General features: G+C 51.3%; 47 protein-coding genes, 1 pseudogene and 3 riboswitches. Of the genes and pseudogenes, 18 read left to right on the forward strand and 30 right to left on the reverse strand.

Annotated features, from left to right (window positions below; genetic code table 11):
* The 5 genes from Pmgp_RS20345 to Pmgp_RS13605 all read right to left on the reverse strand — a co-directional run.
* Positions 1-1,589, reverse strand: a 1,589-nt coding sequence (locus Pmgp_RS20345; RefSeq protein ID WP_134214531.1) for a TOMM precursor leader peptide-binding protein, incomplete at its 3' end; no start/stop codon positions are given.
* A gap of 118 nt (positions 1,590-1,707) precedes the next feature.
* On the reverse strand, positions 1,708-2,001 hold the full coding sequence (locus Pmgp_RS13590; protein WP_134214532.1) for an NHLP leader peptide family RiPP precursor: 294 nt from the start codon (positions 1,999-2,001) through the stop codon (positions 1,708-1,710).
* A 110-nt stretch (positions 2,002-2,111) separates the two neighbouring features.
* Complete coding sequence (locus Pmgp_RS13595) at positions 2,112-3,056, reverse strand: MDR/zinc-dependent alcohol dehydrogenase-like family protein (RefSeq protein ID WP_134214533.1); 945 nt, start codon at positions 3,054-3,056, stop codon at positions 2,112-2,114.
* A gap of 122 nt (positions 3,057-3,178) precedes the next feature.
* The gene (locus Pmgp_RS13600) at positions 3,179-4,588 is read right to left on the reverse strand and encodes a SagB family peptide dehydrogenase (RefSeq protein ID WP_134214534.1); all 1,410 of its coding nucleotides are present in this window, start codon (positions 4,586-4,588) and stop codon (positions 3,179-3,181) included.
* Positions 4,589-4,620: 32 nt separating this feature from the next.
* Positions 4,621-4,944 carry an NHLP leader peptide family RiPP precursor gene (locus Pmgp_RS13605; RefSeq protein ID WP_205078035.1) on the reverse strand — a complete coding sequence of 108 codons (324 nt, stop codon included), beginning with the start codon at positions 4,942-4,944 and terminating at the stop codon, positions 4,621-4,623.
* A gap of 296 nt (positions 4,945-5,240) precedes the next feature.
* On the opposite strand from Pmgp_RS13605, the gene Pmgp_RS13610 reads away from it, so the two are divergent.
* A complete protein-coding gene (locus Pmgp_RS13610; protein ID WP_134214535.1) occupies positions 5,241-5,705 on the forward strand; it encodes a nucleotidyltransferase family protein in 465 nt (154 codons plus the stop codon).
* An 88-nt stretch (positions 5,706-5,793) separates the two neighbouring features.
* Here Pmgp_RS13610 and Pmgp_RS13615 read toward each other — a convergent pair whose 3' ends face one another.
* The 3 genes from Pmgp_RS13615 to Pmgp_RS19790 all read right to left on the reverse strand — a co-directional run bounded on the left by Pmgp_RS13615 (position 5,794) and on the right by Pmgp_RS19790 (position 6,972).
* Positions 5,794-6,486 (reverse strand): nucleotidyl transferase AbiEii/AbiGii toxin family protein, encoded by a 693-nt coding sequence (locus tag Pmgp_RS13615; protein ID WP_243119851.1) that lies wholly within the window; start codon positions 6,484-6,486, stop codon positions 5,794-5,796.
* Entirely contained in the window at positions 6,432-6,746 is a 315-nt protein-coding gene (locus Pmgp_RS13620) for a DUF6922 domain-containing protein (RefSeq protein ID WP_134214537.1), read from the reverse strand. Before Pmgp_RS13620 ends, Pmgp_RS13615 begins: the two co-directional genes overlap by 55 nt.
* Positions 6,747-6,813: 67 nt before the next feature.
* Positions 6,814-6,972, reverse strand: coding sequence for a hypothetical protein (locus tag Pmgp_RS19790; protein WP_192902930.1), 159 nt, complete (start codon positions 6,970-6,972; stop codon positions 6,814-6,816).
* Positions 6,973-7,308: 336 nt separating this feature from the next.
* Here Pmgp_RS19790 and Pmgp_RS19795 point away from each other — a divergent pair, with 336 nt between their 5' ends.
* The gene (locus tag Pmgp_RS19795) at positions 7,309-7,590 is read left to right on the forward strand and encodes a hypothetical protein (RefSeq protein ID WP_192902931.1); all 282 of its coding nucleotides are present in this window, start codon (positions 7,309-7,311) and stop codon (positions 7,588-7,590) included.
* On the forward strand, positions 7,575-7,907 hold the full coding sequence (locus Pmgp_RS13630) for a type II toxin-antitoxin system PemK/MazF family toxin (protein WP_134214538.1): 333 nt from the start codon (positions 7,575-7,577) through the stop codon (positions 7,905-7,907). The genes Pmgp_RS19795 and Pmgp_RS13630 overlap by 16 nt, the downstream gene beginning before the upstream one ends.
* Positions 7,908-7,928: 21 nt before the next feature.
* Here Pmgp_RS13630 and Pmgp_RS13635 read toward each other — a convergent pair whose 3' ends face one another.
* Positions 7,929-10,871, reverse strand: coding sequence for an ATP-binding protein (locus tag Pmgp_RS13635; RefSeq protein WP_134214539.1), 2,943 nt, complete (start codon positions 10,869-10,871; stop codon positions 7,929-7,931).
* Between the two features lie 459 nt (positions 10,872-11,330).
* Between Pmgp_RS13635 and Pmgp_RS13640 the strand changes: the two genes are divergently transcribed.
* A complete protein-coding gene (locus Pmgp_RS13640) occupies positions 11,331-12,074 on the forward strand; it encodes a response regulator transcription factor (RefSeq protein WP_243119852.1) in 744 nt (247 codons plus the stop codon).
* A 29-nt stretch (positions 12,075-12,103) separates the two neighbouring features.
* Here the strand turns inward: Pmgp_RS13640 and Pmgp_RS13645 are convergent, their stop codons facing one another.
* Positions 12,104-12,523, reverse strand: coding sequence for a hypothetical protein (locus Pmgp_RS13645; protein ID WP_134214540.1), 420 nt, complete (start codon positions 12,521-12,523; stop codon positions 12,104-12,106).
* A 754-nt stretch (positions 12,524-13,277) separates the two neighbouring features.
* Between Pmgp_RS13645 and Pmgp_RS13650 the strand changes: the two genes are divergently transcribed.
* From Pmgp_RS13650 to Pmgp_RS13665, 4 genes are all read left to right on the forward strand, one after another.
* Positions 13,278-14,999: a uracil-xanthine permease family protein gene (locus Pmgp_RS13650; RefSeq protein ID WP_134214541.1), complete on the forward strand. Its 1,722-nt coding sequence runs from the start codon at positions 13,278-13,280 to the stop codon at positions 14,997-14,999.
* A gap of 578 nt (positions 15,000-15,577) precedes the next feature.
* Entirely contained in the window at positions 15,578-15,886 is a 309-nt protein-coding gene (locus Pmgp_RS13655) for an Hpt domain-containing protein (protein WP_134214542.1), read from the forward strand.
* Positions 15,887-15,925: 39 nt separating this feature from the next.
* Complete coding sequence (locus Pmgp_RS13660; RefSeq protein WP_134214543.1) at positions 15,926-16,543, forward strand: sigma-70 family RNA polymerase sigma factor; 618 nt, start codon at positions 15,926-15,928, stop codon at positions 16,541-16,543.
* Between the two features lie 465 nt (positions 16,544-17,008).
* Positions 17,009-18,319: an STAS domain-containing protein gene (locus Pmgp_RS13665; protein ID WP_134214544.1), complete on the forward strand. Its 1,311-nt coding sequence runs from the start codon at positions 17,009-17,011 to the stop codon at positions 18,317-18,319.
* A 130-nt stretch (positions 18,320-18,449) separates the two neighbouring features.
* Here the strand turns inward: Pmgp_RS13665 and Pmgp_RS20600 are convergent, their stop codons facing one another.
* From Pmgp_RS20600 to Pmgp_RS13735, 15 genes are all read right to left on the reverse strand, one after another.
* The gene (locus Pmgp_RS20600) at positions 18,450-18,572 is read right to left on the reverse strand and encodes a hypothetical protein (RefSeq protein WP_282432907.1); all 123 of its coding nucleotides are present in this window, start codon (positions 18,570-18,572) and stop codon (positions 18,450-18,452) included.
* 237 nt (positions 18,573-18,809) lie between these two features.
* Positions 18,810-19,847, reverse strand: a complete 1,038-nt coding sequence (locus Pmgp_RS13670) for a gas vesicle protein (RefSeq protein WP_134214545.1) — start codon at positions 19,845-19,847, stop codon at positions 18,810-18,812.
* A gap of 96 nt (positions 19,848-19,943) precedes the next feature.
* On the reverse strand, positions 19,944-21,083 hold the full coding sequence (locus Pmgp_RS13675; protein ID WP_134214546.1) for a GvpL/GvpF family gas vesicle protein: 1,140 nt from the start codon (positions 21,081-21,083) through the stop codon (positions 19,944-19,946).
* 11 nt (positions 21,084-21,094) lie between these two features.
* On the reverse strand, positions 21,095-21,406 hold the full coding sequence (gvpK, locus tag Pmgp_RS13680) for a gas vesicle protein GvpK (protein WP_134214547.1): 312 nt from the start codon (positions 21,404-21,406) through the stop codon (positions 21,095-21,097).
* A 38-nt stretch (positions 21,407-21,444) separates the two neighbouring features.
* Positions 21,445-21,873, reverse strand: coding sequence for a hypothetical protein (locus tag Pmgp_RS13685; RefSeq protein ID WP_134214548.1), 429 nt, complete (start codon positions 21,871-21,873; stop codon positions 21,445-21,447).
* Between the two features lie 43 nt (positions 21,874-21,916).
* Complete coding sequence (locus Pmgp_RS13690) at positions 21,917-22,294, reverse strand: gas vesicle protein (protein ID WP_134214549.1); 378 nt, start codon at positions 22,292-22,294, stop codon at positions 21,917-21,919.
* Positions 22,295-22,378: 84 nt separating this feature from the next.
* A complete protein-coding gene (locus tag Pmgp_RS13695; RefSeq protein ID WP_134214550.1) occupies positions 22,379-24,547 on the reverse strand; it encodes a CDC48 family AAA ATPase in 2,169 nt (722 codons plus the stop codon).
* 28 nt (positions 24,548-24,575) lie between these two features.
* Positions 24,576-25,070, reverse strand: a complete 495-nt coding sequence (locus Pmgp_RS13700; protein WP_134214551.1) for an Hsp20/alpha crystallin family protein — start codon at positions 25,068-25,070, stop codon at positions 24,576-24,578.
* A 170-nt stretch (positions 25,071-25,240) separates the two neighbouring features.
* Entirely contained in the window at positions 25,241-25,504 is a 264-nt protein-coding gene (locus Pmgp_RS13705) for a gas vesicle protein GvpG (RefSeq protein ID WP_134214552.1), read from the reverse strand.
* A 15-nt stretch (positions 25,505-25,519) separates the two neighbouring features.
* Positions 25,520-26,245 carry a GvpL/GvpF family gas vesicle protein gene (locus tag Pmgp_RS13710; protein ID WP_134214553.1) on the reverse strand — a complete coding sequence of 242 codons (726 nt, stop codon included), beginning with the start codon at positions 26,243-26,245 and terminating at the stop codon, positions 25,520-25,522.
* 63 nt (positions 26,246-26,308) lie between these two features.
* Complete coding sequence (gene gvpN / locus Pmgp_RS13715; protein WP_282432908.1) at positions 26,309-27,160, reverse strand: gas vesicle protein GvpN; 852 nt, start codon at positions 27,158-27,160, stop codon at positions 26,309-26,311.
* 174 nt (positions 27,161-27,334) lie between these two features.
* Complete coding sequence (gene gvpO / locus Pmgp_RS13720) at positions 27,335-27,628, reverse strand: gas vesicle protein GvpO (RefSeq protein ID WP_134214555.1); 294 nt, start codon at positions 27,626-27,628, stop codon at positions 27,335-27,337.
* 23 nt (positions 27,629-27,651) lie between these two features.
* The gene (locus Pmgp_RS13725; protein WP_134214556.1) at positions 27,652-27,918 is read right to left on the reverse strand and encodes a hypothetical protein; all 267 of its coding nucleotides are present in this window, start codon (positions 27,916-27,918) and stop codon (positions 27,652-27,654) included.
* Positions 27,919-27,986: 68 nt separating this feature from the next.
* The gene (gvpA, locus tag Pmgp_RS13730) at positions 27,987-28,199 is read right to left on the reverse strand and encodes a gas vesicle structural protein GvpA (RefSeq protein WP_134214557.1); all 213 of its coding nucleotides are present in this window, start codon (positions 28,197-28,199) and stop codon (positions 27,987-27,989) included.
* A 139-nt stretch (positions 28,200-28,338) separates the two neighbouring features.
* Complete coding sequence (locus Pmgp_RS13735) at positions 28,339-28,695, reverse strand: hypothetical protein (protein ID WP_134214558.1); 357 nt, start codon at positions 28,693-28,695, stop codon at positions 28,339-28,341.
* A gap of 352 nt (positions 28,696-29,047) precedes the next feature.
* On the opposite strand from Pmgp_RS13735, the gene Pmgp_RS13740 reads away from it, so the two are divergent.
* The 5 genes from Pmgp_RS13740 to Pmgp_RS13760 all read left to right on the forward strand — a co-directional run bounded on the left by Pmgp_RS13740 (position 29,048) and on the right by Pmgp_RS13760 (position 32,461).
* Entirely contained in the window at positions 29,048-29,827 is a 780-nt protein-coding gene (locus tag Pmgp_RS13740) for a hypothetical protein (RefSeq protein ID WP_134214559.1), read from the forward strand.
* Positions 29,828-29,835: 8 nt separating this feature from the next.
* Entirely contained in the window at positions 29,836-30,210 is a 375-nt protein-coding gene (locus tag Pmgp_RS13745) for a hypothetical protein (protein WP_134214560.1), read from the forward strand.
* Between the two features lie 336 nt (positions 30,211-30,546).
* Positions 30,547-31,266, forward strand: a complete 720-nt coding sequence (locus Pmgp_RS13755; RefSeq protein ID WP_243119855.1) for an ABC transporter permease — start codon at positions 30,547-30,549, stop codon at positions 31,264-31,266.
* Positions 31,267-31,271: 5 nt separating this feature from the next.
* Positions 31,272-31,769, forward strand: a complete 498-nt coding sequence (locus Pmgp_RS20350) for a winged helix-turn-helix domain-containing protein (RefSeq protein ID WP_243119856.1) — start codon at positions 31,272-31,274, stop codon at positions 31,767-31,769.
* Complete coding sequence (locus tag Pmgp_RS13760; RefSeq protein WP_134214562.1) at positions 31,766-32,461, forward strand: HAMP domain-containing protein; 696 nt, start codon at positions 31,766-31,768, stop codon at positions 32,459-32,461. The genes Pmgp_RS20350 and Pmgp_RS13760 overlap by 4 nt, the downstream gene beginning before the upstream one ends.
* Positions 32,462-32,463: 2 nt before the next feature.
* On the opposite strand, the gene Pmgp_RS13765 is transcribed toward Pmgp_RS13760, so the two are convergent.
* The 3 genes from Pmgp_RS13765 to Pmgp_RS19800 all read right to left on the reverse strand — a co-directional run bounded on the left by Pmgp_RS13765 (position 32,464) and on the right by Pmgp_RS19800 (position 34,877).
* A complete protein-coding gene (locus tag Pmgp_RS13765; RefSeq protein WP_192902932.1) occupies positions 32,464-32,961 on the reverse strand; it encodes a hypothetical protein in 498 nt (165 codons plus the stop codon).
* A gap of 312 nt (positions 32,962-33,273) precedes the next feature.
* Entirely contained in the window at positions 33,274-34,608 is a 1,335-nt protein-coding gene (glnA, locus tag Pmgp_RS13770) for a type I glutamate--ammonia ligase (RefSeq protein ID WP_134214563.1), read from the reverse strand.
* A gap of 101 nt (positions 34,609-34,709) precedes the next feature.
* Positions 34,710-34,877 carry a hypothetical protein gene (locus Pmgp_RS19800; protein ID WP_192902933.1) on the reverse strand — a complete coding sequence of 56 codons (168 nt, stop codon included), beginning with the start codon at positions 34,875-34,877 and terminating at the stop codon, positions 34,710-34,712.
* A 43-nt stretch (positions 34,878-34,920) separates the two neighbouring features.
* Positions 34,921-34,983: riboswitch (Fluoride riboswitch) on the reverse strand.
* 166 nt (positions 34,984-35,149) lie between these two features.
* Between Pmgp_RS19800 and Pmgp_RS13775 the strand changes: the two genes are divergently transcribed.
* Positions 35,150-35,719 carry a Chromate resistance protein ChrB gene (locus tag Pmgp_RS13775; RefSeq protein WP_134214564.1) on the forward strand — a complete coding sequence of 190 codons (570 nt, stop codon included), beginning with the start codon at positions 35,150-35,152 and terminating at the stop codon, positions 35,717-35,719.
* Between the two features lie 75 nt (positions 35,720-35,794).
* Here the strand turns inward: Pmgp_RS13775 and Pmgp_RS13780 are convergent.
* Positions 35,795-36,625, reverse strand: a pseudogene (locus Pmgp_RS13780) (sodium/proton-translocating pyrophosphatase); the annotation flags it as partial.
* 181 nt (positions 36,626-36,806) lie between these two features.
* Positions 36,807-36,864: riboswitch (Fluoride riboswitch) on the forward strand.
* An 86-nt stretch (positions 36,865-36,950) separates the two neighbouring features.
* Between Pmgp_RS13780 and Pmgp_RS13785 the strand changes: the two are divergent.
* From Pmgp_RS13785 to Pmgp_RS13795, 3 genes are read left to right on the forward strand one after another with little or no spacing between them, the layout of a single operon-like run.
* Positions 36,951-38,105 (forward strand): cation:proton antiporter, encoded by a 1,155-nt coding sequence (locus Pmgp_RS13785; RefSeq protein WP_192902934.1) that lies wholly within the window; start codon positions 36,951-36,953, stop codon positions 38,103-38,105.
* A 2-nt stretch (positions 38,106-38,107) separates the two neighbouring features.
* Positions 38,108-38,530, forward strand: a complete 423-nt coding sequence (locus Pmgp_RS13790; RefSeq protein ID WP_134214566.1) for a universal stress protein — start codon at positions 38,108-38,110, stop codon at positions 38,528-38,530.
* On the forward strand, positions 38,517-38,885 hold the full coding sequence (locus Pmgp_RS13795) for a hypothetical protein (protein ID WP_134214567.1): 369 nt from the start codon (positions 38,517-38,519) through the stop codon (positions 38,883-38,885). The genes Pmgp_RS13790 and Pmgp_RS13795 overlap by 14 nt, the downstream gene beginning before the upstream one ends.
* A 57-nt stretch (positions 38,886-38,942) precedes the next feature.
* Here the strand turns inward: Pmgp_RS13795 and Pmgp_RS13800 are convergent, their stop codons facing one another.
* Positions 38,943-40,142 (reverse strand): MFS transporter, encoded by a 1,200-nt coding sequence (locus Pmgp_RS13800; protein WP_205078036.1) that lies wholly within the window; start codon positions 40,140-40,142, stop codon positions 38,943-38,945.
* 226 nt (positions 40,143-40,368) lie between these two features.
* Positions 40,369-40,426, forward strand: a riboswitch (Fluoride riboswitch).
* A 37-nt stretch (positions 40,427-40,463) separates the two neighbouring features.
* Between Pmgp_RS13800 and Pmgp_RS13805 the strand changes: the two genes are divergently transcribed.
* The gene (locus tag Pmgp_RS13805; protein WP_134214568.1) at positions 40,464-40,862 is read left to right on the forward strand and encodes a HEAT repeat domain-containing protein; all 399 of its coding nucleotides are present in this window, start codon (positions 40,464-40,466) and stop codon (positions 40,860-40,862) included.
* Positions 40,863-41,069: the final 207 nt, after the last annotated feature.

A 41,069-nucleotide genomic window follows, 5' to 3' on the forward strand; every position in this document is an offset into this window, starting at 1 on the left:
CGGTTGTACCACCACAGGGCCGTCGCGTCGCGCTCCACCAGTTCAAAAAAGCCCTGCAGCACCGCCTCTGCCGGGGTATTGCCCGAGGCGCTGCCGTTGGAACAGCCCACGGCGTAAAAGGTGTCGTCGCCTGCCCGGGCCGGGGCGCCGTAATAGACCAGTTGGGTGGGTACGTACTTGTGGCGCTCCTGGGTCAGGGACCAGAGCGGGGTCCAGTCCACTACCAGCTCCGGGGTGAAGGGTTCGGGCACCCGGTTGAAGCGGGAGCCCCGCTTGTTCCAGGCTTCCCGTTCCGCATACTGCTTTGCGCTGTAGAGCATAATGTCATTGGGGTGATAGGCCTGGCCGGGCGGCCAGTCCTTCAGCGCGCAGGTCACCCGCGCCTCGCCGCCGGACAGTTCGCCGCTGTAACGCTCGATGGCTTCGCAGAGGGCGCTGACCCGGGCTTGGATCCCGGAGACCCCCTTGCCGGAGCTGGCGCTGCGCAGGCTCCGCTTGAGAAAATCCAGCCGCTCCGTTTTCAGGGCGGAATTATGGCCGGCCACGAAAACATGGGCCACCTCTTCATCCCGCAGCGCCGGCTCCAGCAGCGTCACCACCCCGGTAATGGGGCTGATCAGGTGTCCGTACTTCTTCAGGGTCCGCTCCGGCGCCACCAGGCGGTGCCCCCCGTCGCTCGTAAAGGACGCTTTGCCCGGCTGCAGCGCCAATGGCTTTACGGCAGGGACTTCCGCCGTGCCGCAGGCCGGGCAGTGGGGGTGGCGCAGCAGCCGGTGGGTTTGCGGCGTCCAGCTTGCCCAGTCCAGGCTCAGCACCTTGCCCGCCAGGGCGCCGGGGGCGCCGGCCAGAAACTGCGCCGCCGCCGTCGCCGCCATCTGGTAGACGGCGGCCCGGGTGGAAGGAAGGCAGCCCGAAGCCGTCAGGGGCGGCGTGGAGAGCCCCCTTTTGGCGGCGACAAAGGTATGAGTTAGCCGGTTCCGCTTGAGTCTTAGGCACAGGCACTGCCAGCAGCCCGTCTCGCCGGGGATGAAGAGCGGCCCCAGCCACAACTGGGGGCCGGTTGCCCGTACCAGCAGCCAGGGGTGCGCCCCTTGCAGCGCCGTCTCGTTAATGGCGGCCAGTTCCTCCCGCTGGTAATCGTCGGTCAGGACCAGCCACAAATGGGCCGATTCCTGCGGCCCCGTCTGCACCCCGGCCGCTTCCAGGGCGGAGTGCATTCCGGCCGGGTCGAGCCCGCCCGCGGCGAGGACGGCCACCTTCCGGTCCCGCAACGCCGCCAGCGCCGTCCGGGGCTCTATGTCCGTGCCGTGCCAGAAAGCGGCCTCTACTGCGGGAATCTCTGGGGCGGCCCCGGTCAGGTACCCTTTGGACTCTAACAGGGTGAGGACGTAATAGACCGTGGCCGCGTCCACCCGCCCGGCCAGGGCGTCGACGATTTCACCGGCGCTGCGGCGGCCGTCAACCAGGGGGGCCACCAGTTCATAGGCCCGGCCGTGCAGCGCCCTGGAATCAGCTTCGGAGAGCAGCAGCACCCCTTCGCCGGGGAATACCTCCACATGAAAATGAGACTTGAAAGCGGGTATGTTCATTTTGGATCTCCTTTGTGTATGGGAAAACGTCTCTTAAATGTTCACCTCCGGCCGTTTTTCCGCATGGCCGGAGGTGAACGGCGCCGATTTGCTGCTTATTTTTTTCATGCGCTGACAATTAACTGACAGTGCAAAAATTACACTGGACGGAGCAAGGCCGCGAACCGCAATATCCACCCGCTACGGTATCCAACTTCTCATCGCTCAACTCGTCCGGTTTTTGCGGTATAACCAGATAAAACTGCTCACTGGTGTTTTCCACCGCCTTGACTTTTACCCCGGCCGGAAATTCGATCCCTTCAGCCCGCAGCGTCTCTGCCGGGTCGGCCAGCAGCCTGGCCTTGAAATCCGCGTCAGACCAGGCCCTGGCGATTACTTGACCCATCTTCTTGTTCATTTCTTCCCTGTCCATTATTTTGCCTCCTTATAGTAGGAACTCCTTGCAAACATTAAAATTGCTTTTAAAACATCTTCATCTTTTATCCGCATATGTAGAAAATTCTACTCCTTATTCATGGCTATTTAGATTATCTTAAAGAATGTTTTTAAACATCCCGGGGCCTCAAAAGCCTTCTCCCAATCTTCCAGCCTGTAAACCCCGCTAACCAAATTTTCTACGGAAACAAGCTTTCTCTCCAACAACCTTAGCGCTGCATCCATCGGACCACAACGGGAGCCCATCAGCGTGATTTCATTGACTACCCAATTAGCAGGTTCCGTTGTTACGCTGCCATGATAAGTGCTCTTCAAAATAATTGCTCCCGCCGGTTTTACAATTTGCTGAGCATACTTTAGACCTTCCGGATTCCCCGCGCACTCGACGACAAGATCAAACCTCCGATGGAAATTAGCCTCTGACAAGTTTGCTGTTATTGCCATATCTTTTAGCAATTGCAGCTTCTCCACATGTTTCCCAATGACCGTTAAATTACACCCAGTCAGGCTCAGTACCTGAGCAACCAGCTGGCCTAGCTTACCATCACCGACCACTGCTACTTTATCAGTTGGCTTTACATGGTATTTCTCCGTAATTTCCAGGGCCGCAGCCAATGGCTCCGCAAAGACCGCCTCAAAATCGGAAACATTGTCCGGAACCGTATGAAGATTTTGAACGGGCAAAGTTATGTACTCACCAAAAGCACCATCCTTACCAAGAATTCCAAGTACTCTACGGTTCCCACAGTGCTTATGATGGCCCCCAATGCAAAGAGCGCATTCACCGCAGCCGATGTTAATGTCGCCTACCACCCTCTTACCTATTAGCTCTGGTACCGGGGAATACTCAACGATTCCAACGAACTCGTGGCCTAAGATGCCCTTGAACCCCTTGTAACCTTTCATAATTTCGATGTCAGTATTACAGATGCCGGCAAGGGAAACTCTGATTAGGACTTCGTTGGCAGCAGAAATGGGTTTGGCGTAATCTTCTATGAGTTTTAGGTTGCCATCGTAAAAAAGGCATTTCAAGGGTTATCACCGTACTTTCCGTTTTATATTTTATAGATATAATTAACAAATGCTTACGCCCTTTCATTACACATTGTTTAAAAAAATTCATCAGAGCACGGGACAACAGGTGGAAAATTTCCTCAGCGGCCTGAGAGAGCGAATTCTCCCACCGAGCCTTCCGTATAGTAATCCAGCCCTGACGCCTGGGCAAAATGATCCGCATTGCCCCCGCCCAGCGCGCAGGGCGCCAGGTTCAGCGCCGTGGCCACCAGGTACATCTGCTGGTAGATGCACCCCACGTTCTTCATGACCAGGGCATAGGCAACTGACCGGTACTTCCAGGCGACCCGCTGGAAACGGGCGGCCAGGGTGATCAGCAGATCGCAGTCTTTGCCCCCCATGGCCATGCGGGCGTCGGCCAGCAGCTTTTCCTGCGGCGCGCCCAGGGGACCCAGGCATTCCAGTACGTGCTCCCGCGGGTCGTAGTGATAGAAGCCGGGCTCGATGCCCCGGCAGCGGGAAACGGTGAGGTAGTACTCCAGTTCGTGGATTGCGCCGCCGGCGGCGCAGGGGCGCAGGGAGGCTTCATAATGGTGACCCTGCGCCGGGCTGGCGGGCAGGTGCTGCTGGACCCTGCCGGTACAGTACAGGAAAATGCCCAGCTGCTCTGCGGAAAGGGGCTGCGTCCCCCGTTCCCGCAGGGAGCGGCGGGCGTTCAGCACTGAGAAGAAGTCGCGCCCCATGTCTTCCAGTTCGGCGGCAGCCGGCCGGTAAAGGGAGATCCGCTGATCGGACATGGGCGGTTTCAGCCCCGGCAGGGGAGGGATTTCCCCCAGGAAAGGGAATGCCCCTCCCTGGACGTTGTCGTGCCGCCCGGTCCTGCTGCGGCTGTGAAATAAAAGGTCGTGGAATTCCCACTGGCGCAGGGGCGGACTCCCGTCCTCGGCAATGCGGCCTTCCCCGTCGCAGGGGAAAAGGGCCCCGGCGCTTTGCAGCAGATTGATGAAGGCCTCGATATCCGGCAGCCCGGCAAAGGGCAGCGCGCCGGCCAAATCCGCCGCGCTCCGGGGTTCGGCCAAAAGCGCCGCCAGGGCCGCCGGCCCGTGGTGCAAAAAGATCCGCCCGTGCCCCAGGGGGCTTTCCAGTACCATTTCCCGGTCCAACCGCCGCAGGCAGGCAAAGCGGGAGAGGCGGTAGCACCCCTGAACCGGTGCACCGTGAAGAGTAAAGGCGCCCGAGACCGGCTCCAGGGTGGCCAACTTCCGTCCGCCCGGCGCCAGGGTATAACAGATCCATTTTTTCCGCTCCAGGGCGGCCAGGAGGTAGTAGAGCCGGGCCGGGTCGGCGTCCTGACCGGCGCGGCGCGCCGCCTCCACCAATTGCTCCGCAGTCAGGCCGCCGTCGGTCAGGTTGGCCAGGATATTTTTCTGGGCCGCCGACGGGCCTTTAAGACGCATCCCTTCAGCGTCACTGCCGGCCAGCAGCAGGTCCGGACCGTCCGTGCGGACGGCAATACTTTTTTTTAAGGAAAGGATGTATGGATAGGCCATTGTTTTTCTCCTTAATAATTTTCGCCATCATCTTAAGGACGCGCAGGGGGATAACCTCCCCCTTGCGGACCGTGAGAACCGAATTGGCACGGATCACATAGATCGCCTGGGTTATAGCCACCCGCGACATTGCTCAACTGCTCCTCGCTCAAATCGTCCGGCTTTTGCGGTATGACCAGATAGAACTGCTCGTTGGTGTTCTCCACCGCTTTGACCTTTACCCCGGCCGGAACTTCGACCCCTGCGGCCTGCAGTGTCTCTGCCGGGTTTGCCAGCAGCCTGGCTTTAAAATCCGCGTCAGACCAGGCCCTGGCAATGATTTGCCCCAGCTTTTTGCTCATCGCCTCTCTGCCCATTATGTCACCTCCCTTCACCATGAAAAGGTAAGCCAACCCACTCCGGAGCCTCCCCGGCGGCTTCAACCGTTAATACGTTGTTTGCGCCCTTTCATTACACATTGTTAAAAAAATTCGTCAGGGCACGTGACAACAGCTGAGAAAGATAAATATTTCGGACATACTGATTGTGGAAAAAAATGATGGTATAATAAAAAGAGAAAAAATCCCAATAGACTCATGCCGCTGTCACGGCGCCAGCAGAAGATGAAAATTTTATTTTCAGCGTTGATGGATCAAAGGGGAAGTGTCCGAATATGCCTACTTCTGAGCAGTTATCCAAATACCGGGCCGGTTGGCGTGAACATCAAAAACAGAAGGAACAGCATCTGGCCCGGCGATACAGTCAAGCCATGGAGCGGGTCAGGCGGGCAGCCGTCCACCTGAAAAAAAATTACGGATGTAAAGTCATTCTATTCGGCTCATTGCTCCGGGAAGACAGATTTATGGAACACTCCGATATAGATATTGCCCTATCGGGCTTAAGCGACAAGGTCAATTTCTGGAAGCTGTATTCCGAAGTGATGGACATTCTGGCGCCCTTCGACTTTGATCTGGTGGAACTGGAAAAGATAGAGCCGGAAATACGGGGGACTACATCCTCAAAGGAGGGGTGGAATTGTGACCCCGAACTTGAAGGACAGTATGGAAAGATTCCTGAAAATGATGGCTCAAATTGTGGAATAGGCATTTACATCAGAAAAGCCCAATTCCACCTGTAAAACCAACAAGGGATTCTCACTTTCAAACGTGAGAATCCCTGTGTATGTGCTGAAACATTTGCAAATTAGAGAAACGCCTCTTAAACGTTTATCTCCGGCCGTTCTCTGAATGGCCGGAGGTAAACGGCGCTGATTTGCCGCTTATTTTGATCCTGTTTAACAAACGCTTTTGCCTTGCCAGGAAGTATTCCTTTACCGACTGCCAGGATATATCCTTAAGCATGACCGGCATTACTTCCCGTTCGGCATCATCAAAATAAGACAGACTCTTAACCATGTGGTACGAATTGATATCTGCCCCCGGATACTTATGAGGCAAAACGGATAGCAGTTCTTCAAGGTCACAGCCGCTCCGGCAGATACTGTACAAATCAATGAAATCCTTACGCGCCCCGCGGCTGCTGACAGCTACCCATTTCATTACGGCAATATCCTTAAGTGAAGCCAGGAAAAAACCGGGAACATCTTCCGCTGCGATAAGCGGCTCCAACAACGGGTTGGGATAATGCAGCCAGGTAATTCTTATGTCGCGAACAAAGCCGTGAAATGTTCCTTGCCGTGTTTCCGCAATCCTGGTTCTGCCCAGCGACGATAAGCGATAATACAGTTGCTCCGGGTCAAATTGCTCAGGAGAAAACCAGTCAAAATCAATGGATTTTCGATGTCCAAGCATCAGTGCCAGAGCAGTGCCTCCAGCAAGGTAGCTGCCGGGTACCGGCATGTTTTTTACAATTCTGCAGAGTAAATCGTGGCGGGGCCGGTCGAGTGCATCCCAAAACACCGCATCTCTTCCTCTTTCAGGTTAAAATAGTTTTGCCAACACCTTGCTGTCTTTAAGGAAAGGGACCTGCTGTGCAATACAGCTTGCCTGATTTCATCTTCAGTGTATGTCCTGAACAACCAGTTCAGCGCCTTTTGGTCGCCTTCATTTAACAACCTTTCTACAACCAGGACACTATTCCGTGACAGATCCACTTCCTGCGGATTTACGTCCCAGAAAAGAGGATAAAGCCATACAGGAATTTTGCGTTTTTTATCCATTTAGATCTATCCTTTCTTGACCCGTATTTATTATAGCATATTTGACGCAATAATTCCATTATCTGGCTTAACAAATCCCGGCCAGGGCCTGCAGCAAGCTGATCTCGAGGACCGGCGCCTGGTTATTGTTTGATTCACTTTCGGAAGCAAGTTCTTTCACCAGGAGCGAAAGGGTCTTGGTCGCGCTGTCCCGCTCGAACTCCGCGCCGGTGGCTTCATCGTCCAATGGCTCCTTTTGGATTCTCGACCAATGCTTTCTTGAATTCCCGGTCCGGCTGCGCCTTCTTGATGATTTGTTCCTTCAACTCTTTAAATTTTAGCAGTTACAACCTTAAATCTAAGAGAAGATAATCTTAACTGAATCTTAAATTGATCTTAATTCGCAATTTTTTTATGATTTGACGGTTTAGCGGTTTCAGCGGATCAATTAGGAAAGCCCCCGGCCGGCAAAGCCGGTGGAGACCTCTTTCTTTCTCGTGCTGAAAAGCTTTATTGACATTGTAATGCGGTGTATTATAGTATAATATATAATAATACCCAATGAAAAGGTGAGGTGTAACTTTTGGTAACCAAATCAATAAAGCTTGATGGCAATGTTGTTAAAGCTCTGGAATTAGTTGCAAAGGGTTTAAATGAAAGAGCCGGCGCTGACGTTTATGATTTTTCCAACATTGTCAGAGTTGCAATAAATCAGTACCTGAACAGCGAAAATATCAAAGAAATAATTGAGTCATTCAGTCAAAAAGAATTTGGTAACAGAAAAGATTTACTCCTTGCGAGTGAAAGCAGTTTAAGCAAGGATTGGCAAAGACCGGAGGAAGACGAAGCATGGGCAAATTTGTAAAGGGTGATGTGGTTGTAATTCCGTTTCCGTTTTCCGATTTGTCCAGCAGTAAACGCAGGCCGGCTTTAGTTTTGGCTGGATTAAAAGGCGACGATATTATTCTTTGTCAAATAACAAGTAAAGAAGTAAAAGATGATTATGCAATACCTTTGTTAACCCGGGAATTTCAAGAAGGTAATTTGAACCAAGACAGCAATATAAGGCCGAATAGACTGTTTACGGCGGACGAAAATATTGTTGTTTATAAGGCTGGTAAAATAAACAACAACAAAATAGGTACCGTTATTGATAAAATTATTGAAATATTAACAAAATGAGTAGCAGGGGAGAGTCATTGTTTAGTCGGACTGTCCATATTCGCCCAGAAAAATTCGCAAATCCTCTTCGACCCGCCCGTATTCCTCCTCCACTTGCGAAAACAGTGCTTTTGCCCCCGCCAGATCACCTGATCCCGCCAGGTCCTCCAGATCCCGGCACAGGCCGGAGAAGCGGGCGGCGCCCACGATTGCGCCGCTGGACTTCATGCCGTGGGCCTGCAGGCGCGCCCCGGCGGCGTCCGCCCGGGCCAGGGCGTTATTCAGCCGGGCCAGTTTGGCCGGCATGTCCTGCAAAAAAGCTTCTATGATCTCAGCCGTCAGGCCGGCGTCACCGCCGGTTACCCGCGTCAGTTCCCTCAGCCCCCCGCAACCGGAGGACGTTTTCGCTGCCGCCGCAACCTCGCTCTCCCCGGCTGAGGCTGTTTCTTCCACGTTCGACGCAGAGGATGAGTCCGGCCCCTGCAGCCAGCGGGCCAGCGCCCGGTGCAGGTCGGCCAGCCGGACGGGTTTACTCAGGTAGTCGTCCATCCCGGCGGCCAGGCATTTCTCCCGCTCCCCCCGGGTGGCGCCGGCGGTGGTGGCCACGATGGGGGTATGCCGCCCCAGCCGCTCTTCCAGCCGGCGGATGGCCCTGGCGGCCTCGTAGCCGTCCATCAACGGCATCTGGCAGTCCATCAGGATCAAAGCGTAGGCGGTCCGGGACGCGGCTTCCACCGCCTCCCGGCCGCCGTCCGACACCTCGGCCTCCAGCCCCAGTTTCTTAAGCTGGGCGAGAATCAGCTTCCGGTTGACGGGGGAATCCTCGGCCACCAGGATGGGCCCGGGGTTTTGCGCCCACCCCGGCAAGCGCCCGGATGTGGCGGTGTCGTCTTCGTCCGGCGCTTCCACAGTTTCCCCCGCTATAAAAGGAACGGCGAACCAGAAGGTCGCGCCGCGACCCTCCTCACTCGCAAAGCCGATTTCCCCGTTCATCAGTTCCACCAACCGCCGGCAGATGGACAGTCCCAGGCCGGTGCCGCCGAATCTGCGGCTGGTGGAGGCGTCGGCCTGGGTAAAGGGTTCGAACAGACTGTCCTTGACGCTATCCGGGATGCCCGGGCCGGTGTCCCGCACCTCAAACCGTATTACGGCGGTATCGCCCTTCCGCTCTTCCACAAAGGCCCGCAGGGATACTTCGCCCCGTTCGGTGAATTTCACGGCGTTGCCGACCAGATTCAGCAACACCTGACCCAGGCGCAGGGGGTCGCCCCGCAGAACGGGAGGTACTGCCGGATCAACGGCCGAGGTAAAACGCAGGCCTTTCAGCCCGGCCCTCGGCGCGAACAGGCCGGCCACCTTTTTTTCCACCTGCCGGAGGTCAAAGTCAACCTCTTCCAGGGCCAGCCTGCTCTCCTCGATCTTGGAAAAATCCAGGATGTCGTCGATGACGGCCAGCAGCATGGCCGAGGATTCGTTGATCACAGCGGCGTACTCCCGCTGCTCCTCATTCAGGGGAGTCCCCGCCAGGAGTTCGGCCATACCTATGAGTCCGTGCATGGGGGTCCGGATCTCGTGGCTCATGACCGCCAGGAAGTCGCTCTTGGCCCGGTTGGCGGCGTCGGCGTCCTGCTTCGCCCGCTCCAGGTCGCTGGTCCTCTCCCGCACCTTTTGTTCCAGGGTGCGGCTGTACGCCTCCAGCTCCGTGGACAGTTTTTCCACCGTGACAAAGGCCCTGGAAAAACGCATGGACAGGACCAGGGCTTGAAAGAAGAGGAAGATGAAGAGGGCGAAGTCAATGACGTACGGGCCGTCCAGCACGTCGTTGGCCACGAGGGTGTCGTTGATCGCCCCCAGGACCAGGGCAACGGCGCCCAGGATAAAATACGCCGCGCCCTCCCTTTTTTGCAAGGCCGCCCGGACCAGCGCCACCAGCGCGATGTACAATAAAAACAGGATGGTGTAAAGCTCGTACCACAATATGAATTTAGAATAGACCTTAACCGGGGTGGCGACTACAGTCAGGCTGAACAGCGCCGCGACAGCCCAGGAAATCATAATAAACCTCCGGGAGGTTTCACCGGGATACAGCAAGTGGATAAATTGTCCGAAAACGGGCACGGCCAGGTAAAAGGCCAGGTACTGCAGCACATACAGCAGGCGCCAGCTCGTACCGGGAAAAAGGTCCAGGATGACAATCTCCCCGGTTACACTGGACCGCACGGCCACCAGCAGGCACAGCAGGGCGCAGAAAAGGGTGGAGCGATCTTTCCGGCGCAGCATGAACAGCCCCAGGTGGTAAACGGCCATAATCACCAGGGCGCCGCTAAGAAACAGTCCACTGGCGATTTGCCTTTCCCGCAGGGTCTGGATCTGGCCGGTGGGCCCCAGAGAAATCCCAGTCCAGATCCCCCCCTTGCTATGGGTGAAGTTGGCAACCTGCAGGACCAGTTCGATTTCCGGCCGGTCGTTTGCGAAATCAACCAGCATGGGAAAGGCCTGCGGGGCCGCCTCCTCTTCGCTTTTTCCCACCCGGCCGTTGGTCGCCAGCAGTTGCCCGTTCACCCACAGCCGGTAGGAAGTGGCAAAGTCCTGAATTTTCAACGCCAGCAATTCGTTTTGACCGGCCGTTTTGACAATCAGCCGGTAGGTGGCGTAGCCGTCGCCGGACAGACGCTTGGCAGCGCCCCCTTCGTTGACGGCGTACCCGTTCCACACGCCCGGCACTTTGATAAAACCGGTTTTTTGCGGCTCACTTTTAAAATCCGGGGGGGTCAGCAACTGCTCCCAGTAGAACGCCCACCAACCCTCCAGTTGCACGGCTCCCTGCCGTGCAAAGTCCCAGCCGGACAGATCCAGGACACCGTTCACGGCCTCCGGCGGCCGCGCTCTTTCCTCCGTCAACCGGCCCTGGAAATACAGAAAAGCCAGAAAAAGACCTGCCGCGCATAGGGCTGCAAGCGTTATTCTTTTGTTCAATTTGGACATAGAAACACCTCGCGGTAGAAAAGCAGACCAAAAGGCTTCCTTCCCGGTTGCAGTCCGGCCGCCGCAGGAACCGCGACGTTAGTGACGAGCCTTTGATATGCTTGCGCTTTCTCCGGAAAGAAAGGTTTCCATTAGGGGCGGCATTCGATATAATTATCGACATTTCATGCTTTTAGTGGAGCCCATCCAAAAATAAAGCCGAAGTCGAAAAAAATTACCCGTCGCTATCTTTCGGAGTGAGGAAGGAAATCGTTTTTTCGACATGATCAAACAGCATAACCAATGCCGTTTCAAATTTTACTTCTATATGGTAAAATATTTAACGAAAAAATGAACTGCACCTGTACCTGAAATAAATCTACCTGTTGGCGCATTGTCCGGCGCGGCCGGCTGAAATAATGATTAAAACCCTGAAGTTATCGAGCTGACTGAGGTAGAAGCGGCCAGGTGGAGTTTGTAATGCCGCCACGGAAACGGCAGGTGGAAGATTTGGCGGGGGAAAAAATACTGGTGGTCGACGATGAGGCCGTTGTTCAAAAACTGATTGCTCATTACCTGGCCAAAGAAGGATTTCAAGTTATTACCGCCGACACGGGCTATACCGCCCTGGAGATGATTCGCCGGGAAAAGCCCGACCTCATCCTCCTGGATATCCTGCTGCCGGAACTGGACGGGCTGGAAATTTGCCAGGAAATCCGCAGCGAAACAAACGTGCCGATCATCTTTATTACCTCCAAGGGCGAGACCATGGACGTCGCCCTGGGCCTGGGTGTGGGCGGCGATGATTACGTCAGAAAGCCCTTCGACCCACTTGAAGTGGTGGCCCGGGTGAAGGCCCACCTGCGCCGCCACCGGCAACTGCGCAAAGCCGGTGAAGTTGAGAAGCCCAAAAGAGTCCTCGATTTCCCGGACTTAAAGATAGACCTGACGAACCGCACCGTTGAAGTTAACGGCTTACCCGCCGTCCTGACCGCGCGGGAGTTCGATATTCTGGCCCTGCTGGCTGAAAACCCAAACCGCTTTTACAGCGCCGACAAGATAATGGAACTCGTTTGGAAAAGCAGGGAATCTGTGGATTACCGGTCGTTAATGGTGCATATCAGCAAGCTGCGCAAAAAAATCGAGGAGGACCCGGCCAACCCCAAATTTATCATTTCCGTAAGAGGCTTCGGTTACAAGTTCAGCGTTTTACAGTCACCTTAAAACCGTTCATTGTCAGTGAAGACAGGCTGTTACGAGGGATGGCGTTCCCGTAGGCGGCCGCAGAAGGGGCAGGTGCCGCCCGTTATCGTTTGGAAACTGAGCCCGCAGTCGCACAAAGAACAGGAATCCTTTCGGCTGTTTTCAGTCCCGCCGGCCACGTTCTTCAGTTCTTCATCGTCAAGTTCCGTGCCGTAGCCTTCAATCTCTCCGGCATGCTCTGCCCGGCGCGCTGCAAACATGTCCAGCAGCCGGATCCGCAAACCCTGCCGCCCCCGGCACTCGTCGTTGAAATCGGTCCCGGCCAATTCTTTGGCCATGTCTACGGCCTTCCTGTATTCCTCCGGCGCCGGGCCGGCCGGCGCCGGCTCCGCTCCCTGTAAAATTCCATCCACCTCGCGGCTGAAGCGTTCGGCCCATTTTTGCTCATCCATGTTTTTATCACCTCTCAAGCGTCAACTCCGCCCGCAGCCGCCGCAAGGCCCGGTACAGGATTACGGCCGCATTGCTTTGGGTCAGGCCGCCAACATAAACCACTCTCCATGAGGATCACTCAGACACTTTGATCTTTTTACCTGCAAAGCAACAGAATAGGCAGCGCCAACGATTCCAGCAACTGCTGCAATCCTGCCTTTAGCTTGCTGTATGTTAAATACGTTACAGCCGGGTTTTCATTACACGCTTTTATTAAATATTTCTTAAAGAATGGCGGCCCTTAAGCCATCTTTCCCGCAAGGACTTTAACGCCGCCGGCAACTCTATCCGGTAGAGGGAGTTTCCTGACCGTCGATTCCAGCAACTGCTGCAATCCTGCCTGACTGAATTTTATGAAGGATTATTATGGATCGTGTTGAATAAAGAAAAATGAACAGGTGTTATCACAATATTTCATATTCGACATCTATTTTCAGTGTCCTTTTATCATAAAAACCTCCTGCGGCGCCACAAGAATTAAATAGTATTACAGCATAATATTGCTTGTTTCGCATGTCCGCTAAGCCACGGGACGGGTTCCAGCTTCTTGCCGATTAAGGCATAGGGCCACACACCTTCGGACATGGGGGCATTCCTCTGAAAGAGTTGGTACCCCCAATACTTTAAATACCGTTCCTCTCTGGCTGGCGCCAACCTTTAAATTACGTCGCGGTACCGGCTGAAATCTTTAAATAATCCTGGATATTTAACACATCCACAGGAGAGAGTAAATTGGCAAGCCACACACCCATAAAACCCGTAAATTTGGTTTACGGTGTCGATGACCGGCCTCCGTTATTGATCACGGTCATGCTCGCAATTCAACATGTCTTGCTGATGTCCGCCGCGCTGATTTTCCCCGTGCTGGTGGTGCAGTCGGTAAACGGCACGTCGCAGGAGGTGCAGGGACTGGTGAGTTTATCAATGATCGCCGGGGGCGTTGGAACCATCCTGCAGGGTTTGAAGAAAGGTCCCGTCGGATCCGGTTATCTTGCCCCCGAGGGAGGCAGCGAGCCGTTTCTTCCCGCCGCCATACTGGCGGTGAAGACGGGCGGCTATCCCCTGATGTCCGGGATGACCGTCGTAGCCGGTTTATTTGAGGCATTGTTGTCGCAGATGATACGCCGTCTGCGGATCCTGTTTCCACCGGAGGTGGCCGGTGTTGTCGTGTTTATGGTCGGGGTGGCCATTATACCCGTCTCCGTTACCCTCTTTTTCGGCGTTGACAATGCGTCTGACGTCAAGCAAACCCCCAGCGTCATTGTTGCCGTCATCACCTTTGCGGTGATGGTGGGGATAAATATCTGGGGCAAGGGAAACATGCGGCAGTATTGCATGATCATCGGCATCATCATCGGTTATTTTTTCGCCTACATATTTGGTTTGTTTACCACTTCAGACTTTGAGCAACTGAGCCGGGCTTCCCTAATCGCTTTGCCCTACCTGGGGCACATCGGCTGGTCCTTTGATCCGGCAGTGCTTTTTCCCTTTCTGATTGCCGGGCTTTGCGCGTCACTTAAGTGCGTGGGCGATATCACCACCTGCCAGAAAATCAACGACGCCGGATGGAAGAGACCGGACCTGGATACCATTGGCGGGGGTATTCTGGCCGAGGCGACAAAAACGGTATTCGGCGGATTGATCGGCGGCATGGCCCATACCACTTCTTCGTCCAACATCGGACTTTCTTTGGCCACCGGGGCCACCAGCCGCGTAATCGCCTATGCCATCGGGGGCATATACGCTTTACTGGCCTTCTGTCCCAAAATTTCCGTGCTGTTTGCGATTATGCCGAAGCCGGTCATGGGGGCAACGCTGATATTTTGTGTAACCTTCATGCTGCTGTCCGGCATTCAAATTGTCACTTCCCGGATGATCGACACCAGAAAAATCATTGTCATCGGTTCAGCCATCATCTTCGGGGTCAGCGTGGACATGCTGCCGGGATTGTACAGCAACGTTCACCCCGTCCTGCAGCCTCTTTTTAATTCTTCACTTACGGTGGCGACGGTAACCGTGCTGCTCCTGAATTTGCTTTTCCGCCTCGGCATAGCCAAGCGGGAAAAGATTGACCTCGCTCCGGGGGAGGACAACTATAAAAAGATCGTTGATTTTATGGAGATCCAGGGCGGGGTCTGGGGCGCCCGCCGGGAAGTGGTGGGCCGCGCGGCTTCGGCTATGAATGAGTTTATGGAATCTGTGGCGACACTGGAACTGACCTCTGAGAAAGTAATAATGGAGGTCGGTTTCGACGAGTTCAACCTGGATGTAAATATCCGCTACCAGGGTGTATTAATGGAATTTCCCGATGCGCGCCCGACGGAGGAAGAACTGCTGCATGACGAAAACGCATTCATCAAGCTTTCCGGGTTTTTGATGCGCCATTACGCGGACCGGATTAAATCGGACAGCAAAGGCGGCGCCTGCTACGTACAGTTCCACTTTGATCATTAGCCAAACCCCTGATTCTTATCCCGAAGGCTGACACCGGCAGAGTGAGGATTCGAACAGGCTTTAACGTTTCCTTGAATGGTAAATTCAATGAACTATTCTATTTTACATGCGCCCCCAGGGGGCTACTCTGGGGGAAATTTACAGCGAACTGTTCCGGCTGGCGTCCGTCAGAAGTCCCGACTACAGGGTGGATAAAAGTTGTGATGGCCGAGTAACCGGGAAAGGAAAAGCTATTTCAACCCCTTAAAAACCGAGCCAAAACAAAAAAAGGCCCCACGGTTCGCCGGCGGGGGCTTTCTATTTTTTAGCATCCGGATCCACCAGCCAGTATTCCTTTACCCCGTGTTTAAAGGTACCGACCTCCCCCCTAAAAGCAAAATGGTCCCTACCGGCTTTGCCGGCGGGGGTTTTTCTTTTAAAAAATTGCAGAATTGAGGTAAATTTAAGGTTCAGTTAAGGTTACCTTCTCTTAGATTTAAGGTTGCAGTTGCTAGAATTTAAAAAAAGGGGCAACCAGGTCGTTATCGCCTGTCCGGAAGGAGGAGTGCGATTACACTGGCGGGGGAAGGAGGTCCGTCTTGGTTGAGGGTGTGAACGTCGATTTCCTTAGTATTGTCATCGAAGCCTTTCTACTTGAAATGCCGTCCAGGCTGGACTCTCTGCGGTCCGTCCTGGCCAGGGGGGACGACGCCGCCGTGCGCGCTCAGGCCCAGAGTATGAAGTCGGGCGGCGTTTTTATCGGCATCGGTCGCTTCGCCGGCCTGTGCCGGGAGTTGGAAGCGCTGGCTTTAACCGGCGACACTGCCGGGGCTGCCGGACTTGTTTCAGAAATTGAAGCGGAGTACGTCCGGGTCGAGCAGGACCTGCGGCGACGGCTGGGCATGTGAAAAAAACTGCCGGCTGGTAATCCTTGTGGAGTGTGTTTTATGCAAACGATTGCAATGTTATCGAATGAAGCGGAATTGGTTGCCCGCGCTGCAACCGAGCCGGCTGCTTTCGCCTCGGTCTACGAGCATTATTTTCAGCGAGTCTACAAATATATGCGCTACCGCGTCGGCGACATGACCGAGGCGGAAGAACTCACCAGCCGGGTCTTTGAGCGGGTCCTGACCAAAATCGGCAACTATTGCCCGGAGCGGGGGACCTTTGCCGGCTGGCTCTTTGCCATCGCTCACAACACCGTCGTCGACTACCTGCGCGCCCAAAAGCGCCACAGGCTGGTTCCGCTTGAAGTCCTGGGCGAAACGGCCTGCTCCGGAACCGGGCCGGAAGATACGGTAATTCATAACCAAAGCCGGGAACAACTCTTGACAGCCTTGTCCAGCCTGACTGACCGGGAGCGAAACCTGATCGCCCTGAAGTTTTCGGCGAGGCTGACCAACCATGCCATAGCCGAAATATCCGGCCTGACCGAAAGCAACGTGGCTGTAATCCTGTACCGGGCCATGCGGCGGCTGCGGGCGGAGCTGGACGGTTCCCGGAAGCACGGGAAGCACGGGGAGAAGCACGGGGACGGTTCTCTTGCTTTCCCCCCCTTGCAATAATCGAATACTTTCGGAAAGTCCTACCGTTTGTCATTGCGAGCGTTAAGCGAAGCAATCTCCGGCTCTTACCCCCGCTTTATACTGTGAGATCGCCACGTCGCTTTCGCTCCTCGCGATGACAGAACGGTCTTTGCAAACCGACTTTCCGAAATTACTCTAATCATGAAACCATCCATATACCAGTTTGCATGGGAGGCTGCAGCTGAGGCTTTATAGCAATAAGCATAGCGTTTATTAGATTCAGGCATAAGCTTAATAAATAATATTGAACCTTAAGCTGCCGGAAGACATGATATACAAGAAGAGTTGGAGACCGTAAACATTAATGTTTGGGGAGATCTTTAAAATTATGAATAACAAAGAGGTAAACAAAATGAGTGAAAACGAAAGAACAATGACCCGTTAGATTTCGGGAATGGATTCAATAAGGAGTTAAAAAAACTATTGTACGAGGAGTGATTGGGTATGGAAGTTGTCGCAACCAGGGAAGGGGGGCTGCTGATCCTGACGCTCGAAGGGAGGGTCGACGCTTTTGCGGCCAAAAACCTGCAGGACACAATAGAGCAACAATTGGCGCCCGACATCGCGGCAGTGGTGTTCGACCTTAAAGACGTCAGCTATATCAGCAGCGCCGGGCTGAGGATCATCATGTCGGTCAGCAAAAGGATGAGGCGTGACGAAGGCTCTGTCGCCTTGTGCCGTGTCGGCCGGTTTTGCCGGGACGTCATGGATACGGCGGGTTTCTTGCCTTTTTTGCCCGTCTTCGATACTTTGGAACAGGCCGTTGCCTGCGGTCGGCAGAGCATTCGGGAAAGAGAGTATCTGCAAAACTGGGAACAGCTCGAAAAAATAGACCTGTCCTGCGGCAAAGCGACAATAATTCCTGTTTCTTCCGAAAAGGGCGAAGCTTTAGTAACGGGCGATATCAAGGATGTGCTGTATTCCAGAGTCACTAAAGAAAGGCTGTTTTCCAAGACTTTTTCCGAAGCTGAATATTCCATCGGCTTGGGAGCGTTAGGGGACGCGGTAGATGATTATTATACCGTGATGGGCGAGATGATGACCATTGGCGGGACCATGGTCTGGCTGCCCACTGACGGCAACGACACCCCTGATTTTCTTATTCCGAAGGCTGATACCGGCAGAGTGAGGGTGCGAACGGGTTTTAACGTTTCACTGAACGGTAGATTTAACGAATTGTTTTATTTTGTGAGCGACGACCCCCAGGGTGCTTCGTTGGGAGACATATACAGCGAACTGTTCCGGTCGGCGGCGATCAGGCGTCCCGACTACAAAGGCGCGCTCGGCCTGGCTGTCTGCGCCCAGATGCCTGCCGTCTTCGGCTCGGGGATATTAAAATCACCAGTATGCGAATTTGCTTCGGCCAACGGCAGGATGATCACTGACAGCGAGAACGTGGAGCAGTGGTTCGAATCCGACAAAAAACAGAGGCATACCGGGGTAACCGGCCTTATTTGCGGGATAGGCATATCTTTACAGGCGGATTTATCGGCTTTTGACCAGGATATTCTTAACCGTGTATTTTACCTGCACCCGGCCAATACGGGAGGTAAAAACCAGATGTTGCACAACCACGGGGTCTTTTTCAGCCTGCTGCCCTTCCCTGACAGGGCAGTTAATTTGGAAAAGCAGATTAGCCAGGTAGTGGATCAAGGAGATTTTATAGATATGCGCCACCTGTTGGACGCTTCAACCATTAAGAGAGGGTTGATCGGCGTCAGCTATCTGCAGGGATTGAGACAAGATGGTAAATAAAAGTTCAGGCCGGCTGACGGAAGAGGTGAGAGAGTTGATGATATTACGCGCGGCCTGATGGGTATGCTTGTGATTATCAGCAGGGGACGTTCTTTTTGCTTCTTAAAACTACGTTTGATATAATCAGTAGTTAACCAGCCATGGAAGACCACCCGCTGACAGTCCGCAGCAGATAGGTTATGGTAAAAAACAAAGCTGCTCCAAATCCAACCGCCGCCAGGGTGACACAAATAACCAACAGTGCTGTTGCCAAATGCCTGCCCCCAGTCTCCGGCACAATAGAGGATATTATCATATCCATATTCTATTTCAACCCTGCGATTCCTGCCATTGCCAACCGGCTTGCAATGCCGAAAGGCAAGCCCTAGGTGAACTCCCGGGCTGCTTCCGCGGGCGCCGTTTGCTTTGGAAAACAAAAATAAAAAGTGGCGCCCTTGTCAACTTCACCGGTTATCCAGGCCTGGCCATGGTGCCTCTAGTCCGATAGACTCTAAGGTAAGAGCCGCTTTAACCGGGCGCTGAGCCAGCCGCAGACGGCACAGCCCTTATTAAGCAGCCTGACTGTGGGAGCGGGCGCCCCGCAAGCCGGACAGGTTTCCAGAATGTCGCGGCGGGCTTCCCTGAGCAGAAGTACCCATGGACGTAAAGCGTTCATATCACCGGCAAAGTAAGCTTTTTCCGGGTTGGTGCGGCCCAGATAATGCATTTCCAATACCGCTCTGCCGTCCGGGCCGCTCATAATATCTTCTTCGACAAACTCCAATGCCAGCACATCGGTGGCGAACACCCGGAACGACAGGCTTTGTCGGGAGTGTCCCAGCCAGCGCAGACCGCCATCCTGCACGCTGAAGGCTCCGGGCTGCCAGGCACAGTTGACCTTGCCGCCCGGCGTCAGGTGCCAGATCATCTCCCCAATATCCGGAGCCGGCAGGTTAATGTTTTTGGGGCCGGCCAGGGCATGTGCTTTTTTCAGGGTATCCAACAAGCGCTCACTGTCTATGCAATGCAGCCGGACCACATCGCCGGAAGTCATGGTGAGCCAAACCTCCTGCCTGTTCTGGTCGCTGAAGTGTTTAACCTGCCGGTTATCGATTCCGCTGATCAGCCATAAATTAATATCCAGCAGCGTCTCTGAGGGTTCCTGCCGGCAGAGCAGCAGGCGGCGGTCGGTCAGGTAAATAAGCCCCGGCCGCCATGCGGAGTAAATACCCTTGCTGTACCAGCAGGAACCAAACAGGGAAAGGAGCAGCTTCTCTCCATCTTCCAGGTGGAGACCTGCCTCAACCCGCTTTTTTTTAGCTGCGGAGCGGATGGCATCATCCCAGTCCGTCATAAAACCGTATCGCAGCATGGTTGACATGCCGCCCAAGGCCAGGCGCAAATTCAGTCCAAGCAGTGGAATGCCGGACACACTAACCACAACGTCGCTGTTTAACATTAACCCTTTAGTCAAAAGGCGGTCGAGAAGATCGTTGAGCGTTACTTCCCGGCGTTGCGAAGGATATAACTGTTTGCCCTTGCTCACCATATCTTCTACCTCTCAAATGTACCAACAATGATTTTTGATTGCAGATTACCAGCAAAAACAGAAATCGCTAACTTAACAAAATTCAATCGCATGTAATTAAGTTGGCATGGCTAGTTGGCCCACAAAGCTGTAAGGCGGCCAGGGACCGGTAAAATCAACTGTAAAACCATCTTGCTGTTGAATTTTTGCCAGAGCTCCACCTAATTCCGGCAACCGGTTTTTCTTTACCAGGCAGGAAAGGTTGGCGACCATGCGTACTCCGGACGATGCCTTTTTTGTTTTTTCCACCTGAATATCTGTGCATAAGGGGCGCAGCGCCTTGTAAACTTTTCTGAAATTAACCTCCACTACGTCTTCCAGGGCTTCCTTAACCGCTTGTTCCAGCTTTTCCCGATAAAGGTAGCGTGCTCCTTCCGGCTTGCCCTCCAAATCCCGCTGCAGTGTTTGCAGGCGGGTGTCTTCCCGCAAGGCTGCCTGTTTTAAAGCTTCTTCAGGCGCCATTATTTTAACCGCGTATTCTTCATTATCTCTCAGGCGTTCAAGCAGCGATTGCAGTTGCCTGCTTTCCTGTGACAGCCATGCCTGCAACACCTCTTGCGGAGGGCGGTCTGTAGCGCGAATTATGGTATTGAAACCAAATGGTAAGATTGTATCCAGCTTTTCTTTGGCCTGATCCAATACTTCCTGGTGCTCAAATATCCATTCTTTAGCCTGTTCATCGTTGTCCGGCCGGTAGGGTTCGGCGGCACAGTCGTGTACTACGGCGCATAAGCCTGCGGCGGCCAGGGCATATACCCGGCATCCGGTGATACCGTTAATCCCCAGTTCAATCCCTGCTTTTTCCGAAGCTACTCCGTAAATATACAGGCCTGCTGGCTCAGGTGCAATTGGTTGAGCCTGCTGCATGCACAGTTGCTCCTGTTGATCCGGCGTCTTTAAAATTTCAGCAAACGGCGCAGCGCCCACGGGTTCCTGCATCACCGGAGGCGCCTGGTTTAAGGCTGCCTCTATATCACTCTGCCGCACCTTCAAAGCAGGCTTAGCTATTTCGTTCAGCACGATCTGGACAGTGTCTTGTACGGTCAATTGTACAATCTCCCGCACTGCAATTCGTAATTCTTCTTCCAGTCCAATTCTTTTCAGCTCAGCCTTCACCAGCAGGTGTGCCAGTGCTTTCATCCTGGGCGCGTCCTGGTCCGCTGCCTCGTTTATGTTGTCGTTTGCCCGTAAATTCATGCTTCCACCCCTCAATCTAATTCTTCTTCCCACCGCCGGGGATTAAGGATCCGGTCAACCACATCGTCCACGATACGGTCCAGACCATCCCGGACACTTTTAACTGACTCGGTTACACCCTGCTCCAATTTCATCTCCTCAATCGCCCGGTCCAGATCAAGCATTGCCCGGCCCAATCGCTCAATTTCATTCTCTTCCAGGCTGCCGTCGTCCATGCGCGCCAGGGCCTGCAATTTTAGGGCATCCTTGATAATCTCCAGCAGGGCTATGACCAGTCCAAGTAAACCGTGTTTTAAGTTATCCGCGTCGATTTCCAGAGGCATGGCTGCACCTCGCTATTTATTTGGGGAATCAAAAAAGATTACCGGCTTCTTGAATGGTCGAATCTAATCATTACAATACCGTTCCGGCAGGTTACTTCCGGGTGGCAGGAGTCCACCTTGTTACCCAGATCAACAATCACTACCAGTTCGTTGCCGGTTTCAAATACGTCAACAAGGGGCTGGCCCTTGACAGGCTGCAACCAAAAGGCTGGCTTTAGCCACCAGTGGAAATATATTTTTTCACCGGTGTCCTGATCTACCCGGCAGGAGACAAATTCTATAACCGGTTCACCAAAGGTGTCCGTGGCAATGGGGTTGATTACCTGGCGTAGACAAAGTAAAACCTCCATGTCACTGTCCAGACCGGCTGCGCGTGCCAGGTCGCCGATGCTTGCATGTCCATGGCAGCACATGTGCCACCAGACAGCCCTGCTCCGGCAATCCAGTGCGGCCAGGAATTGCTTCATTTTAACTCATCCAAACCCATCATAATATCCCCTTCCTGTGGCGCTATTCAGGCAAAGAAGCGATTGCTTCATGGCGCTTTTTAGCTTTGGCCGAAATCCAGCCGCACCACGGGCATCCCTCTGTCAGAAGCTCTTCCTTGGGTATCCGCTTTTCACATTGCGGGCAATTTTCTTTTTCGATAATGGCGTCTTTCCAGGTAGCGGTCTCAATGTTTGTACCGGAGGGGAATTCCAGGCCATAACGGGCTGCTGTTTCAAAGGAAGCAAGTGCCGCCCTTATTTTTACTCCCAGCAGTTCCACCCCGGCTACGGACACTACTATATCGGCGTTAATAACTATGCCTTTGTCCAGCAGGCGGTCTACCAGAACCACCAATGTGTCTTCATCTCTTTGTTTTTTGGGTCGCAGCCCTGTTTCCATGCAAAAACCTCCAGCTTCCATTTGGCATGTTTGCCTTGCGTCCCTTTGACGTCTATTTACACTCCGGGTTACTGCAGCATAATTCTATTTATCATTCTTTAAAGGTTCGGAGCAAATTTTGTCCGGATCATCCTGTTTCGCCCACGCCCTGAGTTCTGCCAAGGCCAGGCAGAAATGCCTGTTACATATCTCTATGGAAGGAGGCGCCGGCAGGGGACTGGAATCTTGGGCTAAACACTCACGCACTGCGGCAAGTGACGCCCGGTTGCATAGATGGCGGATGTCTGCGCCGGAGAAACCTGCTGTTCCGGCAGCCAGCCCGTCCAGGTCCACATCTTCTGCCACAGGCCTTTTCCTGGTGTGTACAGCCAGGATCTGCCGGCGTGAAGCGCAGTCGGGAAGCCCCAACTGCAGTTGCAGGTCAAACCGGCCCGGGCGTAGCAGGGCAGGGTCGATAAGATCAAGCCGGTTGGTTGCCCCTAGCACTACGACCCGCCGCAGCTCTTCGATACCGTCCATTTCGGTCAATAACTGGCTCAACACCCGTTCAGCCACTGCGCCGCCACCCATTCCCCGGGAAGAAACCAGAGCGTCTATTTCATCAAAAAACACGATACAGGGCGCAGCTTGTCGCGCTTTGCGGAAAACCTCCCGTACCGCCTTTTCTGATTCTCCCACCCATTTTGATAAAAGGGAGGGGCCTTTGATCGAGATAAAATTAGCGTTTGCTTCGTTGGCCATCGCCCGTGCCAGCAGAGTTTTGCCTGTACCTGGCGGTCCGTATAAAATTATCCCCCGCGACGCTTGTGCTCCCGCCTGGTCGAAGAGATCCGCGTATTTCAAAGGCCATTCAACGGTTTCCCGCAGGTGCTGCTTGATCTCATCCAGTCCCCCCACGTCTTCCCAACCGGCGTTAGGCACCTCCACCAGAAATTCCCTGGTAGCCGACGGCTCAACTTCTTCCAGTGCCTGCAGAAAATCCTGCATGGATACTCGCAAACTTGTAACCATGTCAGAAGGAAGCCCATCCGGCAGCGGCTCCAGGTGAGGCAAATATTTTCTTAGGCGATGCATGGCTGATTCCCGGCATAGAGCCAGCAGGTCGGCTCCTACGAAGCCACCGGTTAATTCTGCCACCCGATCAAGGTCGACGTCTTCTTCCAGGGGCATACCCCGGGTATGGATCTGCAGAATCTCCAGTCTTCCCTTGTGATCGGGCACACCAATGTTTATTTCCCGGTCAAACCGGCCAGGACGGCGCAGGGCAGGGTCCAGTGAATCAGGGATGTTGGTGGCGCCGATGACGATCACCTGGCCGCGTGAGGCCAGCCCGTCCATTAGGGCAAGCAGTTGGGCCACTACCCGTTTTTCAACCTCACCGGTAACTTCTACCCGCTTTGGCGCAATAGCGTCGATCTCGTCCAGAAAAATAATGCTCCTGCTTTTTTGGGCAGCCTTTTCAAAAATTTCCCGCAATTTGGCTTCGCTTTCGCCGTAAAATTTGTGGATAACCTCCGGGCCGTTGACGGAAATAAAGTAGGCGTTGGCTTCATTGGCTACCGCCCGTGCAATCAATGTCTTGCCGGTACCCGGAGGGCCGCACAATAATACACCTTTTGGCGGTTCAACACCAAGATGCTGGAATATTGCCGGATATTTGAGGGGCAGTTCGATTATTTCCTGGATCCGGCTCAGTTCCTTGCCCATGCCGCCGATATCCTCATAGGTGATTTGATTGGCCTTTTTAATACCCGCCGCTTTGGTCTTTAAAACTTCCACCAGTGTGTCTTTTTTCAGCATCACAAACCCTTCGGGCAGTGTATCTTCCACCACGAATTCCTGGTTTCTTAAGCCCAGCACTGAAATTCGCACCTTGTCTCCTTTGCTCAGGGGCATACCCTGCAGCGAACGGTTGATGAAGGTGACGTCTATCTGGGCAGTAGCAGAGCCGATGGGTGTTAAGCTTATTTTTTTGGCGATCCGGCTGGTCGTACTGCTGACCGGAACCATATCACCAATGCTCACACCAGCGTTTTCCCGGATAATACCATCAATCTGCAGTAATTTTTTACCCCTGTACTCGGAGTGGGCGGGCAGAATCCGGGCAGCCGTCCGGCGCCCGGCGCCGATGGCCACAAGATCCCCGATTTCCAGCCCCAGCGCCTGGATGTCGTCGGGATCGAGGCGGGCGATACCCCTGCCGACATCCTTGCCCAAGGCCTTGGCCACCTTAAAAGTGAGCTGCTTATTCAATTTAAATACTTCACCTGCTTTTAATTACTTAGTCCTGCACGTCCAAAAGTACTTCAAGGATACCGTTTCGTATGAATTTTCGCATAGTGTCTGATTTTACCCGGTGAGGCAGAGCTATGGATTTGCTGAAAGGCTCATCCTTGGCCCAAACGGTTAAATAAAGAACATTTTCTTTAATGTGAAGGACTATGTCTTCATCTGATACAACAGGTGTTTCTACTACGACCCGGATAAAATGGCCTTCGTCAAATACGTCTATCACCGGCTCACTTTTTTTAATGGAAATATCCTGCCTGGCAGGCATAGTGTCACTGGTAAACGATGGCCTTTTTCCCGGCAAACCGGTCTTCAGAGTGAAACCATAGCAGCCGCTGATCCCCTTAGGATCCGTTAAATTACCAAAGGTCCCTGTGCTGTTGATTTCCGTCTTTCCTTCAGAGTCCATTTTTTTTACAAGGTCAACCATCTCTCCGATGCCCCGCAAAATATTTCCCAGAATACCACCATCACCATCTTTTTTCACTGAATACACCTCCGGCCGGCCGGATCACTCCGGGGTATCTCAAAGTTCTCAAACAAAAGCTTTTCCAAGCGTATAACAGTTTTCGTTTGTTTAAGTATATGGTATATCCTGATAAAAGTGACGGAGGAGTAGTAAATGACGGGCAGCAAAATCTGGTGGGGGATAGCTTGTTATTCAGAGCCTTCATCCGATTCTTCTTCCATTTCTTCTTTGTATGCTTCTATTTCCTGAAGGCGTTCTATCAGAGAATTTTCCATGCGTTCATACATTTTCTCGCTTATTTCTCCAATATCTAACAGGTACTGAAGCCTGCGGAGCTCTTCGTAAACTTTTTCTTCGTCACAAAACTCCTTCATAACCTCTTTATGAATTTCTTTGAATATAAACATGAGCCCCTTAAATGGAGATAAAAGTATGTCATCAATTAAAAACATAAACTACCTCCCGCGTCACCAGTTAACCTTCACGAAATTATAGGGGGTCCAGGGGCCGGAATACTTGAAAATAAATTTATCCTGGTACTTGTCATGAAAATCTTTTACAGCTTCATCGAAAACTGTAATATGCTCTTTTTTTATGAGAAAGACCGCGTTAAAAACCATTTTTTCTCCGGTAACGGGGTTGAGAATGGAATCATCTGCCAGATTACTCAGCGGCTTAAAAATGGTCCTAACATATTCATCTCTTTTATCCAAAACTTTTTCCTCAATAATTCTGCCTGCTTCAATAGCGATTGCGTACCGGTCTTTTTTCCTTGCCCCATATTCTTTTTTTAGTTTTTCGATCTTTTTGTTTCCAATCTCTTTAATAAAGGCGTCTTGTTTCCAAAATATTTTCAGCCCGAGCTCTATCCGGCCTTTTATTTTGTTTAACAAGCGGTTTATTTCGTCAAAATTGTTAGCCATTATTTTTTCCGCTTCGCTATTGTTCTTGAATACCGTGCCGAATCTCAAGGGCAGAAGGTCTATTATTTCTTGCAATTGCGTAATAACTTTTTGGTGATTGAGTATATTTTTTCTGTTGGGCTGCCAACTGGATTTTGATGCCTTTTTAACAATGATGGCAATACTTTGATATGGAATAAAAAAAAGATCAGTGGGGAGCTTGGCTCGTAAATCTGTTTCCTGCTCCAACTGAATAATGCAGTAAGCATAAAGTCCTTGGGAGATTTTCATCTATCCTCACCTATTTGCAGGTTTATTAAGGTCACCGGTTTATTTTTGCTCACAGAATATGCCTTATAAATGCTTTTCAATAAGTGAAAGGACTTGAGGATACATCTCCTTTCGATTTATAAGCGGGTGCCTGCTTTCAGAAAACAGAATTTCCGCTACCATATTTTTTATTGTGCTGCTTCTATATTCACTTAACTCTTCATAAGCCATAACCTTGGCGATTTTGATGCAGGTCCTGACGGTGCAGTTTTTTGATGATGGGACAATGACGCGATAATCCCTGACAATATCTACAACCTTTTCAGCATCTTTACCACTAAGGTTTGAATTGGCCATGGTAATAGCAACCTCAGTCTCACGGTCCATTTCGTTCAGCTCGATTGTGACCATACGATCTTCCAATGCAGCCTGTGTTTTGTGAACACCTGCGTATTCTAACGGATTACTGGTAAATATGATGCGAAATTCAGGGTGGACTGCTATTGTTTGCTTTTCAGCATCAGAACCTGGCAGGAATAAAACGCCCTCTTCCAATACTGACAGTAATATGTTATTTATGGTAGGGCGGGTTCTGGAAAACTCATCATAAATCAAAACATGCCCTTCCCGGCAGGCCTTGGTTAATTGTTTATCAAGCCATCTGAGTTGAAAATCTTCTTCAATTGTATAAACATTATGGATAAAATTGTCAATTGTTTTTTTGCGCCGGTAACCGTAGTTGCCTCCAATCAAATCTGCAGAGCTGAAGTCACTGTTTCCGTAAATGATACTGAAAGGTCTCCCAAGGCTCCTGGCGACCCTGAGAGCAAGTGATGTCTTTCCTGTCCCTGATGGTCCGCTAAAATGTATTGAAAGTCCTGCTTTGAGGTACCTTAGAGCCCTTTCGAAAATCTCTGTCAAGAATTCTGTTTCCACAAAGCTTTGATTCTTGTCAAAAAGCTTTTGTTCGAGCAGCTTATATCACTCCCTAAGTCAAAAAAATTTGTTTTCTTCTGAAAGAAGAAAACAGGGATCAAAAACATCTTTCATGAAGCGGCACAAAACGAACTCTATATAACTGTTTCGCAGTCTTTCAAGGTTATTTTATGTCTAGGCTTTTTCTTCTTCCTTGTTTGGTTCAACGGGATAAATTATCAGTGAGCCACGCTCCATAAGGGCTACCCTTTCAAAGCTGATTACTTCATAGCAATGATCTACAAGCACATCATATATAGCCATCAGATCGCCTTTAGCGCGTCTTCTCATGTATTCTACTTCCTCTGGCACTTCTATTTGTACTTTCCAACAATCTTCTCCCGGACTAACCCCAATAATCTTTCCCGGTTTGCCTAGTACTTCACAAAAAAAATGTTGCACAGCTTCTATTATTTTTTTTATGGCCATGCTTAACTCCTTAATATTTAAAACTATTTTCTCATGGTCGATAATGCGTCGGCAGCACCTTTACGGTCCTTGATGTACTCATTTATAATATGCGAGACTCTCTTTTGGTTCTCTGAATATTTAAGCTTTAATTGTTTTTTAGTTTCCGCGCCCATCCTGAGCCTGTTGTCATAGTACTTGCGGACAAGATCGCTTGTTTGTTTTATTACCTCATCAATATTGGCTGCCCTGTCTTTGCAACCGTTTTTAAATGTGTCACACCAGGATTGCATACTTGCCGTTAATGACATGGGACGACCTCCTCCAATAAGTGTTTATTTTTTGCCGGGACCATTTAATGGTCCCGGCAACCTTTCCACTATGCAGCGTGTGGGTGTGGTCCGGCAGTCAGCCCTACAGCTTCAGCGTACATCAACCAAGTCTCAACGGAAGCAATAACGACCCGCGCCTCAATAGCCAAAAGTTCAATACCTACGAGTGCCACCCTTACAAAGGCATCAATAACTATGCCTTTTGTTAAGATTCTGTCGACCACTTCGGCCAAACTGGAAGCTTGAATACTATGTCTCATGATGTTCTCCCCTCTTTGGATTTGTTATATTATATTAGAGCACTTTACGCCATGTTACAATTCCTGACAATAGTGGGAAATAAATAATTCGAACCGTTTTGGGCCTGAACTTGATATATTTGAAGCCTAACCTGTTTACTTATACCGCCCGTACCATTTTTCTGTCCGCATAATTCCCGCAGAATTTATCCTGTTCAACGGACCAGTCGGTTATATAATGGTTCATGTTCCACTCTACACAAACAGCTGCAGACGAGAGTATCAGGTTGGCATAAGTCCTGATCCAATCAGGGCTGATATGCTTAAAGGCGAAGGTTCTTTTATCGCAGATTAGAACGATCCAGTAATAGTTGCCGCAATGGCTGAAGGAAAAAATACTTTCGCTGGCATAACCGCTGCCCGGACAATGACGTGCTAACTCTGATTCTGGTTTTACCTTGCCGAGTATCTCCAATACTTCAGATAACTGAGTATCCTCATTGATAATTTCATCCATATAAAATCCTCCTTAAATATAATAGATTTGAATTGGTTGATCCATGATATGCCAGCCATACCCAATTGGTGACATAGCTCAACTCTCTCAAATGAAATATAGCCTTGAAGCTTTGATATAACTAGACTTTTCGCTTTATAGCTGTCAGGATCGGGGCGTTCGTTTTAAGTTAGCAACTAACCCGGAGTAGATTTCTTAATCGAACCATGGCTTGAATCTAAACTTATATATGGTTTAATGACAATCGGGCACTCGAGCGGCCCGACGTACAAGCGCAGGGAGGGGATAAGGGAATATGATAAGGGAAATCTAAGGCCCATGATTACCAAGATTACTGAAAGGAGATTTGACGATGAAAAATGAGAAGATAATGAAGTTAGTGGCTACAGGCATTCTGGTGGCGGGACTGATGGCTTCCTCTAGTGGTTTGTCCCTGGCCGCCGGCGACTCAACCAACGGCCCGGATGTTTCCCAGCGCGTGCTGTGGCAGACGGGAGACCCCGGCGCGGCAGGCGTCGCCACCGGTCAAGTTATAATTTCAACCAGCAAGATGTCAAAGTTCAACCAAAATATCCTGAAAGAGGCCCTGGCCGACCTGGTGACCGCGGGAACCATCACCCAGGCCCAATCTGACGCCGTGCTCACGGATTTCCAAAACAACACCCCCGAAAAACCGGTGATCAAGGTCACGCCGCCGTCCGAAGGGGCAAACAATTTGAGCGGGACAAACCCGATGATGACGTTCAAAGTGGTAAAGTTCAACGATCCCTTAAAGGACCTGGTGGACAAAGGGACCATCACCCAGGACCAAGCCCAGGCGATCAGGGATAAGATGCGCGAAATTACCGACCAGCAGATGCAGAAGCAATGGCAGACAAGCCTTGACACGCTGGTGGGCGAGGGGACCATCACCCGGGACCAGGCCGACAAGGTTCTCGCCTTCCTGACGGCCGACAAGCAAAAGATGCAAAGTGTTCTGGATCAAGCCAGAGAAAATACGCAGAATATGCGTAATCAAACCAAGGACATGAGCCCGCAGGAAAGGGCCCAGTATCTTGAGCAAAATATGCCCACAATCAAAGATCCTGTCACCCAGATGGTCGATCAGGGGATTATCACCCAGCAGCTCTGAAACAAACAATGCAGGAGCTGGCGCAGCAACAACTGCAGGCTAATCTGGACGCCCTCGCAGCCAAAGGGGCCATCACCCAGGACCAGGCCGGCAAGATCCTCGACTTCCTTTCGGCTGGTAAGCAGCGGATGCAAAGTGTTCTGGATCAAGCCAGAGAAGATATACAGAATATGCGTGATCAAACCAAGGACATGAGCCCGCAGGAAAGGGCCCAGTATCTTAAGCAAAATATGCCCGCAATCAAAGATCCTGTCAGCCGGATGGTCGATCAGGGGATTATCACCCAGCGGCAGGCTGACGCAGTGAGAGGGGTCCTGACGAGCGGCGGTCCGGTGGTCTTCTTTTCAACTTCAGGCGCCGCCTCGGGCGACAGCCAGAACTGAAACTTCTGAATGTAGGGCTGGCTGGAGGAAACTCCAACCAGCCTTTCTTTTTCAAGCAGTTCAAAGAAAAAAGGTTTGGGTCTTGGCTTGACGATCAGCCGTTTGCTGGCGGGTGCACGGGGGAGAATTAATCCTGCCCGCGCCTGCGCCGACGGTACGACATTTCGTTTGAGTCTGCCGCAGTCTGCCGCTGGCGTGGAAAATTAAAAGACAGGAGGAGACATATTTGCCTAACGCTCTGAGTGTTGCTGCTAAAAAATTGAAGACACTTTCACGAACAACTTTGAAATATCCATAAACGGCCTGAAGGCAAACAAGCTGAGGTCCGCCCTGACAATGCTCGGCGTTATCATAGGCGTTTCGGCGGTGATAATTATGGTCGCCGTGGGACAGGGCGCCAGCAAGAGGATAACCAGCCAGATATCCAGCATGGGTTCAAACTTACTCATGGTTTTTCCCGGCGCCGGCCAGGGGGCGGTACGGGGAGCGGGGGGGGATGTGAATACCCTTACTTTAGAGGACGCCGAAGCAATTTCCGAACCGGTTATGGTAACTCATGTGGCGCCGGAGTTAAGTTCAAACGCCACCATCGAATACGCGGGTCAAACCTGGACCGCCCAGTTTGACGGGACAACTCAGGAAATGCAGGCTGTTAAAGATTTAACCGCCGTCTCAGGTTCCTTCTTTACCGATGACGATGTGACAGGCGCTAATCTGGTGGCTGTTCTGGGTAAAACTGTAGCTGATAATTTATACCTGTCTGGTGAGGACCCGGTTGGCACGGTAATCAGGATCAATAAATTAGCCTTTACAGTAGTGGGTGTTCTTGCCTCTAAAGGGGCTTCCATAGGCGGACAGGATCAGGATAATATGGTATATATACCGGTGAGTACAGCTCAAAAAAGAATGCTTGGCGTGAAATATGTCCGGCTGATCAATGTGCAGACCGAAACGCCGGAAAGCATGTCCTACGTCCAGAGCAGCATCGAGAATCTTTTAAGGGAAAGACACCGCCTGTCCGGCACGAACAATGACGATTTCAACGTGCGAATCTGACTTCGGTGCTTGAAACGGCTGAAAGCGCCACAGCCGTCATGACATTGCTTCTGGCCAGCATAGCCGCTGTGTCACTGCTGGTGGGCGGCATCGGGATTATGAATATTATGCTGGTTTCTGTGACGGAGCGAAAACTGCGGGCCCGCTTACGGGTGCTCCTGCGGCGTGCCCATAAGCAACCAGAGGAGGAAAAACGCATTCGGGTACACGACCTGCTCATTCTGCCGGAGCGGCATTTCGTCTACCGGGGTAAGGAACGAATCCCCCTGACTGCCAGCGAGTATCAGGTGCTCCTTAATCTGGCTCAGCGCCCGGGGATGGTTTTTACCCGGGAGATGTTGATGGACGTTCTCTGGCTGACCGACCGCAACACCGGCAGCCCGCTGACGGTCAATGTCCATGTCCGCAACCTGCGGGCCAAGCTGGGCGATGATCCGGATAACCCCCGGTACATTGTCAGCGTGCGCGGCGTCGGGTACAAACTACGGGAGGAAGAGCAATGAAAGCCTGGCGAAGCCTGCGTGTGCGGCTGATATTCAGTTATGTGGCCCTGGCCTTGCTGTTGCTCACCTTTTCCGGCTACATATTTTCCAACGCCCTGTCCATGTACGCAATTTCGGTACAGCGTTCCCAACAGGCCCTCTATCTCAAGCAGGCCTTGAGCGCACTGGCGGAAGCCAGATCACGGAACCTTTCCGGTGATGAAACTCTTGATCTTCTACGGAGAGACTTGCCTGGCGTGCGTATTGAACTGGAGACAGTAGCGCCGGAAAAAGAAGGTGTTCCGGACGGGCCTAATATCTCTTTTTCGACCGGGATAACAGCGCTTCCCGACGGCGATGCCCTGCCGCCGCTATCTTCCACGGGCGAAGCACCCAATCTTCTGCCCGGGAGAATAGGGATTCTGTATACATCAAAGCCGGGCGAAAGTTCGTTTATCCTGCCAACGGTGATCGTCACGAAAGGGGTTCCCTCAAACACCGCCTACCGGTTTACGTTGAGCCCCTCGGCATTTGCAGTTTTGTCCAACCTTTACCGCCAGGTGCTGGAAGTACTGGTCCTGGCCCTGGCGCTGGCCGTACTCATCGGCTGGCTGCTGAGCTACTGGCTCGCCCGGCCGCTGTCCCGTCTGGTCGCGGCAACGGAAGCGGTAGCCGGGGGCAACTTATTTTATTTAAAAACGATAAACTGCTAAGGTTACTTAGGCGGGGCCATATTTCCGCCCCGGCCCCCCGGACCGCCCATGCCGCCCATGCCGCCGGTGACTGCTGAACCATTGTCAGCGATGCGGGTGACCGTGCCGGAGATGGTAACGGTGGTTAGTTTTGCGCCCCCGGAACAGGCGCCGCCGGTGAACAGCCCGCCGGTGAGCTGGCCGCTGCACGAGCCGCCGGAGATCAGGGTATAGGTTTTTCCCTGCTCCAGCAGGGGACTGCTGAACACGATGGACTGATATGCTTTGTCCGGCGCAAAGGCCAGGACGGTTTTTCCACTTTCATCCGTCAGGGCTGCCAGTGTCCCGGCTGCCTGCACTGTGCTATAGATGACCGTGATGGAATTCTGCGAGGAGGAGGTCCCGGGGGACTGGGCCATGCCGGAGCTGCCGGCTATGGCTAAAGTTCCGCCTGTTACCTCACAGGCGCCATCGTAGTCCATAGACCCGTTGCCATTGTTGGTAGGCCCGCTTACAAGCACGGTGCCGCCGTTGAAATAAAGGGACCCGTTAGCGTCGATGCCGTCGCCGCCAGAGTTGATAGTTATATACCCCCCCTTAATGCGGATAAAATAGGGGCTATCAAACTTTCCCGGGTAAGGGATTGTTGGAACAAAAAATTATAATAGCAACGCCGTATGTTTAGTTTATCAGTATTAGCACGGCCTTCGCCTCACTAAAAGTGCAGAAACTGTTGACAGCTAAAAAAAACTGCCCGCTCACCTAAAATGTGCGGACAGCACATCAAGCGCCTGGCGGGCCTATGTCTTAGAGAGGAATTTAGCATGCACCATTTAATACTTGGCTAAATACTCCTCGGTCTCCCAAGGATGCACCTGGATTCGGTAACGGTCCCATTCAATCTTTTTGGCTTCAATAAACCTGTGAAACACATGATCGCCTAAAGCTTCTTTAATCACCTGATCTTTTTCTAGTTCCTTAATAGCCTCCTGAAGGCTCTCGGGCAAGCTTCCGATGCCCAGCCGCTCTCTTTCAATCATCGTCATCTCATAGATATTACGGTCACAAGGAGCCGGTGGCTCAATTTTGTTTTTTATTCCGTCAATACCTGCCTTCAGACATACAGCCAGGGCCAGGTAGGGGTTGCAGGAGGGATCCGGGCTCCTGAACTCGATCCGGGTGGACATACCTCTTTTAGCGGGGATCCGGATCAGCGGGCTCCTGTTTTGCCCGGACCAGGCAATGTACACCGGCGCCTCAAAACCGGATACCAGGCGTTTATATGAGTTTACGGCAGGGTTGGTTATCGCCGTGATGGCTTTTGCATGACTCATCAACCCTCCCACGTAATACTTGCATTCCCGGCTTAACCCGTCAGGCGAGGTAGGGTCATAAAAAGCGTTTTCATCATTTTTCATTAAAGACTGGTTTGTGTGCATACCGGAACCAGCCATCCCATAGATAGGTTTAGGCATAAAAGTTGCGTGCAGGCCGTGCCGCTGGGCTGTGGTCCGCACCACAAACTTGAAGGTGACAATTTTGTCGGCAATATCAAGAGCGTCCGAATATTTGAAGTCAATTTCATGCTGTCCGCTGCCCACTTCGTGGTGGGAAGCCTCTATCTCAAAGCCCATCTGTTCCAGGATCAGCACCATATCCCGGCGGGCGCCTTCGCCCAGGTCAACAGGCGCGAGGTCGAAGTAACCAGCGCGGTCGTGAGTGGTGGTGCTGGGCTTACCCTGGCTATCCATATGGAAAAGAAAGAATTCCATTTCAGGCCCCACATTCATAGTGTAACCCATTTCGCCAGCTTCCTGAATAGCCCTGCGTAAAACATTACGGGGGTCTCCTGTAAAGGGGCTGCCATCAGATTTGTAGATGTCACAGATCAACCTCGCCACCATACCGCCTTCCCTTGGCCGCCAGGGGAAAACCGTAAATGTCGCGGGGTCGGGCCGCAGGTACATATCCGACTCCTCGATACGTACAAATCCGTCAATCGAGGAACCGTCAAACATCAATTCGCCCTCGAGGGCTTTACCCAACTGTTCAACTGTAATGGCAACATTCTTGAGTATGCCAAAAATATCCGTAAACTGCAGGCGGATAAATTTGACGCCCAATTCTTTGGCCAGACTACGCACGTCGTCGGCGGTAAGCTTAGCCATAAATTCACACCTTTCTTTTTCTGTCATAGCTAGACTTAACTAAGATATCACTACCACGTCCATGAGGCCTCATCGCCTGTTATTTGCCGCGCTGCACATAATCACATAGACGGTTTTACTTGCTCGCCCATTAGCCTTTTTAAAACTTCCGCATACGTTTCTCCTACATTCCCCAGGTCTTGACGGAAGTATGTATAGTCCGGCATCGCTTGTCCGATATATTCGCTTGGCTTTTCCTTCATAAAGCAGTCCGGGCTTTTCAGGCACATTTCACACCCCTACCTACTTAAAGGCAAAAATATAAGCCCCTACCTTTTGGTAGGAGCTATTAGCCATAATGGCATTTGCGCGGCGGGCTCCATCACCGCTTGTTTTTGTTATTTTACAATAAGCGATGCCGGGAGTCAATAAAGCTAACCCGTTTATTTGGAACAAAATTGATGATTATTGTGATATTGCATGTATGTGAATTTCTTGACACTGGATTATTAATTATGCTAAGCTAATTTATAACAATAGTTAGAAAAATGGTGTAATTAAAATGAATGAATGGCTGATCTTAATCTACAAAGTGCCTTCAGAACCAACCCGCTACAGAGCTTCTATTTGGCGCAAGATTAAAGCTATAGGAGCCATATATTTACAAAGTTCTGTCTGCATTCTCCCGTTAACCCACAAAACAGAAAAAAACTTGCGGTTGTTAAGACGTGAAATAGAAGGTTACGGCGGAGAAGCTCACCTGGTGAAAGCCAGTTTCCTGTTGCAGGAGCAGTCTGTAATCGATCAGTTTAACCAGGCCCGCAATGAAGAATACGAAGAAATCATCGGCCGTTGCAAAGATTTTTTTAAAGAAATAGAGAATGAAACTTCAAATGAACACTTTACATACGGAGAATTGGAAGAAAACGAAGAGGATTTTGAAAAACTAAAAAAATGGTTTAAAAAAATTCAGGAACGGGACTTTTTTCATGCCAGCGCTTCAAATACCGCATTAGAGCTGTTAAAAAAGTGCGAGGAAATGATGGAAAAGTTCGGTGAACAAGTTTTCGAGCGGGAAGAAATTATTGATGACCAGACGGAAGACGCGCTAATGGCAAAAACAAACACATAAAAAAATAAACCGGCTCTCACAATTATAGTGGGCGCCGGTTCGCTTTGAATTTGAGAGGAAGTCAGGTTTCTTAAGTCAACGGATGATCATGGCCACATAACTGACAATAAGAAGAGCAACAATATTAACAACTTTAATCATCGGGTTGATCGCGGGACCTGCTGTGTCTTTACAAGGATCGCCCACAGTGTCGCCGGTAACAGCAGCCGCGTGGGCCGAAGTGCCCTTGCCGCCGTACTGGCCCTCCTCGATGTACTTCTTGGCGTTGTCCCAGGCGCCGCCGCCGGCTGTCAGCATGACCGCCAGGAAGAGCCCGGTGATGATCACGCCCATCAGCAGGCCGCCCAGCGCCTTCGCTCCCAGCAAAAAGCCCACTAACAGGGGAGCAACAACCGGAATCAAACCGGGGACCATCATTTCTTTAATCGCCCGCTTTGTTACGATATCGACGCAGCGGCCGTATTCTGGGCGCGCCTTTCCTTCCATCAGGCCTTTTATTTCCTTGAACTGGCGGCGCACCTCGTTAACAACCTCGTAAGCCGCCCGGCCTACGGCGCCCATAGCCAGTGAAGAGAAGATGAAAGGCAGCGCGCCGCCAATCAAAAGTCCTGCCAGCACCCAGGGGTCTTCAACCAGGAAGCTTATCTTATCAAGGATCCCGGCTTCTGCACGCACCCGGGCAATTTCCTGGGTATAAGCCGCAAACAGGACTATAGCCGCCAGACCTGCCGAGCCGATGGCGTAGCCCTTGGTCACAGCTTTTGTAGTATTCCCCACCGCGTCAAGCGGGTCAGTAATGTTTCTGATCTCCGGAGGAAGCTCGGACATTTCCGCAATGCCGCCGGCATTATCGGTGATCGGCCCGTAAGAGTCAATTGCAACTATAATACCTGTCATCGAGAGCAAGAGCGGCAAAAAACGGTATTTCAAAATTCTTAAGGGTAAAGCATTCTAACGAGTGGTCTGATTAAAATTACCAAAAAAACATATTGACAAGGTCGCGCTTTTGTATTATAAATTTTTTGTAACCATTGTTAATTATAAACATGTATAATGGTATATTTGTAATTTAACAAAGTATAAGTTCAAATTGAACGGCGGTGGGGTTCGCCTATGCTACTGAAGCTAATGACTCCTGTTCCTCAGGATAGGAGTCTTTTTTTTGTGAAAAATAATTTTGGGGAGGTGGTTGATGAGCATGAATTATTAGGATTTTAAACGGAGGTAGATCATGAATATTTGGTTAGACGCCGCTTTTTGGATCGGTCTGGCGCTCACAGCCTCGATATTGTCAGTATGGTCCGGGATTTCAGTCGCCATGATTGAGATTATTATAGGTGTTATCGCAGGCAACTATCTAGGTTTAATCACAACACAATGGGTTGATTTTCTAGCCGGCTTCGGCAGCATCTTTTTAACTTTTCTGGCAGGAGCTGAAGTGGATCCCGCTGTGCTCCGGTCTAAGTTTAAGGAAAGCGTATCTATGGGGGTTGTTTCTTTTCTAATTCCATTTCTGGTTTGTTTCGCCTACGCCTATTATAAGGCGGGATGGACCCTGGAAGCCTCCGAAATAGCCGGTATAGCACTTTCCACCACGTCAGTGGCCATAGTGTATTCTGTCATGGTCGAGACTGGCCTCAATACAACCGAGCTCGGTAAAATAATCCTGGCCGCGTGCTTTATTACCGACCTGGGCACAGTCCTGGCTCTAGGCGTTATCTTTGCTCAATATAATGTTTGGCTTTATGTTTTCATAGCAGTAATGGTCTTGGCGCTTTTCCTTGTCAATAAAATTGCAGGCCCCTTTACAAGCGCTCTAGGGGGACGTGTCAGCCAGGTTGAAGTCAAGCTTATCTATTTCTTTCTGTTCTTGTTGGGCGGGCTGGCGTTAAAGGCCAATAGTGAGGCTGTTCTCCCAGCTTATCTGTTAGGACTGGCGCTGGCAAAATTGTTAGCCAGGGAAAAAGAGATGCTCGCCAGGATGAGGACAACCGCTTTTGCGACTCTTACTCCTTTTTTCTTCCTGAAGGCGGGCCTGCTCCTTTCTGTTAAGGCGCTCTGGGCGGGGTTAGCCGTAATTCTGATCCTTCTTGGAGTGAAAATGATGGCGAAGTTCATCGGGGTCATGCCCCTTTCACTGCTTTTTAAGTTTGGCAAAAACAACTCTATTTACACGACCTTGCTTATGTCAACCGGGCTGACGTTCGGCAGCATTTCAGCGATGTTCGGCCTTACGCATAATATCATCAACCAGCAGCAATATTCGGTACTGGTGACGGCTGTGGTTTTAAGCGGGATAGTGCCGACCCTGATAGCTCAGACTTATTTCCGGCCGGATCGCTCAAAAAAAGTAAAACCTGTTGCTTTACCGGAAAGGAGTAATTAACGGTGTTCGAGCACATCATGGTTGCTTTCGACAATTCCAACCAGGCGCAAAAAGCATTGGATAAAGCTTTTCAAATTGCTGAATTTCACCACTCGTTTGTAGAATTAATTTCCGTGGTCCTGATACCGGACTACGCCGCCACAATCGACGAAGTGGAAGAAATGATCGGAGACGGTAAAAGATTTTATCAGGCCATCCATGAACGCTACGCCGCTGAGGCTAAAGCGAGGGACATTAAATTTGCGTCTAAGGTACTGCAGGGACACATTGGCGAGTCTATTGTGAATTACGCCAATGACAACGCGTTAGACCTGATCGTCATGGGCTCTTACGGCCGTAGCGCCATATCCAGGCTGTTGATGGGCAGTGTTTCAAATTATGTTGTTAGGCATGCGAGGTGCCCTGTAATGGTTGTTAAAGAATAATAAAATAATCCCCGCAAATCAAAAAAAACAAATAAAAGTAAATCCCCAAAAAACAAAAAGTGTTACCAGAAGTTCCGGCGTTCTTTTTGAGTACAAAATAGGCCGTGGTTTATATGAAAATTTAGCGAATAGACGAGCTAAAAGCTACTTTGGAAAGGAGGTGGTTATTATGAATTATAAAGCGACAGTCCTCGTAGAATCTGATAGAAGATACAAAACGGAATGCGAACTGCCTTTTGTTCCGCAAGTTGGCATGCTTTTCTCAGATAGCAGTCAATCAATTGACCTTTTAAGGATAGTTGATGTTGTGTGGAATAATACAGAAAAACGTTTTTATGTTTATCTGGGTTTATAATTTCACCTAATAGAATTAACCGGGCAACCGGTTTTTTCTTGTTTTTTGTTTATAAGCTTATAAAATAAACTCTTTTCGCACCAGAAGGAATAAGGGTATGGAGGCAAGCTGCATTAAAACCGAAAAGGCAACTAAATATGGTACTGAAATATCATAAAGAACTCCCATCAATACGCTGCCCGCAAACCAGAGCAGCCCGTATCCCGTGTTGAAAACTCCATACGCGGTGCCGCGCCTGTCCACTGGAACCATCCCGGCTACTGCCGCCCTCATTATGGACTCCTGCGCCCCTACGCCAACACCCCACAGGGCTGTTCCGGCCAGGGCCGGAAAATGGCCTCCTAAAAAGACCAGTGGCGCAAAAAGCGAGGACAGCAATGATACAAAAACTAGTACAGAGATTCCGATTTTGTCAAATAACCGCCCGAAAATAAGAGCGGCAAGAGCGTCCATTCCCATAGCAACAGCATAAAAAATTGGAATCCAGGTGTCGGAAGCGATTGAAACCTTTTTGAAATGGTAGGCAATGAGCGGATAGTCGGCATAACCGACCGCAACCAACCCCACCGCCGCGAGATACAGCCAAAACACACGTCGTAACCCCTGGGTTTCAATTTTAGGTGTGTTGACTTCAAGATCCCTTGGGCGGGGATATAGCAATTTTGCCGTTATTAGCACACCTAACGCAAATAGCGCCGGCACCAGCAGGATACCGAATCCGGTTTGATAACTTTCCTTAAAATAGAGAACCGCCGCTACAATGAGTGGACCGGAAACCGCCCCTACCTGGTCCATTGCCTCATGAAAACCAAATCCCCAGCCCCGGCCGAGCGTATGAGTGGCATGTGACAGCATCGCGTCGCGGGCGGGAGTGCGAATCGCTTTTCCCATACGCTCTCCCACTATGAGGATTGCGGCGATTTCCCAGCTGCCGGCCAGCGCCAGAAGTGGAACTACAAATAGATTAAGGCCATACCCAAGGAGAGTAATAGTCCAATACTTTCCAGTCCGGTCGCTAAAATAACCCGATACAAGACGCAACCCGTACCCTATCAACTCGCCGAATCCTGCAACAATACCAACCACGGTGGCGCTGGCGCCCAGGACGGCCAGATACGGTCCGGTAATACTGCGGGCGCCTTCATAAGTCATATCCGCAAAAAGACTGACCAGACCGAGCAGGATAACCAGTCTCCAGGCGGTCCTCCCTAACAGCGCCTTGTCATTCCCGTATGGTCCCGATTTGTTTTCCATCATAATTAAGAAATTCCTTTCCTCTAGAAAAGTTGAAATAAAAAAGTATCCCTATCTCTTGTGCTTAATATTTTGAGAGAACTGGCGCAGACCCCCATCGCTGATATTAATATTAACAATTGTTGACTTTTTTATCAATGTACTTTATCATTTATTTATAACCGCCGCTATATTTCAAAACGTGACAAACACGCAAAAATCCCATTTGCCTCCAGTATTTCTGGGATTTAATAAAAAGGGCGATGGAGCTCGCATAACGCCCCGCGGCTAATAGCTCCTGTAAATTATTTACAGGAGTTTTTGTGTTGTAAAGGGGGCAGTAAGATGAATGATGGTGAAAATAACTTGGAAAAATTAATTGGCGCTCTTCGTCACCCCGAACCGCAAACCAGGCTCAGAGCCGCGTGGCTGCTGGGGGTAAAAAAAGATGCCGGGGCTGTTGCTCCCCTGGTCAAGTCCCTTGGTGAAAACCGGGACGATCCTTATATTTTGGCTACAATAGCCACAGCACTGGGGATGATTGGCGATATCAGAGCGCTTGATGAAGTTATGGCGCTCTTAAAACACTCGTATCCAGTAGTTCGCACAGCGGCCGCTGAAGCTATTGGATTGCTCGGGAACGTCGGTTGCGCAGAACCCTTGAAGAGCGCGTTGAAAGACCGCAACATGTCTGTCCGGAGGGCTGCTGCCAAAGCGTTAAAAAATTTGACCCGCCAGAGTTAGTCAACCTTACATTGGCAGGAACTATGTTTTTGTAACAATTTCAAGTGAAAGGAACTGTCATGCTGGACCAGTATGTTTTACATAAAAACCTCCATCTCGCGCCGCCGGTGCGGGCGACACAAATAGTAATGAAAACGGGTGCGCACCCCCCCCTGGTTGCTGTACAATTTGTCTGAGGAGAAGACACACTACAAAGCACGGTGAGGC

This window comes from Pelotomaculum propionicicum, from assembly GCF_004369225.1.
Taxonomy (GTDB): Bacteria; Bacillota; Desulfotomaculia; order Desulfotomaculales; family Pelotomaculaceae; genus Pelotomaculum_B; species Pelotomaculum_B propionicicum.

What these genes read in the sequence shown, in the direction of transcription:
- Pmgp_RS19800 (WP_192902933.1), bottom strand. Translation starts at nt 34,877, where the DNA reads ATGTGCCTGAAAAGCCCGGACTGCTTTATGAAGGAAAAGCCAAGCGAA.
- gvpO (WP_134214555.1), bottom strand. Translation starts at nt 27,628, where the DNA reads ATGGCCATAAAAAAAATAATAGAAGCTGTGCAACATTTTTTTTGTGAA.
- Pmgp_RS13675 (WP_134214546.1), bottom strand. Translation starts at nt 21,083, where the DNA reads ATGAATTTACGGGCAAACGACAACATAAACGAGGCAGCGGACCAGGAC.
- Pmgp_RS13805 (WP_134214568.1), top strand. Translation starts at nt 40,464, where the DNA reads ATGAATGATGGTGAAAATAACTTGGAAAAATTAATTGGCGCTCTTCGT.
- Pmgp_RS13665 (WP_134214544.1), top strand. Translation starts at nt 17,009, where the DNA reads ATGGAAGTTGTCGCAACCAGGGAAGGGGGGCTGCTGATCCTGACGCTC.
- Pmgp_RS13705 (WP_134214552.1), bottom strand. Translation starts at nt 25,504, where the DNA reads ATGTTTTTAATTGATGACATACTTTTATCTCCATTTAAGGGGCTCATG.
- Pmgp_RS13610 (WP_134214535.1), top strand. Translation starts at nt 5,241, where the DNA reads ATGCCTACTTCTGAGCAGTTATCCAAATACCGGGCCGGTTGGCGTGAA.
- Pmgp_RS13630 (WP_134214538.1), top strand. Translation starts at nt 7,575, where the DNA reads ATGGGCAAATTTGTAAAGGGTGATGTGGTTGTAATTCCGTTTCCGTTT.
- Pmgp_RS13755 (WP_243119855.1), top strand. Translation starts at nt 30,547, where the DNA reads ATGCTCGGCGTTATCATAGGCGTTTCGGCGGTGATAATTATGGTCGCC.
- Pmgp_RS13760 (WP_134214562.1), top strand. Translation starts at nt 31,766, where the DNA reads ATGAAAGCCTGGCGAAGCCTGCGTGTGCGGCTGATATTCAGTTATGTG.
- Pmgp_RS13605 (WP_205078035.1), bottom strand. Translation starts at nt 4,944, where the DNA reads ATGGGCAGAGAGGCGATGAGCAAAAAGCTGGGGCAAATCATTGCCAGG.
- gvpK (WP_134214547.1), bottom strand. Translation starts at nt 21,406, where the DNA reads ATGCCTCTGGAAATCGACGCGGATAACTTAAAACACGGTTTACTTGGA.
- Pmgp_RS13800 (WP_205078036.1), bottom strand. Translation starts at nt 40,142, where the DNA reads ATGATGGAAAACAAATCGGGACCATACGGGAATGACAAGGCGCTGTTA.
- glnA (WP_134214563.1), bottom strand. Translation starts at nt 34,608, where the DNA reads ATGGCTAAGCTTACCGCCGACGACGTGCGTAGTCTGGCCAAAGAATTG.
- Pmgp_RS13600 (WP_134214534.1), bottom strand. Translation starts at nt 4,588, where the DNA reads ATGGCCTATCCATACATCCTTTCCTTAAAAAAAAGTATTGCCGTCCGC.
- Pmgp_RS13590 (WP_134214532.1), bottom strand. Translation starts at nt 2,001, where the DNA reads ATGGACAGGGAAGAAATGAACAAGAAGATGGGTCAAGTAATCGCCAGG.
- Pmgp_RS13670 (WP_134214545.1), bottom strand. Translation starts at nt 19,847, where the DNA reads ATGGTGAGCAAGGGCAAACAGTTATATCCTTCGCAACGCCGGGAAGTA.
- Pmgp_RS13620 (WP_134214537.1), bottom strand. Translation starts at nt 6,746, where the DNA reads ATGGATAAAAAACGCAAAATTCCTGTATGGCTTTATCCTCTTTTCTGG.
- gvpA (WP_134214557.1), bottom strand. Translation starts at nt 28,199, where the DNA reads ATGAGACATAGTATTCAAGCTTCCAGTTTGGCCGAAGTGGTCGACAGA.
- Pmgp_RS13745 (WP_134214560.1), top strand. Translation starts at nt 29,836, where the DNA reads ATGCAGGAGCTGGCGCAGCAACAACTGCAGGCTAATCTGGACGCCCTC.
- Pmgp_RS13640 (WP_243119852.1), top strand. Translation starts at nt 11,331, where the DNA reads ATGCCGCCACGGAAACGGCAGGTGGAAGATTTGGCGGGGGAAAAAATA.
- Pmgp_RS13775 (WP_134214564.1), top strand. Translation starts at nt 35,150, where the DNA reads ATGAATGAATGGCTGATCTTAATCTACAAAGTGCCTTCAGAACCAACC.
- Pmgp_RS13635 (WP_134214539.1), bottom strand. Translation starts at nt 10,871, where the DNA reads ATGTCCAAATTGAACAAAAGAATAACGCTTGCAGCCCTATGCGCGGCA.
- Pmgp_RS13660 (WP_134214543.1), top strand. Translation starts at nt 15,926, where the DNA reads ATGCAAACGATTGCAATGTTATCGAATGAAGCGGAATTGGTTGCCCGC.
- Pmgp_RS13685 (WP_134214548.1), bottom strand. Translation starts at nt 21,873, where the DNA reads ATGAAGCAATTCCTGGCCGCACTGGATTGCCGGAGCAGGGCTGTCTGG.
- Pmgp_RS13725 (WP_134214556.1), bottom strand. Translation starts at nt 27,918, where the DNA reads ATGTCATTAACGGCAAGTATGCAATCCTGGTGTGACACATTTAAAAAC.
- Pmgp_RS13690 (WP_134214549.1), bottom strand. Translation starts at nt 22,294, where the DNA reads ATGGAAACAGGGCTGCGACCCAAAAAACAAAGAGATGAAGACACATTG.
- Pmgp_RS13710 (WP_134214553.1), bottom strand. Translation starts at nt 26,245, where the DNA reads ATGAAAATCTCCCAAGGACTTTATGCTTACTGCATTATTCAGTTGGAG.
- Pmgp_RS13735 (WP_134214558.1), bottom strand. Translation starts at nt 28,695, where the DNA reads ATGGATGAAATTATCAATGAGGATACTCAGTTATCTGAAGTATTGGAG.
- Pmgp_RS13740 (WP_134214559.1), top strand. Translation starts at nt 29,048, where the DNA reads ATGAAAAATGAGAAGATAATGAAGTTAGTGGCTACAGGCATTCTGGTG.
- Pmgp_RS13785 (WP_192902934.1), top strand. Translation starts at nt 36,951, where the DNA reads ATGAATATTTGGTTAGACGCCGCTTTTTGGATCGGTCTGGCGCTCACA.